This window comes from Klebsiella sp. MBT K-1 (assembly GCF_002556465.1).
Classification (GTDB): Bacteria; Pseudomonadota; Gammaproteobacteria; order Enterobacterales; family Enterobacteriaceae; genus Klebsiella; species Klebsiella grimontii.
In genome coordinates, this window is sequence record NZ_PDEL01000003.1 from 115,344 (window position 1) to 172,608 (window position 57,265).

53 protein-coding genes, 1 pseudogene and 1 riboswitch (2 of these 55 only partly in view) are annotated in these 57,265 nt (G+C 56.9%); of the genes and pseudogenes, 27 read left to right on the top strand and 27 right to left on the bottom strand.

The annotated features are described in order from the left end of the window. A protein-coding gene (gene tusA / locus CMQ96_RS05225) for a sulfurtransferase TusA (protein ID WP_004134789.1) crosses the window boundary here: on the bottom strand, window positions 1-126 show its 5' portion. The gene continues 120 nt to the left of window position 1, outside the view; 126 of the gene's 246 nt are visible here — the first part of the coding sequence; its start codon is at window positions 124-126; the stop codon falls past the left edge of the window. A 166-nt stretch (window positions 127-292) separates the two neighbouring features. Between tusA and CMQ96_RS05230 the strand changes: the two genes are divergently transcribed. Both CMQ96_RS05230 and CMQ96_RS05235 read left to right on the top strand, forming a co-directional pair. Continuing rightward, entirely contained in the window at window positions 293-958 is a 666-nt protein-coding gene (locus CMQ96_RS05230; RefSeq protein WP_098066153.1) for a 7-cyano-7-deazaguanine/7-aminomethyl-7-deazaguanine transporter, read from the top strand. 73 nt (window positions 959-1,031) lie between these two features. Then, window positions 1,032-1,589, top strand: a complete 558-nt coding sequence (locus CMQ96_RS05235) for a DcrB family lipoprotein (RefSeq protein WP_004126200.1) — start codon at window positions 1,032-1,034, stop codon at window positions 1,587-1,589. Here CMQ96_RS05235 and CMQ96_RS05240 read toward each other — a convergent pair whose 3' ends face one another. Continuing rightward, the gene (locus tag CMQ96_RS05240; protein WP_004134787.1) at window positions 1,590-2,810 is read right to left on the bottom strand and encodes an MFS transporter; all 1,221 of its coding nucleotides are present in this window, start codon (window positions 2,808-2,810) and stop codon (window positions 1,590-1,592) included. It abuts the gene before it with no gap. A gap of 132 nt (window positions 2,811-2,942) precedes the next feature. On the opposite strand from CMQ96_RS05240, the gene CMQ96_RS05245 reads away from it, so the two are divergent. Next, window positions 2,943-3,992 carry an AI-2E family transporter gene (locus CMQ96_RS05245; protein ID WP_004134785.1) on the top strand — a complete coding sequence of 350 codons (1,050 nt, stop codon included), beginning with the start codon at window positions 2,943-2,945 and terminating at the stop codon, window positions 3,990-3,992. Here the strand turns inward: CMQ96_RS05245 and arnF are convergent. The 8 genes from arnF to CMQ96_RS05285 form a co-directional block, all read right to left on the bottom strand. Next, on the bottom strand, window positions 3,989-4,372 hold the full coding sequence (gene arnF / locus CMQ96_RS05250) for a 4-amino-4-deoxy-L-arabinose-phosphoundecaprenol flippase subunit ArnF (RefSeq protein ID WP_004134783.1): 384 nt from the start codon (window positions 4,370-4,372) through the stop codon (window positions 3,989-3,991). The genes CMQ96_RS05245 and arnF overlap by 4 nt on opposite strands. Continuing rightward, window positions 4,372-4,710, bottom strand: coding sequence for a 4-amino-4-deoxy-L-arabinose-phosphoundecaprenol flippase subunit ArnE (gene arnE / locus CMQ96_RS05255; RefSeq protein WP_004134781.1), 339 nt, complete (start codon window positions 4,708-4,710; stop codon window positions 4,372-4,374). The genes arnF and arnE overlap by 1 nt, the downstream gene beginning before the upstream one ends. Next, on the bottom strand, window positions 4,707-6,362 hold the full coding sequence (arnT, locus tag CMQ96_RS05260; RefSeq protein WP_049090197.1) for a lipid IV(A) 4-amino-4-deoxy-L-arabinosyltransferase: 1,656 nt from the start codon (window positions 6,360-6,362) through the stop codon (window positions 4,707-4,709). Before arnT ends, arnE begins: the two co-directional genes overlap by 4 nt. Continuing rightward, entirely contained in the window at window positions 6,362-7,264 is a 903-nt protein-coding gene (gene arnD, locus CMQ96_RS05265) for a 4-deoxy-4-formamido-L-arabinose-phosphoundecaprenol deformylase (protein WP_004134777.1), read from the bottom strand. Before arnD ends, arnT begins: the two co-directional genes overlap by 1 nt. Then, window positions 7,261-9,246, bottom strand: a complete 1,986-nt coding sequence (gene arnA / locus CMQ96_RS05270) for a bifunctional UDP-4-amino-4-deoxy-L-arabinose formyltransferase/UDP-glucuronic acid oxidase ArnA (protein ID WP_004134775.1) — start codon at window positions 9,244-9,246, stop codon at window positions 7,261-7,263. Before arnA ends, arnD begins: the two co-directional genes overlap by 4 nt. Continuing rightward, window positions 9,243-10,226: an undecaprenyl-phosphate 4-deoxy-4-formamido-L-arabinose transferase gene (arnC, locus tag CMQ96_RS05275; protein WP_004134773.1), complete on the bottom strand. Its 984-nt coding sequence runs from the start codon at window positions 10,224-10,226 to the stop codon at window positions 9,243-9,245. The genes arnA and arnC overlap by 4 nt, the downstream gene beginning before the upstream one ends. Window position 10,227: 1 nt before the next feature. Continuing rightward, complete coding sequence (gene arnB, locus CMQ96_RS05280; RefSeq protein WP_049087057.1) at window positions 10,228-11,367, bottom strand: UDP-4-amino-4-deoxy-L-arabinose aminotransferase; 1,140 nt, start codon at window positions 11,365-11,367, stop codon at window positions 10,228-10,230. A 400-nt stretch (window positions 11,368-11,767) separates the two neighbouring features. Continuing rightward, window positions 11,768-12,274: a phenolic acid decarboxylase gene (locus CMQ96_RS05285; RefSeq protein WP_024359806.1), complete on the bottom strand. Its 507-nt coding sequence runs from the start codon at window positions 12,272-12,274 to the stop codon at window positions 11,768-11,770. A gap of 97 nt (window positions 12,275-12,371) precedes the next feature. On the opposite strand from CMQ96_RS05285, the gene CMQ96_RS05290 reads away from it, so the two are divergent. From CMQ96_RS05290 to CMQ96_RS05325, 8 genes are all read left to right on the top strand, one after another. After that, a complete protein-coding gene (locus CMQ96_RS05290) occupies window positions 12,372-13,232 on the top strand; it encodes a LysR family transcriptional regulator (protein WP_024359805.1) in 861 nt (286 codons plus the stop codon). A 456-nt stretch (window positions 13,233-13,688) separates the two neighbouring features. Continuing rightward, the gene (nikA, locus tag CMQ96_RS05295) at window positions 13,689-15,257 is read left to right on the top strand and encodes a nickel ABC transporter substrate-binding protein (RefSeq protein WP_098066155.1); all 1,569 of its coding nucleotides are present in this window, start codon (window positions 13,689-13,691) and stop codon (window positions 15,255-15,257) included. Beyond that, a complete protein-coding gene (gene nikB / locus CMQ96_RS05300; RefSeq protein WP_004134764.1) occupies window positions 15,257-16,201 on the top strand; it encodes a nickel ABC transporter permease subunit NikB in 945 nt (314 codons plus the stop codon). The genes nikA and nikB overlap by 1 nt, the downstream gene beginning before the upstream one ends. Beyond that, window positions 16,198-17,031, top strand: coding sequence for a nickel ABC transporter permease subunit NikC (gene nikC, locus CMQ96_RS05305; RefSeq protein WP_004134761.1), 834 nt, complete (start codon window positions 16,198-16,200; stop codon window positions 17,029-17,031). Before nikB ends, nikC begins: the two co-directional genes overlap by 4 nt. Then, the gene (nikD, locus tag CMQ96_RS05310; RefSeq protein WP_024359803.1) at window positions 17,031-17,792 is read left to right on the top strand and encodes a nickel import ATP-binding protein NikD; all 762 of its coding nucleotides are present in this window, start codon (window positions 17,031-17,033) and stop codon (window positions 17,790-17,792) included. The genes nikC and nikD overlap by 1 nt, the downstream gene beginning before the upstream one ends. Then, entirely contained in the window at window positions 17,792-18,562 is a 771-nt protein-coding gene (gene nikE / locus CMQ96_RS05315) for a nickel import ATP-binding protein NikE (RefSeq protein WP_004134753.1), read from the top strand. Before nikD ends, nikE begins: the two co-directional genes overlap by 1 nt. 5 nt (window positions 18,563-18,567) lie before the next feature. Continuing rightward, the gene (nikR, locus tag CMQ96_RS05320; protein ID WP_004134751.1) at window positions 18,568-18,984 is read left to right on the top strand and encodes a nickel-responsive transcriptional regulator NikR; all 417 of its coding nucleotides are present in this window, start codon (window positions 18,568-18,570) and stop codon (window positions 18,982-18,984) included. Between the two features lie 165 nt (window positions 18,985-19,149). Beyond that, window positions 19,150-19,333: riboswitch (M-box (ykoK) riboswitch) on the top strand. Window positions 19,334-19,389: 56 nt separating this feature from the next. Beyond that, window positions 19,390-20,403, top strand: coding sequence for a magnesium transporter (locus tag CMQ96_RS05325; protein ID WP_024359800.1), 1,014 nt, complete (start codon window positions 19,390-19,392; stop codon window positions 20,401-20,403). Here the strand turns inward: CMQ96_RS05325 and CMQ96_RS05330 are convergent. Further along, window positions 20,369-20,701 carry a LysR family transcriptional regulator gene (locus CMQ96_RS05330; protein ID WP_071830703.1) on the bottom strand — a complete coding sequence of 111 codons (333 nt, stop codon included), beginning with the start codon at window positions 20,699-20,701 and terminating at the stop codon, window positions 20,369-20,371. The genes CMQ96_RS05325 and CMQ96_RS05330 overlap by 35 nt on opposite strands. Before the next feature lie 331 nt (window positions 20,702-21,032). Here CMQ96_RS05330 and CMQ96_RS05335 point away from each other — a divergent pair, with 331 nt between their 5' ends. The 5 genes from CMQ96_RS05335 (at window position 21,033) to CMQ96_RS05355 (ending at window position 27,356) form a co-directional block, all read left to right on the top strand. Then, window positions 21,033-21,986, top strand: coding sequence for a hydroxyacid dehydrogenase (locus CMQ96_RS05335; protein WP_004134748.1), 954 nt, complete (start codon window positions 21,033-21,035; stop codon window positions 21,984-21,986). A 10-nt stretch (window positions 21,987-21,996) separates the two neighbouring features. Then, window positions 21,997-22,695, top strand: coding sequence for an RraA family protein (locus CMQ96_RS05340; protein WP_004106638.1), 699 nt, complete (start codon window positions 21,997-21,999; stop codon window positions 22,693-22,695). 66 nt (window positions 22,696-22,761) lie between these two features. After that, window positions 22,762-24,156, top strand: coding sequence for a DASS family sodium-coupled anion symporter (locus tag CMQ96_RS05345; protein WP_024359797.1), 1,395 nt, complete (start codon window positions 22,762-22,764; stop codon window positions 24,154-24,156). Window positions 24,157-24,168: 12 nt separating this feature from the next. Then, a complete protein-coding gene (locus tag CMQ96_RS05350; protein WP_004134742.1) occupies window positions 24,169-25,332 on the top strand; it encodes a metallo-dependent hydrolase in 1,164 nt (387 codons plus the stop codon). A gap of 140 nt (window positions 25,333-25,472) precedes the next feature. Then, window positions 25,473-27,356 (top strand): sigma 54-interacting transcriptional regulator, encoded by a 1,884-nt coding sequence (locus CMQ96_RS05355; RefSeq protein WP_098066158.1) that lies wholly within the window; start codon window positions 25,473-25,475, stop codon window positions 27,354-27,356. 33 nt (window positions 27,357-27,389) lie between these two features. Here the strand turns inward: CMQ96_RS05355 and CMQ96_RS05360 are convergent, their stop codons facing one another. Beyond that, entirely contained in the window at window positions 27,390-28,586 is a 1,197-nt protein-coding gene (locus CMQ96_RS05360; protein ID WP_064410555.1) for an NAD(P)/FAD-dependent oxidoreductase, read from the bottom strand. Between the two features lie 229 nt (window positions 28,587-28,815). Between CMQ96_RS05360 and pitA the strand changes: the two genes are divergently transcribed. Then, window positions 28,816-30,312, top strand: a complete 1,497-nt coding sequence (pitA, locus tag CMQ96_RS05365) for an inorganic phosphate transporter PitA (RefSeq protein WP_004126266.1) — start codon at window positions 28,816-28,818, stop codon at window positions 30,310-30,312. A 67-nt stretch (window positions 30,313-30,379) separates the two neighbouring features. Here pitA and uspB read toward each other — a convergent pair whose 3' ends face one another. Next, window positions 30,380-30,715: a universal stress protein UspB gene (uspB, locus tag CMQ96_RS05370; RefSeq protein ID WP_004126267.1), complete on the bottom strand. Its 336-nt coding sequence runs from the start codon at window positions 30,713-30,715 to the stop codon at window positions 30,380-30,382. Between the two features lie 380 nt (window positions 30,716-31,095). Between uspB and uspA the strand changes: the two genes are divergently transcribed. Both uspA and dtpB read left to right on the top strand, forming a co-directional pair. Continuing rightward, window positions 31,096-31,533 carry a universal stress protein UspA gene (uspA, locus tag CMQ96_RS05375; RefSeq protein WP_004106650.1) on the top strand — a complete coding sequence of 146 codons (438 nt, stop codon included), beginning with the start codon at window positions 31,096-31,098 and terminating at the stop codon, window positions 31,531-31,533. Between the two features lie 262 nt (window positions 31,534-31,795). Continuing rightward, window positions 31,796-33,268 carry a dipeptide/tripeptide permease DtpB gene (gene dtpB / locus CMQ96_RS05380; protein ID WP_098066160.1) on the top strand — a complete coding sequence of 491 codons (1,473 nt, stop codon included), beginning with the start codon at window positions 31,796-31,798 and terminating at the stop codon, window positions 33,266-33,268. Between the two features lie 87 nt (window positions 33,269-33,355). Here dtpB and CMQ96_RS05385 read toward each other — a convergent pair whose 3' ends face one another. Continuing rightward, on the bottom strand, window positions 33,356-33,859 hold the full coding sequence (locus tag CMQ96_RS05385) for an Rrf2 family transcriptional regulator (protein WP_004134715.1): 504 nt from the start codon (window positions 33,857-33,859) through the stop codon (window positions 33,356-33,358). Between the two features lie 231 nt (window positions 33,860-34,090). On the opposite strand from CMQ96_RS05385, the gene CMQ96_RS05390 reads away from it, so the two are divergent. Next, complete coding sequence (locus CMQ96_RS05390) at window positions 34,091-35,290, top strand: NAD(P)/FAD-dependent oxidoreductase (RefSeq protein WP_098066164.1); 1,200 nt, start codon at window positions 34,091-34,093, stop codon at window positions 35,288-35,290. Between the two features lie 35 nt (window positions 35,291-35,325). Here CMQ96_RS05390 and CMQ96_RS05395 read toward each other — a convergent pair. The 6 genes and pseudogenes from CMQ96_RS05395 to gntX form a co-directional block, all read right to left on the bottom strand. Then, window positions 35,326-35,625: pseudogene (locus CMQ96_RS05395) on the bottom strand (hypothetical protein); the annotation flags it as partial. Between the two features lie 101 nt (window positions 35,626-35,726). After that, complete coding sequence (gene rsmJ, locus CMQ96_RS05400; protein ID WP_049130629.1) at window positions 35,727-36,506, bottom strand: 16S rRNA (guanine(1516)-N(2))-methyltransferase RsmJ; 780 nt, start codon at window positions 36,504-36,506, stop codon at window positions 35,727-35,729. 7 nt (window positions 36,507-36,513) lie between these two features. Further along, on the bottom strand, window positions 36,514-38,556 hold the full coding sequence (gene prlC / locus CMQ96_RS05405) for an oligopeptidase A (protein WP_004134707.1): 2,043 nt from the start codon (window positions 38,554-38,556) through the stop codon (window positions 36,514-36,516). 209 nt (window positions 38,557-38,765) lie between these two features. Then, the gene (gntT, locus tag CMQ96_RS05410) at window positions 38,766-40,082 is read right to left on the bottom strand and encodes a gluconate transporter (protein WP_004134706.1); all 1,317 of its coding nucleotides are present in this window, start codon (window positions 40,080-40,082) and stop codon (window positions 38,766-38,768) included. Window positions 40,083-40,413: 331 nt separating this feature from the next. Then, window positions 40,414-40,989 carry a Fe-S biogenesis protein NfuA gene (nfuA, locus tag CMQ96_RS05415; protein ID WP_004126273.1) on the bottom strand — a complete coding sequence of 192 codons (576 nt, stop codon included), beginning with the start codon at window positions 40,987-40,989 and terminating at the stop codon, window positions 40,414-40,416. Window positions 40,990-41,047: 58 nt separating this feature from the next. Then, the gene (gene gntX / locus CMQ96_RS05420; RefSeq protein ID WP_004134293.1) at window positions 41,048-41,722 is read right to left on the bottom strand and encodes a DNA utilization protein GntX; all 675 of its coding nucleotides are present in this window, start codon (window positions 41,720-41,722) and stop codon (window positions 41,048-41,050) included. A 37-nt stretch (window positions 41,723-41,759) separates the two neighbouring features. Between gntX and bioH the strand changes: the two genes are divergently transcribed. Continuing rightward, the gene (gene bioH, locus CMQ96_RS05425; protein WP_049130632.1) at window positions 41,760-42,542 is read left to right on the top strand and encodes a pimeloyl-ACP methyl ester esterase BioH; all 783 of its coding nucleotides are present in this window, start codon (window positions 41,760-41,762) and stop codon (window positions 42,540-42,542) included. Window positions 42,543-42,652: 110 nt separating this feature from the next. Next, a complete protein-coding gene (locus CMQ96_RS05430) occupies window positions 42,653-42,922 on the top strand; it encodes a YdgH/BhsA/McbA-like domain containing protein (protein ID WP_004134288.1) in 270 nt (89 codons plus the stop codon). 221 nt (window positions 42,923-43,143) lie between these two features. Here the strand turns inward: CMQ96_RS05430 and feoC are convergent, their stop codons facing one another. From feoC to greB, 5 genes are all read right to left on the bottom strand, one after another. Then, window positions 43,144-43,380, bottom strand: a complete 237-nt coding sequence (gene feoC, locus CMQ96_RS05435) for a [Fe-S]-dependent transcriptional repressor FeoC (RefSeq protein ID WP_004134286.1) — start codon at window positions 43,378-43,380, stop codon at window positions 43,144-43,146. A gap of 9 nt (window positions 43,381-43,389) precedes the next feature. Then, a complete protein-coding gene (feoB, locus tag CMQ96_RS05440; protein ID WP_004134283.1) occupies window positions 43,390-45,708 on the bottom strand; it encodes a Fe(2+) transporter permease subunit FeoB in 2,319 nt (772 codons plus the stop codon). Window positions 45,709-45,735: 27 nt separating this feature from the next. After that, the gene (gene feoA / locus CMQ96_RS05445; RefSeq protein WP_004126281.1) at window positions 45,736-45,963 is read right to left on the bottom strand and encodes a ferrous iron transporter A; all 228 of its coding nucleotides are present in this window, start codon (window positions 45,961-45,963) and stop codon (window positions 45,736-45,738) included. A gap of 410 nt (window positions 45,964-46,373) precedes the next feature. After that, window positions 46,374-48,704: a Tex family protein gene (locus CMQ96_RS05450; protein WP_024359788.1), complete on the bottom strand. Its 2,331-nt coding sequence runs from the start codon at window positions 48,702-48,704 to the stop codon at window positions 46,374-46,376. Window positions 48,705-48,805: 101 nt separating this feature from the next. Next, window positions 48,806-49,279 (bottom strand): transcription elongation factor GreB, encoded by a 474-nt coding sequence (gene greB / locus CMQ96_RS05455; RefSeq protein ID WP_004134279.1) that lies wholly within the window; start codon window positions 49,277-49,279, stop codon window positions 48,806-48,808. A 237-nt stretch (window positions 49,280-49,516) separates the two neighbouring features. Between greB and ompR the strand changes: the two genes are divergently transcribed. Together ompR and envZ are read left to right on the top strand one after the other, a co-directional pair. Continuing rightward, window positions 49,517-50,236 carry a two-component system response regulator OmpR gene (gene ompR, locus CMQ96_RS05460; RefSeq protein WP_001157751.1) on the top strand — a complete coding sequence of 240 codons (720 nt, stop codon included), beginning with the start codon at window positions 49,517-49,519 and terminating at the stop codon, window positions 50,234-50,236. Beyond that, window positions 50,233-51,594, top strand: coding sequence for a two-component system sensor histidine kinase EnvZ (gene envZ, locus CMQ96_RS05465; RefSeq protein ID WP_024359787.1), 1,362 nt, complete (start codon window positions 50,233-50,235; stop codon window positions 51,592-51,594). The genes ompR and envZ overlap by 4 nt, the downstream gene beginning before the upstream one ends. A 159-nt stretch (window positions 51,595-51,753) precedes the next feature. Here envZ and CMQ96_RS05470 read toward each other — a convergent pair whose 3' ends face one another. Then, window positions 51,754-53,025, bottom strand: coding sequence for a phosphatase PAP2 family protein (locus tag CMQ96_RS05470; protein ID WP_098066167.1), 1,272 nt, complete (start codon window positions 53,023-53,025; stop codon window positions 51,754-51,756). A 185-nt stretch (window positions 53,026-53,210) separates the two neighbouring features. Here CMQ96_RS05470 and CMQ96_RS05475 point away from each other — a divergent pair, with 185 nt between their 5' ends. Both CMQ96_RS05475 and gorA read left to right on the top strand, forming a co-directional pair. Continuing rightward, entirely contained in the window at window positions 53,211-54,053 is an 843-nt protein-coding gene (locus CMQ96_RS05475; RefSeq protein ID WP_017145277.1) for a 23S rRNA (adenine(2030)-N(6))-methyltransferase RlmJ, read from the top strand. Between the two features lie 71 nt (window positions 54,054-54,124). Continuing rightward, the gene (gorA, locus tag CMQ96_RS05480) at window positions 54,125-55,477 is read left to right on the top strand and encodes a glutathione-disulfide reductase (RefSeq protein WP_024359784.1); all 1,353 of its coding nucleotides are present in this window, start codon (window positions 54,125-54,127) and stop codon (window positions 55,475-55,477) included. A gap of 51 nt (window positions 55,478-55,528) precedes the next feature. Here gorA and CMQ96_RS05485 read toward each other — a convergent pair whose 3' ends face one another. After that, entirely contained in the window at window positions 55,529-56,152 is a 624-nt protein-coding gene (locus CMQ96_RS05485) for a glutathione S-transferase family protein (protein ID WP_004134265.1), read from the bottom strand. 121 nt (window positions 56,153-56,273) lie between these two features. Between CMQ96_RS05485 and CMQ96_RS05490 the strand changes: the two genes are divergently transcribed. Further along, window positions 56,274-57,265, top strand: partial view of an iron-containing alcohol dehydrogenase gene (locus tag CMQ96_RS05490; protein WP_004134263.1) — the 5' portion only. The gene runs 157 nt beyond the window's last position; the window shows 992 of its 1,149 coding nt (coding positions 1-992); it begins with the start codon at window positions 56,274-56,276; the stop codon falls past the right edge of the window.

Genomic DNA, 57,265 nt, shown 5'->3' on the forward strand with positions numbered 1-57,265 from the left:
CACGATTAGCAGCGTCTCGCCCACCGGCATCGTACGCACGGTCTTGCGCACCATCATCACCGGTTCCGGGCAACGAAGCCCCTGCGCATCAAGCATATGGTCAGGGCTGGAGAAAAGTTCGCTCATTTTCATCTCACATTAACAAAACGGCCCTAGTTTACCCCCAGTTCGCCAGTACGCAAGCCAGGTTAACGTTTGCGCGAAAAACAACCATTGCAATACGCTCGCAACGCAGTATCATGCAGCCGTTTTTATTGGGTTCCCTCACCCCAACCACTAAAAAGGTCACAATATGAGTCCGTTTACTACCGTACAGCGTAAAAAAGCGCTGATCTGGCTATCGCTATTCCATCTGCTGGTCATCACTTCCAGTAACTACCTGGTACAGTTGCCGATCGCCATCTTTGGTTTTCATACCACCTGGGGCGCGTTCAGCTTTCCGTTTATTTTCCTCGCCACCGATCTGACGGTGCGGATTTTTGGCGCTCCGCTGGCGCGACGCATTATCCTCGCGGTGATGATCCCGGCGCTGCTCATCTCCTACGGGGTTTCCGCGCTGTTTTATATGGGCGAGTGGCAGGGCTTTGCCGCATTAACCAGCTTTAATCTGTTTGTCGCCCGTATCGCCGCCGCCAGCTTTATGGCCTACGCGCTGGGGCAGATCCTCGACGTCCACGTCTTCAACCGCCTGCGTCAGAACCGCCGCTGGTGGCTGGCGCCCACGGCATCCACCCTTTTCGGTAACGTCAGCGATACGCTGGCCTTCTTCTTTATCGCCTTCTGGCGCAGCCCGGATCCGTTTATGGCGGCGCACTGGGGTGAAATCGCCATCGTCGACTACTGCTTCAAGGTGCTGATTAGCATCGTATTCTTCCTGCCGATGTACGGCATGTTGTTGAATATGCTGCTGAAAAAGCTGGCAGATAAATCTGATTTATCCGCATTGCAGCCAGGTTAAGAGTACTCACGAAACGATGTGATAAGATAAGCGAATGAGCCGTTAATGGCCGTTTATCGAAAGGAAGATGTCAATGCGCAATTTGGTTAAATATGTCGGTATTGGCCTGCTGGTTGTGGGTCTTGCGGCCTGTGATAACAGCGATACAAAAACGCCGACTGCCGGGGCGGCTGCGGAAAGCAACGCCAGCGGGCAACCTATTAGTCTGCTGGATGGCAAACTGAGCTTCTCCCTGCCTGCCGGTATGACCGACCAGAGCGGCAAGCTGGGCACCCAGGCCAACAATATGCACGTCTATTCTGACGCCACCGGCCAGAAAGCGGTGATCGTGATTGTTGGCGACAGCACCAATGAAGATCTGGCCGTCATGAGCCAGCGTCTGGAAGAGCAGCAGCGCAGCCGCGACCCGCAGCTGCAGGTCGTGAGCAATAAATCCATTGAGATCAAAGGCCACACCCTGCAACAGCTGGACAGCATCATCTCCGCCAAGGGCCAGACCGCCTGGTCTTCCGTCCTGCTCGGTAAGGTTGATGACAAACTGCTGACGCTGCAGATCACGCTGCCAGCGGATAATCAGCAGCAGGCGCAGACCGAAGCGGAAAACATTATCAACACCCTCGTCATCCAGTAACTACTGGCCTGACGCCGCGGCCTCCGGTTCACCGACCGGGGGCCGTTTTTTTAACCGCCATCCCAGCAGCAGCGCCACCGCGACCAGCCCCGCCGTCGCGAGATAGATCGATGAAATGCCCGCCCACGCCATCAGCAGCCCGGCAAGCGGACCGGTGATCCCCAGCGAGAGATCCATAAATACCGTATAGGTCGCCAGCGCCGACCCCTGATTTTGCTGCGGCACGGCCTTCACCGCCACCACCCCAAGCGCCGGGAACACCAGCGAAAAACCGGCTCCGGCAAAGAAAGTGCCTATTTTCGCCATCAGCGGCGTCTCCGCCAGGCCCACTAACAGCAGCCCAATAATTTCGACGACAAAACAGAGCATCGCCACGTTCAGCCCGCCAAGGCGGTTAATTCCGTTGGGGAACAGCAGACGAGTGCCGACAAAGGCGCAGCTAAACAGCGTCAGGGCGAAGGCCGCGCCGTCCCAGCCTTTGGCATCATAAAACAGGGTGATAAAGGTGGCGATAACGCCAAACCCCGCCGAAGCCAGGGCCAGCGCCATACCGTAGAGCCAGACGCGCCCCAGCACCGCGCGAAACGACATCGCTTTACCCCTGCCCGCTTTCACCGCCGCCCGCGGCAACGCGCACAATACCGCCACCAGCGCCACCGCCATAATGGTCAACGCCAGCCCGTGCAGGCCAATCAGCGAGTAACAGAGCACGCCGAGCGGTGCGCCCATCGCCATCGCTCCGTAGGTGACAATGCCGTTCCAGGAGATAACCCGCCCGATATGCAGCGAACCGACTACCCCGACGCCCCACAGCGTGGAGCCGGTTCCCGCGAAGCTCTGCCCAATGCCGAGAATTATGCGCCCAAGGCATAGCAGCGCCAGGCTCACAGCGGGCAAGTCGCCGAAGAGCGCCGCCAGCAGATAGCCGAGTCCGCTCAGAAAGCAGCCGCACAGGCCGAAAACGACGATCTTTTTTGGCCCCAGCAGGTCGGCGTAACGCCCGGCGTGCGGGCGGCTGAGCAGCGTAGCGAAGTACTGGAGGCTAATCACCAGTCCGGCCCAGAAGGCGCTAAACCCCATCACATCATGCACATAGCCGGGCAACACCGCCAGCGGCAGGCCAATGGTCAGATAGCTGGCAAAGTTAAACATCACGACAGAGACAATCCGCAGATTGAGGCGCAATCCATTGAGCGCCGGTTCGGCGACGGTTTCGGGCATCGGGTTCCACCAGATTTTTACTACTGTGTTTCATTTCTACCACGCCACACGTTATAAATCAGCAGCCAGATTAGGATTCCTGGCAGCAAGCCAGCCGCTACACTTAATGAAAATCATAGAAAGGAACCGTGAATGACAACCCCTCAGCCCGATAAAACGGGTATGCATATTCTGCTTAAACTGGCGTCACTGGTGGTGATCCTCGCCGGGATCCACGCCGCGGCAGATATCATCGTGCAGCTATTACTGGCGCTGTTCTTCGCCATTGTCCTCAACCCTCTGGTCACCTGGTTTATTCGCCGCGGCGTGCGTCGCCCGGCAGCCATTACTATCGTGGTGGTGGTGATGCTGATCGTGCTCACCGCGTTAATTGGCGTACTGGCCGCATCGGTTAACGAATTTGTCGCCATGCTGCCAAAATATAATAAAGAGCTGACGGCAAAAGTTCTGCGGCTGCAGGAGGCGCTGCCGTTTTTGCATATTCACATGTCCCCGGAGCGTATGCTGCAACGCATAGACTCTGACAAGCTGATGACGTTCACGACCACCCTGATGACCGGGCTCTCTGGCGCTATGGCCAGCGTCGTTCTGCTGGTGATGACGGTGGTGTTTATGCTTTTTGAAGTCCGTCATGTGCCTTATAAACTCCGCTTTGCCCTCAACAACCCGCAGATCCACATCGCCGGTCTGCACCGGGCCTTAAAAGGCGTTTCGCATTATCTGGCGCTGAAAACGCTGCTTAGCCTGTGGACTGGGGTGATTGTCTGGTTAGGGCTGATGCTGATGGGGGTTCAGTTTGCGCTGATGTGGGGCGTGCTGGCTTTTCTGCTGAACTATGTGCCTAACATTGGCTCGGTGATTTCCGCCGTTCCGCCTATGGTCCAGGCGTTACTTTTTAACGGTTATTATGAGTGTCTGATGGTCGGCGCGCTCTTTTTAGTCGTGCACATGATCATCGGCAATATTCTCGAACCCCGCATGATGGGCCATCGGCTGGGCATGTCTACGCTGGTGGTTTTCCTCTCGTTGCTGGTCTGGGGATGGCTGCTTGGCCCAGTGGGAATGCTGCTGTCGGTACCGTTAACCAGCGTATGTAAAATATGGATGGAGACCACCAAGGGCGGCAGTAAATTAGCCATCCTGCTCGGGCCCGGACGCCCCAAAAGCAGGCTACCGGGCTAGCCCTGCCGCTTCACCGGCCAGAAGATCGTCAGCACCCCGGCGACAATCAGCAGCACGCCCAGCAGCGATTGCCAGTGGAAAGGCTCATGCCAGCCGGGGAGCCAGATGGCGGCGGCCCAGACCAGGATATAGCTCAGGCTCAGCAGCGCGTAGGCTTTCGCCAGCGGCAGTTGATGCAGGGCGAAGTACCAGCAGACCATCGATAGCAGGTAACCCATAAGCCCGAACGTCAGGCCAAACGTGCCCGCCCGCAGATGCAGCAGATGGTTGAGGAAGGTGAATATCTCTGTCAGCGGCGGGAGTTCGACCATCGCGCTGCGCAGCAGCAGCTGCGCGCCGCTCGCCAGGCCGACGCTGAATAACGCCCAGATTAAGCCCATCAGATACGGCTCCCCAGAATAACAATCCCGACGACGATCAGCCCCACGCCAAGCCAGTGGCGGCGCGCGACCGGCTCGCGCCAGATCCCCCACGCCGCCAGCGTCACCCAGACAAAGTTCAGGCTCAGCATAGGGTAGGCGATACTGACCGGGATTGACTGCAGCACGCTAAGCCACAGCAGCATACTGCAGCCGAGAGCGAGCAGCGCTAAACCCAGCCAGCCGAGGATATGGCGCCCGCGCCGCCCGGATTTGGACGGGCGGGTGGCCTGTTTCTGGCACAGCTGTCCGGCGCAGCTCAGCAGGCTGGCGAAAACCAGACAGATCCACACGCTCATTGCGGCAGGTACTGGATAAACACCACGCGCCCCAGCTCGTAGAAGCTGTCCGGTTTCGGTAGCGCTAAATCAGCCATACTTTCTCCTTTGTCCATCAGCAGAACCAGCGAGACGGGTCCCTGCTGGCGGTGCGTCGCCAGCCAGTCAGCAAAATGCGCCTGATCGACAAACTGGTGCTGCGCGTCCGGCCAGGAGAGACCGTACTTCAGCTCGCCCTGCTTGTCGAACAGAATGATATCGCTGCGCTTGAGCTCCCACGACAGCCCGCCGGCGATACCGACGTTATTGGTCAACACGTAGCGGCTCGGCGTCAGCGATTCGCTGACGATATCCACCAGAAACTGCGGCTGCTTGCTGTCGATCACCCGATCCGGGATAGCGAAGCCCACCAGCAGCGCCAGCCCGAGCGGGCAGCAGGCGGCGAGGGTCCAGCGGCGGCCGTTATCCTTCATCGCCAGCCAGCCCATCAGCGCCCACCAGCCAAATATCAGCGCCGCCAGCAGGCACTTATACAGCTCAATGTGGCTCCATACCGGCTTGTGCATAAAGCCCCACGGCGAAACCACCAGCACGGCGACCAGGCCAATCAGGCCAAAGGCCAGGTTGATCGCGCCGTTAATTTTCAGCGCTTTCGCCCCCGCCTTCGCCGCATCCAGCGCGTAGCGCGCCATCAGAATCGACAGAGGAGCAAAACAGGGCAGGATGTAGGTCGGGAGCTTACCCTTAGCAATGCTGAAGAACAGCAACGGCATCGCCACCCATCCGAGCAAATAGAGCGCACCGCGCGCCTCATCGCGCTCGGTCCAGCCGCGCTTGAGCGCCCCCGGCAGCAGCGCCAGCCACGGCAGGCTGCCGGCAATCAGGAACGGAATGTAGTACCAGAACGGCGCTTTATGCTGGGCATCTTTTTCCGCGAAACGCTGGATATGCTCCACCCAGAAGAAGTAGCGCCAGAAGTCCGGCTCGCGTTTGGCGATGGCGAGCCCCCACGGCAGCACCACCAGCGCGCAGACGCCCACCGCCAGCCAGCCGTAAGTCAGCACTTCGCGCCAGCGCTTACGCGCAATCACCCACGGCAGCACTCCGACCACCGGCACCGCCAGCGCAAGGAAGCCTTTGGTCATCACTCCCATCCCGCAGGCCACGCCGAGTAAAACATAGCCGAAAATTTTACCGCCGTGGCTTTGAGCCTGCGTCGCGCCCCAGAAGCTGCACATCGCCAGCGCCATCCACATGGTGATCATCGGGTCGAGCACCGCGTAGGTGCCGATACCGTAGACCAGCAGCGCGGTCAGGAAGATAACCGGCGACAGAATCGCGACGCGTTTATCGCGGAAAAGACGCCACGCTAGCCAGGCAACCAGCAGCGCGGTAACGGTAATCGAAAATACCACCCCAAAGCGGACGGCGAAATTATTGTGGCCGAATAGCCACTGGCCGATGCTGTTGATCCAGTAGCCGGCAATCGGTTTTTCAAAGTAGCGTAGCCCGAGGAAATGCGGCACCACCCAGTCGCCGGTCGCCAGCATTTCGCGGCTGATCTCCGCGTAGCGGGTTTCATCAGGCTGCCAGAGCAGGCGGAAGTTGAGCGGCAGTATATAATAGAGGACAAAAAGGGCGACCAGAGAGGCGCCGTAGCGAATGCTTTTCATCAAACACCCGAATTGAGTAATTGTTCACGTCCAAGCCAGCCTTCCCGGCCGGCCAGTTCACCACGAACCACCTTCCCTCGCGGCAGCGCGCTAAAATCGGCGGGCAGCAGCTGGCTTAGCGGGCAAAACTGGATCTCTTCCTGTGCGGCCATGGTCAGCAGTTCATCAAACTGATCCGCGAAGGCAATGCCCTCCACTTCAGCATGGATGGTATAGACCGGCGTCCCCGCGTCGCGGTGGATGCAGTCCAGCAGATAGCGGTTGAAGCCCGCAATATCCACCGCGTTTCCCACCGCTTCATCCCAGGTCGGTAAGGTCACCGGGATCTGCACGGTCCCCGGCGCGCCGTTCCCCAGCTGCGGCAGAAAAGGCCCGGTCCCCCGGCAGTCGCTGTTATAGAGGAAATCGAAAGCCTCTTTGGCTTTGATCACCCGCTGATCGGCGCGCCAGCCGGCAACGGCGGAACAGGTTACCGGGCGACCGATAATCCGCTCCAGCTCCAGCAGCCCGCGTTCAACCTCCAGCGTCAGCCTTTCCTGCGGCCAGACGCCGCTCCACGCCTGCCAGCTATAGTGATCCCAGGCGTGCAGGCCAACTTCATGCTCCTGCGCGGCGGCGCGGATAACCTCTTCATTCCCCGCGCCGATCCTGCGCCCTGGCCAGGCGGTGCCGGCCAGCAGGATATCCCAGCCGTACAGCGACGCGGCCTTTGAGCGCAGCATCTTCCACAGAAACTTCGGCTTTACCAGGCGCCAGATATGACGCCCCATGTTGTCCGGCCCGACGCTGAAAAAGAAGCTTGCCTGAATCCCGTGCTGGCTTAGCAGAGCCAGCAGTCGCGGGACCCCGTCCCGCGTACCGCGAAAGGTATCGACATCGATGCGTAAGCCGACCTGTTTCATGATTTGCCGCTGTCCGTCAGTTCAACCGTGCGCAGGAAGAAGTCCAGGGTATGTTCCACGGTCTCTTCCATTTCCACCGTCGGCACCCAGTTCAGGCAGCGCTTCGCGTTGCGAATGCTCGGCTTACGGTGTTCAACATCCTGGTAGCCTTTACCGTAGTAATCACTACTTTCCACTTCGCGGAATCCGGCGAAAGGCGGGAAGCGGTCGCGCAGCGGATGGCGTTCAAAGCAGGCCAGCAGCATTTCCGCCAGCTCTTTGATACTCGCTTCGTTATCCGGGTTGCCGATGTTGATGATTTGCCCGTCGCAGCGGCCGTCCTTGTTCTCAATGATGCGGAACAGCGCTTCGATACCGTCGCTGATATCGGTAAAGCAGCGCTTCTGCTTACCGCCCTCAATCAGCTTGATCGGCGAACCTTCGACCAGGTTGAGGATCAGCTGGGTGATGGCGCGAGAGCTGCCGATGCGCGCGGCGTTGAGGTTATCGAGGCGCGGCCCCATCCAGTTAAACGGCCGGAACAGGGTAAACTTCAGGCCGTTCTTATCGCCGTAGGCCCAGATCACGCGGTCCAGCAGCTGCTTGGAGACCGAGTAGATCCAGCGCTGTTTGTTAATCGGCCCGACCACCAGGTTGGAGGTGTCTTCATCGAAGTTGTTGTCGGTACACATGCCGTACACTTCCGACGTCGACGGGAAGATGATGCGCTTATCGTATTTCACGCAGTCGCGGATAATCTTCAGGTTCTCTTCAAAATCCAGCTCAAACACGCGCAGCGGGTTGCGGGTATATTCGATTGGCGTGGCAATCGCCACCAGCGGCAGGACCACGTCGCACTTCTTAATGTGGTACTCGATCCACTCGGAGTGGATGCTGATATCGCCTTCAACAAAGTGGAAGCGCGGGTTGTCGAGGAAGCGGCTGATGGCGTCGGAGCCAATGTCCAGGCCGTAAATCTCGTAGTTGTCGTCCTGCAACAGACGCTCGGTCAGGTGGTTACCGATAAAGCCGTTCACCCCGAGGATCAGCACGCGGGTGCGGCGCTTAATCGCCACCACCGGTTTGCTGCTCAGCACCGCGCCGGCAACCAGGCCCAGCGCCTGCGCCAGCTGGGTACCCTGCATATAAACGCCGCGCTCGGTCTGCCCGGTAACGATTTCTAACGCCCCTTCCTGACAGGCGACGACCAGCGGCGCAACGGAGAGCACCGTCCCCGCTTTGGCGGCGGCCAGATCGTGGCGCACGCGTGATTTCCAGACGATAAACTTGTTTGCGCCGGCGTAGCCGAACGCGCCCGGCCACGGATCGGAAACCGCGCGGACGAGGTTGTGCAGCGTCTGGGCCGAACGTTCCCAGTCGAGGCGACCGTCTTCCGGCGTACGGCGACCGACGTAAGTCGCCTGGCTTTCATCCTGGACGCGCTCTTCGGTTTTACCGTCGCGGATGGCGGGCAGCGCCTGAGCCAGCAGATCCGACGCTGCGGCGCAGAGTTTACGGTGCAGCGCCAGCGCCGCGTCATCCGCGCCGATCGCTACGCTTTTCTGCGCCACGATATTGCCGGCATCGGCGCGGTTAACCATACGGTGCAGCGTCACGCCGGTTTCGCTTTCGCCGTTCACCAGCACCCAGTTCAGCGGCGCGCGGCCGCGGTATTTCGGCAGCAGTGAACCATGCAGGTTAAAAGCCCCCTGCGGCGCAATATTCAAAATGTCATCGCACAGCAGGTTGCGATAATAGAACGAGAACAGCACGTCCGGTTTTATCTCGCGGATACGTTCGATCCACAGCGGATGATTCACATCTTCCGGCGCCCATACCGGGATGCCTTGCTCAGCGGCGATACGCGCCACGGAGCCAAAGAAATGGTTTTCGCCAGGGTTATCCGGATGGGTAAAAATAGCGGCGATGTCATAACCGGCGTCCAGCAGAGACTGAATACCTGCACAACCCATATCGTGATAAGCGAAGACTACGGCTTTCATGAACGATCTTCCTCTTGAGATGCCGTTTCCGGCTGGCGAACAACACGTTGAATAAAGTAGCGGGGGCGGGCGCGGACATCGTTATAGATGCGGCCGATATACTCCCCGAGCAGGCCCATCCCGACGAACTGGGCGCCGATAAACATGAACAGCACCGCGAACAGCATGAACACCCCTTCTGCCGCCCACTGGGGACCAAACACCAGACGCAGCACCACCAGCATCAGGCCGAAGGCAAAGCCCAGCAGGGCGATAGCGCTGCCGAACAGGCTCAGCAGGCGCAGCGGCGTGGTGGTCAGGCAGGTCACCAGGTCGTACATCAGGTTAATCAGGCGCATAAAGCTGTATTTGGAGTCGCCGAATTCGCGCTCGGCGTGCATCACCGGGATCTCAACCGCCCGGCGGGCAAAGGTGTTTGCCAGAATCGGGATAAAGGTACTGCGCTCATGGCAGTTAAGCATCGCGTCGATGATATGGCGGCGATAGGCGCGCAGCATGCAGCCATAGTCGCCCATCGCTTTACCGGTGGTGCGCTGGATCAGGCGGTTGATCATCTTCGAGGCGCTTTTACGGAAGAAGGTGTCCTGACGGTTCTGGCGCACGGTACCGACCACGTCGTAGCCCTCGTCGGCCTTCTCGACCAGGCGCGGGATCTCTTCCGGCGGGTTTTGCAGGTCGGCGTCAAGGGTAATGATCAGGTCGCCGGTAACGTGGCTGAAGCCCGCCATAATCGCCGAGTGCTGGCCGTAGTTGCGGTTCAACAGTACCGCCACCACGTGGCTGCCTTCGGCCTCGGCGGCTTCGGTGAGCATCCGCGCCGAGTCATCGCTGCTGCCATCGTCGACCAGCAGAATTTCATACTGCCGACCGAGCGTCGCGCAGGCGGTATCGGTACGGCGGATAAGCTCCGGCAGGCTCTCCTGCTCGTTATAGACAGGAATGACGACCGAGACCTTTTTCACGGGAGGATAGCTAAACATATCAACGTCCTGACAGCTGGTGCAGTGCGGAAATGACCCGAGTGACATCGTCATCGGTCATATCCGGGAACAACGGGATGGAACAAATGCGCGCGCTGTTCCATTCCGTATGCGGTAATGAAACTTCAGGGAAACGCTCGCGGTAATACTTTTGCGTATGCGCCGCGCGGAAGTGCAGGCCGGTGCCAATGCCCATGGCCTTCAGTTTTTCCATCAGGGCATCGCGGCTGATGCCGCAGGCGGCTTCGTCAACGCGGATAATAAACAGGTGCCAGGCGTGCTGATGCTCCCACGACGGCGCCACCAGCGGCCTGAAGGGCGTATCCGCTAGCTCTCGCAGATAGCGTTGCGCGATGGCGGCGCGACGCTGATTGGCGTGGGCGAGCTTGTCCAGCTGCACCAGCGCCAGCGCGGCGTTGATATCTGCGAGATTGTATTTAAAGCCCGGCGAAATCACCTCCGCCTGCGGAGCGCGGCCCAGGGTCTGGCGGTCATAAGCATCGACGCCGAGGCCGTGGAACTTCAGGCTGCGAATACGCGCGGCCAGCTCGTCATCGTCGGTCACCACCAGCCCGCCTTCGGCGCAGGTCATATTTTTGATCGCATGGAATGAGAAAATGGCGGTACCGCGCCAGCCGACGTGGCGGCCTTTGTAGTACGTCCCCGCCGCGTGGGCGGCATCTTCAATCACCGGAATAGCGTGACGCTCGCCAATCGCGCGAATGGCGTCGATATCCGCCGGCGCGCCCGCATAGTGCACAGGGATAATTGCTTTGGTTCGCGGGGTGATTGCCGCTTCAACCGCTTCGGGGGTAATCATCAGATTGTCGGGATCGACATCGATCATCACCGGGGTCGCGCCGAGCAGGCAGATCATGTTCAGCGTGGAGACCCAGGTCTGGGAAGGGGTGATCACTTCATCGCCCGCACCGATACCCAGCGCCATCAGCGTAACGTGCATGCCGCCGGTCGCCGAACTGACGGCGATGGCGTGGCGGTTGCCGGTTAACGTGCAGAACGCCTCTTCCAGCGCCTGATTTTTCGGTCCGGTAGTGATCCAGCCCGATTGCAAAACTTCACGCAGCGCAGCCAGCTCTGCGTCGCCCATCGACGGGCGCGAAAACGGCAAAAAATCGCTCATCATGTTCCTGTTCTGTCAATGACCCGCCGAAAAACGGGGTCGATAAGAAATATCCTGCACCTGCTGACCTAAACAAAATGAAAATGAACGCGAAATCAGCCCGATGGCGCATTTCATTATTTTGTATTCAGATGTTATTAAATTTAGTCAGCTTTGCTTAGGATAATATTAAGAAATTAATATTAATTAGATATGCATAATGATTTTGTTAAAAATCATTTAGATAGAGTGGGATTTATCGTAAAAAAGGTGCTGTAGCGTTCCCGCCGGACGGAGAAATAGCGGGAACGCATTGGCGAAAAGTAAACGGATGCTCAACCAGATTCTAATAAATCTATCTTTAAACATCGTTCAGGGAATATAAAAAATCCAGGCGAATCACGAAACTATTTCAAAATGATTACAGGTTGCCAGGAAAATTGTCAGGTAATTCGTTAGCCGGGCAATTAATCACTTCGTCGTTATCCGCGCCGCAATCGCGCACAAAAGTGATGGTGGCGAACTCATCAATCACTTCTGTCGGATACGCCGGGCCAGCTTCACGATAAGAGACCATCAGCGGGATATGATCGTTCTGGAAGCAGACTGTTTTCTCCGGATTATTCATTACCCAACGCGGGAAAAAGATGGTGCCGTGAAACAGTTTGTCGCCGAGGTTAACGATCAGGCTCACGTCGGTGCCGGTCGGTTCGGTCCAGGAAATTTTGTAGATGCTTTCGCCGACGCGAACGATGTAAGCGTGCTGATCTTTCACCCAACGATTCGCGACGATACCGCTGTGAATGCGATAATCCAGGGTGGTGCCATTTTTAACGTAAATTTCGTAGTTCCAGCCATTATCGTAGGTATAAACCAGATGTTTGCCGATAAAACCGCTCAGGTCATGTTTGTCGAATGTGCTCATAATCTGTTCTCCTCTATTTGTTGAGAACAAGCATACTGCTTTAAAAAATGGATGAATAACGCTATGTTTGGATTAAACTCATTCACTTTTTAGATAGATTATGCACAAGACTACGCTGGAACAATGGGCGCTGCTGGAGAAAGTGGTCGAACTGGGTAGCTTCGCGAAGGCGGCGGACGAGACCCACCGCAGCCAGTCGTCGGTGAGCTATAATCTCGCCCTATTGCAGGAGCGCCTCGGCGTCACGCTGCTCACGCCATCGGGACGCCGCGCGGTGCTGACCCCGGCAGGCGAGCTGCTGCTCGGTCAGGTTAAGCCGCTGCTGCAGGCCTTCGCTTACGTCGAAACCCATGCCGCTACCCTGCGTGACGGCGCCCGGACCCGGCTGGATCTGGTGGTCGACAGCATTTTCCCACGCGAACGGCTGTTCGCCATTCTGCGCCAGTTTCAGCAGCGCTACCCGCAAACTCAGGTCAGGCTGACCGAAGTGCTGGAAAACGTTGAGGAAGAGCTTCCGGCCCGCAGCGAGGCGGATGTGATGGTGCTGACCCGTCGTCAGGATATTACCGGCCGCGGCGAATGGCTGATGAATATTGATTTTGTCGCCGTCGCCCATCGCGATCACCCGCTATCCGCCCTCGAAGGGCCGCTGGATGATAACGCGCTGGCTCCCTGGCCGCTGGTGCGCATCGCCGATCGCGGCAACGACCCGCAGTCCGCCCGCGACGCGTGGACGTTTTCCACTATTGATGCCGCCATCGATGCGGTGCTGTATCAGGTTGGGTTTGGCTGGCTGCCGGAAGAGCGTATTCGCCCACAGCTTCAACAAGGGGTGCTGAAAGCGCTACCGCTGGGACACGGCGCGCGGCGGGCAACGCCGCTGCACCTGATCGTGAAGCGTGATTTAACGCCTATTGATGAGCAGGTCGCCACGCTGTTGGATCTGTTCAGAACGCCCTGATGGGCCTGTTTTACCCGGCTCGCGCTGCGCTTAGCCGGGCTACAGAGTCCCAGCCGTCTGCGGAACATTCTGCCTCTCTGCGCTCTGCTCCCGGGGCGGCGCTTGGCGCGCCTTGCCCGGGCTACAGGTTCACCGCCGTCTGCGGGACATTCTGCCTCTCTGCGCTCTGCTCCCGGGGGCGGCGCTTGACGCGCCTTGCCCGGGCTACAGGTTCACCGCCATCTGCGGGCCGGTAGCCCGGACAGATGCGCAGCATCGCCTCCGGGAAATGTGCCGAAGCTGATGCTTCCCGGCTTGCGCTGCGTTTAGCCGGGCTGCAGGCTGGTTCGCCATCCCATACAGCCAAAAGAGCGATATCGTTTTCTTATACTTTCAGGCGCTATATTGATCCAGCTTACGCCGAAAGTATGATGAATCATTAAAATCGTCATACTTTCCTGTCGCTGAGAAAAAGCCTTGTCTATTATCCGCACCACGCTGCTGGCGCTACTCGCCTGCGTTCCTTTGCTGGCCCGCGCCGCGCCGAATGACATCACCACCGCATGGCCGGTCAACGTGGGGCCGCTCAACCCGCACCTCTACACGCCCAATCAGATGTACGCCCAAAGCATGGTGTATGAACCGCTGGTGAAGTATCAGGCGGATGGCTCGGTGAAGCCCTGGCTGGCCACAAGCTGGAGGCACTCGGAGGACGGCAAAGTCTGGACCTTCACCCTGCGCGATGACGTAACATTCTCCAACGGCGAAGCGTTTGACGCCGTTGCGGCGGCGGAGAACTTTCGCGTGGTGCTCGATAACCGCCAGCGCCACGCCTGGCTGGAGCTGGTCAATCAGATCGTCGATGTCAAAGCGCTCGACAAAAGCCATCTGCAAATCACCCTGAAAAGCGCCTATTACCCGTTCTTACAGGAGCTGTCGCTGCCGCGTCCTTTCCGCTTTATCGCTCCGTCGCAGTTCAAAGACAATGAGACCCTGCGCGGCATTAAAGCGCCGATTGGCACCGGTCCGTGGGTACTGAAGGAATCAAAACTCAATCAGTATGACGTGCTGGTGCGTAACGACCGCTACTGGGGTGAAAAGCCGCACATTCAAAAGATTACCGTCAAGGTGATCCCGGACCCGACCACCCGCGCGGTGGCGTTTGAAACCGGCGATATTGATCTGCTCTACGGCAACGAAGGGCTGCTGCCGCTCGACACCTTTGCCCGCTTCAGCCACAACCCGGCCTACCGCACCCAGCTTTCCCAGCCGATAGAAACGGTGATGCTGGCGCTGAACTCCGCCAAAGCCCCCACCAACGAGCTCTCGGTACGTGAAGCGCTGAACCATACGGTGAATAAAAAATCGCTGATTGATAACGCCCTGTACGGCACCCAGCAGGTTGCCGATACGCTGTTCGCCCCCACCGTGCCCTATGCCGATATTGGCCTGAAGCCGCGTCGCTACGATCCGCAGCAGGCGAAGACGTTGCTGGAAAAAGCGGGCTGGGTACTGCCTGCAGGGAAAGATATTCGCGAGAAAAACGGCCAGCCGCTGCGCGTTGAGCTGTCGTTTATCGGCACCGACGCGCTGAGCAAATCGATGGCCGAAATCATTCAGGCCGATATGCGCCAGGTTGGCGTCGACGTGGCGCTGGCCGGCGAGGAAGAAAGCAGTATTTATGCCCGTCAGCGCGATGGTCGCTTCGGCATGATTTTCAACCGCACCTGGGGCGCGCCGTACGATCCGCACGCCTTTATGAGTTCAATGCGCGTGCCATCGCACGCCGATTTTCAGGCGCAGCAGGGTTTAGCCGACAAACCGGTTATTGATAAAGAGATTGGCGAGGTACTGGAAACCCGCGATGAAACGCAGCGTCAGGCGCTGTATCGCGACATTCTGACGCGTCTGCACAACGATGCCGTCTACCTGCCCATCAGCTACGTCTCGATGATGGTGGTCGCCAGGCCGGAGTTGGGCGCGATCCCCTATGCGCCGATCGCGTCTGAAATTCCGTTTGAACAGATTAAGCCGGTGAAACCCTGATGTTACGCTACGCGCTGCGGCGGGTCGCGCTGCTGATACCGATGATCTTCGCCGCTTCGGTGATTATTTTTTTGATGCTCCGCCTGGGCACCGGCGACCCGGCGCTCGACTATTTGCGCCTGTCGAACCTGCCGCCGACGCCGGAGATGGTAGCCTCGACCCGCGCTATGCTGGGGCTGGATCAACCGCTTATCATCCAGTACGGCAGCTGGCTGTGGCGGGCGCTGCAACTGGATTTTGGCGTTTCGTTCGCCACCCAGCGTCCGGTGCTGGATGACATGCTGAGCTTTCTGCCCGCCACCCTGCAGCTAGCCGGTGCCGCGCTGGTGCTGATCCTCCTTACCTCCGTGCCGCTCGGCATCTGGGCGGCGCGCCACCGCGACCGCCTGCCGGATTTTATTGTGCGGATCATCGCCTTTCTCGGCGTGTCGATGCCCAACTTCTGGCTGGCTTTCCTGCTGGTAATGTTCTTTTCGGTTTACCTGCAATGGCTACCGGCGATGGGCTATGGCGGCTGGCGGCACATCATTCTGCCGGCGGTGTCGATTGCCTTTATGTCGCTGGCGATCAACGCCCGTCTGCTGCGCGCCAGCATGCTGGAAGTCGCCGGGCAGCGTCACGTAACCTGGGCCAGACTGCGCGGCCTGAACGCTAAGCAAACCGAGCGTCGCCATATTCTGCGCAACGCCTCGCTGCCGATGATTACCGCCGTGGGAATGCATATCGGCGAGCTGATTGGCGGCACGATGATTATCGAGAATATCTTTGCCTGGCCCGGCGTGGGTCGCTACGCCGTCTCGGCGATTTTTAACCGCGACTACCCGGTCATTCAGTGTTTTACCCTGATGATGGTGATCGTTTTTGTGGTCTGTAACCTGATGGTTGATCTACTGAACGCCGCGCTGGACCCGCGCATTCGCCGCCATGAAGGAGCGCGCTCGTGAACTTTTTCTTCTCTTCACGCGGGTCAGTCCGCATATCTTTGCTCATCATCGCCCTGCTGGCGATCGTTGCCCTCACCAGTCAGTGGTGGTTGCCGTACGATCCGCAGGCCATCGATCTGCCTTCGCGCCTGCTGCCGCCCGGCGGCCAGCATTGGCTCGGCACCGATCATCTGGGGCGCGATATCTTCTCGCGCCTGCTGGCGGCGACCCGCGTATCGCTTGGCTCGGTAATGGCCTGCCTACTGCTGGTGCTGGCGCTGGGGCTCATCGTCGGCGGCAGCGCCGGGCTTATCGGCGGCCGCGTCGATCAGGCCACCATGCGCGTCGCGGATATGTTTATGACCTTCCCGACCTCAATCCTCTCTTTCTTTATGGTAGGGGTACTGGGAACCGGGCTGACCAACGTGATTATCGCCATCGCCCTGTCGCACTGGGCGTGGTATGCGCGGATGGTGCGCAGCCTGACGATCTCCCTGCGCCAGCGCGAGTTTGTGCTCGCCGCGCGGCTTTCCGGCGCGGGCCATATTCGGGTATTTATCGACCATCTTGCCGGTGCGGTGCTCCCCTCGCTGCTGGTGCTGGCGACCCTGGATATCGGGCATATGATGCTGCACGTCGCCGGGATGTCGTTTCTCGGCCTCGGCGTCACCGCGCCCACCGCCGAATGGGGAGTGATGATTAATGACGCCCGCCAGTATATCTGGACCCAGCCGCTGCAAATGTTCTGGCCGGGGCTGGCGCTGTTTATCACCGTCATGGCCTTCAACATGGTGGGCGACGCGCTGCGCGATCGCCTGGATCCCCACCTGATCGCGGAGCACGCCCACTGATGCCGCAACACATTGAACTGCAAAACATCGTCTTACAGGCTGAGCGTGCGCTGGTGCACGGCGTTTCATTGACGATCAAACGTGGGCGCGTGCTGGCGCTGGTTGGCGGCAGCGGCAGTGGCAAATCGCTGACCTGTGCCGCAGCGCTGGGCATTTTGCCTCCCGGCGTGCGGCAAACAGCGGGAACCATTCTTGCCGACGGCAAGCCGGTTTCTCCCTGCGCGCTGCGCGGCAGCAAAATCGCCACCATTATGCAGAACCCGCGCAGCGCTTTTAATCCGCTGCGGACAATGGCCGATCACGCGCGGGAAACCTGCCGGGCATTGGGTAAAGCAGCAGACGACGCCACGCTTATTGCGGCGCTGGAGGCCGTCGGGCTGGAGAACGCGCCGCGCGTGCTGAAGTTATACCCATTTGAGATGAGCGGCGGCATGCTGCAGCGGATGATGATTGCCATGGCGCTGCTGTGCGATGCGCCGTTTATCGTTGCCGACGAACCCACCACCGATCTCGACGCGGTGGCCCAGGCGCGCATTCTCGATCTGCTGGTTAATATTATGCAAAACCGCGGACCCGGGATGCTGCTGGTGACGCATGATATGGGCGTCGTGGCGCGGCTGGCGGACGATGTGGCGGTGATGGATAACGGCTGCATTGTAGAACAGGGCGATGTTGACTCTCTGTTTCGCGCCCCGCAGCACAGCGTCACCCGCGGTCTGGTGGCGGCGCATCTCGCCCTCTATGGTCTGGAGCTGGCCTGATGACATTACTGAGCGTATCCGCGATTAGCCATCAATATACCGATTTAAAGGTACTAAAAGAGGTCTCTTTGGCGCTGAAAAGCGGCGAAACCGTGGCCCTGCTGGGACGCAGCGGCTGCGGGAAAAGCACCCTGGCGCGCCTGCTCGTTGGCCTGGAATCGCCCACTCAGGGCAGCGTCTGCTGGCGGGGAGAACCGCTCTGCCGGCTCAATCGCGCTAAGCAAAAGGCGTTCCGGCGGGATATTCAGATGGTGTTTCAGGACGCCATCAGCGCGGTCAATCCGCGTAAAACCGTACGCGAGATTTTGCGTGAACCTATGCGTCATCTGCTGTCGTTGACCAAAGCGGAGCAGCTGGCCCGTGCCAGCGCAATGCTCAAGGCGGTGGATCTCGACGATAGCGTGCTGGATAAGCGCCCCCCGCAGCTGAGCGGCGGACAGCTGCAGCGCGTCTGCCTGGCGCGGGCGCTGGCGGTAGAACCGAAGTTACTGATCCTTGATGAGGCGGTTTCTAACCTCGACCTGGTGATCCAGGCGGGCGTTATTCGTCTGCTCAAAAATCTCCAGCAACAATTCGGCACCGCCTGCCTGTTTATCACCCACGATTTACGCCTGGTAGAGCGCTTTTGTCAGCGGGTGATGGTGATGGATGAGGGGCAAATCGTTGAGACACAGGCCGTGGGCGACGCATTAACTTTTTCCTCTGACGCCGGTCGCGTGTTACAAAATGCGGTACTTCCCGCCTTTCCCGTGCGCAGAAATAAGGTTTAAGCCAGATGCAACGTATTACCATTACTCTCGACGACGATTTACTCGACACGCTGGATAACCTCAGCCAGCGCCGCGGCTACAACAACCGTTCCGAAGCGATCCGCGATATTCTGCGCGGCGCGCTGGTCCAGGAAACCACTCAGGAGCACGGTATCCAGGGCTTCGCAGTGCTCTCCTATGTTTACGAGCATGAAAAGCGCGATCTCGCCAGCCGTTTAGTCTCCACCCAGCATCACCATCACGATCTCTCCGTCGCCACTCTGCATGTGCATATTAATCATGACGATTGTCTGGAAATTGCCGTGCTGAAGGGGGACATGGGCGACGTTCAGCATTTTGCCGATGATGTTATCGCCCAGCGCGGCGTGCGCCACGGCCATTTGCAATGCCTGCCGACGGAGAAGGAATCCCCCCACTCATAAACTGTGCGCGGCGATAAACGGCTTTTTAACTCGCGAGCGGGGCTAATGCGATCATGCTGGCTCGTTGGCCCATGCGCCTCGTAGCGGTTTTTCTCAACCTTTAATAAACCATATGAATTATACGCTTGGTGAATTATCTCCCTTCGCTAATAATCACGCCTCATTTAACGATCTCGTTATGGCGAGGCTCCTGCATAAACATAAGTTACCGCCCTGTTGGTATCGAGAGAGACCACTCAGGGAAATACAGGCTTCCATCGAATCAAGGTGTTGCCAAGGTAACTTCTGACGGCGTTCATGCCGGACAGATACGTTGTGCAGTGCTAAAACCAGGACGTAGGGATCTGCCTGTGCTCATCCTGTCTTGTTCGCCCCTATGAGTGATTTTTTATAGGGAATTAAACCATGTCTTCCATTCAACTGTGCGCCGCACGCCACGCCACCTCAGCTTTCGACGGCGACGCGATCGCCCAGTACATGCGTACCGATTTCATCACCCTGCCGGAACATCTCAGCGTGCATGAAGCCCGTGAGCTGTTCGTTTCTCAGCTGGCCAGCGATGAGATCCCCGGCCAGGTTTTTGTCGTCGCCGGAAAAAAACTGCGCGGCAGTTTATCGATAAAAAAGCTGCTGCAGGAGAGCGATACCGCGCAATCCATTCGTTATTTAATGGATAGCTGCCTGTTTCGCGTCAGGCCCGACGATCCGCGCCCGCAGGTAGTCGCCGAACTCGGCGAGCGCGGGCTCGATCTGGTGCCGGTAGTCGAAAAGGGCGAGCTGGTCGGCTGCCTGATGGAAAAAGAGATTGCGCATCTGCTGGAAGATGACGTAACCGAGGATGCTCAGCGCCAGGGGGCGACGCTGCCGCTGGAAAAGCCCTATCTGGAAACCAGCCCGTGGGCGCTATGGAAAAAACGTTCGGTATGGCTGCTGCTGCTCTTTGTCGCCGAAGCCTACACCAGCAGCGTGTTACAGCATTTTGAAGAGGCGCTGGAATCGGCTATCGCGCTGGCCTTTTTCATTCCACTGCTGATTGGTACCGGCGGCAACAGCGGAACGCAGATAACCTCTACGCTTGTGCGTTCGATGGCGCTCGGGGAAGTGCGGCTGCGCGATATGGGACGCGTGATCCGTAAAGAAGTTTCAACCTCGCTGCTGATCGCCATTACGCTCGGCCTGGCGGGCTGCCTTCGCGCCTGGATGATGGGTATCGGCATGGAGATCACCCTGATTGTCAGCCTGACGCTGGTATGCATCACTCTGTGGAGCGCGGTGGTGTCGTCGGTGATCCCCCTGACGCTTAAGCGCCTCGGCATCGACCCGGCGGTGGTCTCAGCGCCTTTTATCGCCACCCTCATCGACGGTACCGGATTAATTATCTATTTTAAAATCGCCCAGTATTTTCTCGGGCTGAACTGATTATTTTGCCCGGCGGTGAAGACTCGCCGGGCCGTTTTATTCCCGCGCGAATATCCGCAATCGCATTGAGTAATCTCAGTAATTCTGGAGCAAGCCGGTAAAAAGCGTGCCCTTTCTCCGTTAGAGTAACTTTTCTGATATTCCTGCCGCGCGTAATCAGGTTAAAACCCAGTTCATTTTCAAGCGCACATACGCTGGTTGTTATCAACGAAGGCACAATACCCAACCGCTGCGATGCAATATGAATACTCCCCTCCCGAACCATCAGCATGAATATCTCCACCTGTGATTTATTCATTGCCAAAATTCCTCCTGATCAAACCTTTGGTTACGTTTTAAGTTGTCCGGCACGCAATGTCAATCGGTACAAACGGTCCCTCCGCCATACAAATAAAATAAAGTGTGAAGCTGACCGATCGTGCATTTAATTATGCATTTCAGCCATTTCATTATTAAATACACGACCTCGAGGCGGTGTCCGAGGATGTGAAGGACATCACCAAAAGCCAGCGAAGCAAAAAACAAAATAAACATATTTATCAAGTAATTATGAAAAACATCCCGCCTGAATTAATTTATGGCACACGCCATGCAATTACCTCCACGTAATCAACACTGGAGATAGTTAAATGACGTACAAAATTTTACTCCCGCAGGAAATTATGGCGGAAGGAAGAGAATATCTGGAAAGCCGAGGTTATCAACTGATTAACGGCTCAGGGATGGAAGAAGAAGATATCATTCGCGACATCGGAGATTGCGACGGTATTATCGTACGCCTTTCAAAAATGTCCGATCGCGTATTTGAGGCGGCTAAAAAGCTGAAAGTCGTTGCACGACACGGTGCCGGTTACGATACGGTCGATCTGGAGTCAGCGAAACGTCACGGCGTAGTCGTATTAAATGCGCCAATTGCTAATAGCATGTCCGTTGCCGAACTGGCCATATTTTATATGCTGCACTGCTCGCGTAATTTCAAGCTGGTACAGGAAAAGATGCTTGAAGATTATTACTGGGCAAAATTGCGCACGCCAAAAGTGGAACTGGATGGTAAAACGCTGGGCCTGATTGGCGTGGGAAATATCGGTTCACGCGTGGCAATCAAAGCGCTGCATGGCTTTAATATGAAAGTTATCGCCTACGATCCGTATAAAACCCAGCAGCAGATCCCCGAAGGCGTAGAGCTTACCGACGATTTTGACCGTATTTTCACTGAGAGCGACTTCGTTTCTCTGCACTGCCCGACGACCGCGGAAACCACCGATTTTGTTGGTGAGAAACAGTTTTCCATGATGAAGCCCAGCGCCTACTTCATTAATACCGCACGCGGAAAGCTGGTTGATGAAAAAGCGCTGTATCACGCCTTGAGCACCCACGCTATCGCCGGAGCGGGCGTGGACGTCTTAAAGAAAGAGCCGTTTGATGCCAACGATCCGATTTTCTCGCTAAGCAATATCGTGATTGCCCCGCACATTGGCGCCGCCACTATCGAAGCGACCGACAGAGCCTCGCTCCATTCCGCAATTGGCATTGATGAAGTCTTATCCGGTAAGAAACCGTCCTGGCCGGTCCCGGGTTTTTAAGGAGAAAAACATGACTATTGGTAACCGTATTTTTTTAAAACGTCCGGCCTGCAGCGTCGATCTTCTTAAAGAATTTGAACAGCTCCCGGCGGCGAATATTGCTGACACCATGAATCGTATTGCCGTACTGGGTAACGGGATTAAACGTATTTCTTCGCCGAAAAAACCGATTATGGCGGGCTTCGCCATCACCGTAAAAGTTCGCGCGGGCGATAACCTGATGCTGCACGCCGCGCTGGATATGGCGGGTGAGAACGATGTGATTGTGGTCTCCAACGAAGGCGACCGTTCGCGAGCGCTGATGGGCGAGATCATGGTGGCCTACGCCCACTGCATGAAGAAAGTCGCCGGTATCGTGCTGGACGGGCCAATCCGTGACATCGATGCGCTGTCGGTTCTCGATTTTCCGCTGTTCGCCACCGGCTCCAACCCCGCAGGCCCGTTTAAACAAGGTCCGGGCGAGGTGAACACGCCGATCGCCGTTGGCGGCGTCGCGGTTTGTCCGGGCGACCTGATCGTCGGCGATGCGGATGGCGTGATTGTTATCCCCCTCGGTGACGCAGAAGCCGTACTAAATAAAGCCAAAGATTATGCAAAATTCGATGCCAGCAAAGTAGAGGCCGCGAAAAACGGCACCGCGAATCGCCTTTGGGTCAAAAAATCACTGGATGAGACAGGCGTTGAGTTTATCGACGACATGTATCGTTAATTTGATTAAATAATATCAGGCCGCGGTGCCCTGACGGGCCGTGGCTTTAAAGCAAAGGTAATAAAAATGCTTTATTTAAAACTCTTGCCCATTATCTTTTTTCCCGTTTTATTTTGGATAATACCGCACCCGGAAGGCGTCGCCGCACCGACCTGGCACATGGTTGGCATCTATCTGGCGATGCTGTGCGGACTGGTTTTACGTCCGTTTACCGATGCGGTCATTATGCTGATTATTCTCGGGTTTGCCTCTCTGGTTCTCGACCCTGCTCCTCTGTTTGCGGGTTTTGGTAGCCCGATGGTCTGGTTTATCATCAGCGCCTTTATTATTTGCAAAGCGTTTGTCATTACCGGTCTGGGTAAACGTATCGCCTATCTGTTGCTAAAACGCTACGGTAAAAATACCCTCACCCTGGGTTATCTGATGATGGTGACGGATACCGTACTGGCCCCGGCAACGGGTTCAAATATGTCCCGTTCCGGAGGCATTACCTATCCCATCTTCAGGAATATCGCCGAAGCGCTGGGCTCGAAGCCCGACGACGGTAGCCGGAAAATCGGCGCCTATCTGACCATCCTGATGTACGTCGTCTCAATGGGAACCTCCAGCCTGTTTCTGACGGGGATGGCGACCAACTCAATTACCGTCTCGCTGGCCAACGAGATCATGAAAGTGAATCTCGAATGGATGACCTGGTTTAAAGCCGCCGTAGTGCCAGCCGGACTGGTGCTGCTGCTCGCGCCGTGGATACTGTATAAAATCTACGCGCCAGAACTGAAAGTTATCGATAACGTCAATGAAATTGCCGAGAAGGGTCTGCGTGAGCTCGGTCCGGTAAAACGAGAAGAGAAGCTGCTGATCGTATTCTTTATTCTGGGCGTACTCGGCTGGATGACGGGTTCCATCACCGGTATCGCCTTTATTCCCGTCGGCCTGGCTTTCCTCGCCTGCCTGCTGCTTTTCGGCGTACTGAGCTGGAATGACGTGGTGAGCGAAAAATCGGCCTGGCAGACCTTCGTCTGGTACGGCGCGTTTTATGGGTGCGCGGTTGCGCTATCAAAAGGCGGGTTCTATGTCTTCCTGGTCGACGTCATCAAAAACTATCTCGACCTGTCACACCTGAATGAAATCAGCGCGATTGCCGTGCTGGTCTTTATCAGCCTTGCCGTCCGCTATTTCTTTGTCTCTAATAGCGCGTTCGTCGTCTCATTCTACCCGGTACTTTTTACCCTGGGAATGACGACTCAGGCGCATCCTATGTACGTGGCGCTATCTCTGGCCTTCTCCGCAGGCTATGGCGCATTGCTTACGCATTATGGCAATGGCGCCGGCGTATTTACGTTCTCCAGCGGCTACGTCCCACAAAAAACGTTCTGGATGCTGGGCACCATCATGGTGGTGGTCAACGTATTAATCTTTTTCCTGATCGGCATACCCTACTGGAAGTTTATTGGCATTTAACAGGAGCATAAAATGAAACTGGATATTCTGATTAAAAATGGTCTGGTCGCCGATCTTGATAGCCGCGATTATATTAATCGCAATATTGGCATCATCGGCGATCGTATCGTTGACTTGAATGCCGTTGATGATTTGCAGGCCGAAACGGTGATTGATGCCGCGGGTTGTATCGTGCTGCCTGGCTTAATCGACTTCCATGGCCATGTTTTTCATGGCGGAACCGCCATCAGCGTTAACCCTGATATCGTATGCTTGCCTAATGGGGTCACCAGTATGGTCGATGCCGGCAGCAGCGGCTGGGTAAATTATCAGCTTTTTCGCAATAGCGTGATTCATCCTGCCATGGTGAAAATCAAAAGCTATTTGAACGTGGTCAACGTTGGGCTTTCTACCCTCGGCGGCGGCCCGACCGGTTATCTGGAAAATACCAATCCGGCAAATTACAACGAGGAGAAGATAGCGCAAACGCTGAATGGCAACAGAGACAATATTCTCGGCTTGAAACTACGCTACAGCCAGGATATCGCCAAAGGGAAACAGTACGCCAGCGACCCGCTTCTCTCTACCGTCTCCCTGGCGCGTAAACTCGATACCACGATTTGCGTTCACGTCACGGATTCTCTTCTCTGCGCCGATGAACTGATCCGCTATTTTAATGCCGATGATATTTATGCGCACTGCTTCCACGGCACCGGCCACTCGATTCTTAATGAACAGGGCGAGGTCTATGCGGCGATAAAAGAGGCGCAGTCCCGGGGCGTTATCTTTGACTGTTCAAACGGCGTGGCCCACTTTGATTTTCACGTTGCCAGAACCGCCATGGAGCAAGGATTTTATCCGGATATCATCAGTACCGATCTCACTTTGCGAAATAGCTTACGGACGGATAAGGTTTACAGCCTACTCCACGTCATGTCGAAATATCTCAACATGGGAATGTCCTTCTTCGATGTTGTTCGCGCGGTAACCGCTACGCCCGCTCGCCTGATGAAGATGCAGGGGCAAATTGGTACCCTGGCGCCCGGCGCTTTTGCTGACGTTTCGATTGTTAAACTGCAAAAAGAGAAGATTGTTTTTGAAGATACTCAGGGCGTTAAAATTGAAGGCGACCGTTACATTGATAACTGCGCTACCCTGTGTAATGGTCAAATTGTCTACCGCCGCCTGCGCTTCTAATCGCTAATTATTAAGCCTTACGTCTACATCGGCGTAAGGCTTTTATTCTGAATCACGCATAATATGACTTCCCTCATTGATTCTCCTCGCTCTCATCATATACTAAGACTTGCCTACCCTGATGTCTGTGAGAATAATGCATGAATAATAATGAAATTGTTATCTTTTCAGTTTCCAGGACAATAACCCAACGAATTATGAATGTCCTTATTGAAAGGAAACTCGATATCCCCGTATTTGAATTTCGTTATTCAGATGTTCTCGATAAAGCCCATGAGATGATTCAATCCGGCACTAAGATAATTATTAGCCGGGGCGGTACCGCCGCACTTTTGCGTAGCAACATTACTATCCCTGTCATTGAAATCGCCCATGATTTCCATGGCGTTTATCGCATCTTACAGGAAGCCAACAGCAAATCGCAAAAAATTGCCGCCGTTGGTTTCCCGCAGTTTTGTAGCGCCTTACGCCATTACCAAAACATGACTAATGAAGAGTTTAAAATTTGTCAGGTTTACAACCATCACGATATTGAAAATGTTATAAAAAATCTTTCGGAGAATAATTATCATACCGTAATCGGCGGGCTGACCGTTGCTGAAATGGCGCAAAAATATCACCTCAATGCTATTATGGGTGATACCGATAATATTTCCATTGAGCAGGCCATCAATGAAGCTCACAGTTTATTGAAATACATTAATCGAGAACACAGCAAACTGATCATGAGCCACTCAGCATTGAATCAGGCGCGTGAAGGTATTATGTGCATCGATCAGCTTGGTGAAATTATCAATATCAACGCCACCGGCGTGGCATTATTCCAATGTCAAGCTGGAGATAAAATATTCAAAAAAGAAGCTTTTAAAGAGATCTACGCCAGAATTATTAATGAATTAGACATCAAAGAGCAGGCTATAGACATCAACGGCGTAACGATTCATATTTCCGTGCGCCACTTTTCTAACCGAAAAATATCTTATGCCGTTATTACGGGGTTAAGCCAGGAGAGTACGCTTTGGCAAAACAGCGTCAACAAAAAAAGTAAGCTCCGCGGTTTTTCCACCACCTGGTCTTTCGATGATATTATTGGTCAGTCTCCAGCAATACTCGATGTCATAAAAAAAGCCAAACTGTGCGCCCGCCATGAACTTCCCATCCATATTTTGGGCGATACCGGCACGGGCAAAGAGCTTTTCGCCCAGAGTATTCATAACCATAGCGCCAGAAGCCATAGCCCTTTTATCGCGATTAACTGCGCGGCCATCCCTGAGGGTATTCTGGAAAGCGAACTCTTTGGCTATGCCGACGGCGCATTTACCAGCGCGCGTAAGGGCGGAAAACCGGGGGTGTTTGAAATGGCGATGAACGGCACGGTGTTTATCGATGAAATCAGCGAAGCGCCGCTATCGGTACAGGTCAAACTGCTGCGCGTATTGCAGGAGAAGCAGTTTTCTCGTCTCGGCGGCGATACGCTTATTACCGCCGATTTTCGCCTGATCACCGCCAGCAATAAGGATCTACGCCCGCTCGTCGCCAGCGGTGAGTTCAGGCAGGATCTGTACTATCGAATCAATATTCTTGAGTTGAGTCTACCGGCCTTATGCCAGCGACCGGGCGATATCATGCCGTTGATTCAGCACCTGCTTCATCAACAGGGTAAGCAAATCACCTTTACCCCCGATGCGGTGGATTTTTTGCATGGTTATCGCTGGCCTGGCAACATTCGTGAACTCCAGGCGGTGATCTACCGACTCATCGTCCTGGTGGATATTGATCGAGTGAGCAAAGAGATTTTGCTGCAGGTCAGTCAAATATCGCCGGATGACGACAATGAGGGCTCTCACCTCCCGGCCACGGGCGTGACATCAGATGAAACCGATTTATTAAAGAAACAAGAGAAACGGCTGATTACCCATGTCATAGAAAAAACCGACGGGGACAGGACCAAAGCCTCGGTGATGCTCGGCATCAGCCCCACGACCCTATGGCGCAAATTAAAGCAGCACAATATCAGCGGATAAGGCGGAGCCGGGTCTGCTGATACAGAGCAGGAATTATTTCTGTTCCGCTAAAGCCTGCGCGCAAGCCCAGGCTGATGCCCACGCCCACTGGAAGTTATAGCCGCCCAGCCAGCCGGTAACGTCCATCACTTCGCCGATAAAGTACAGACCGGGCACCCCGCGGGCTTCCATGGTGCGCGAAGAGAGCTCATTCGTATCGACGCCGCCGAGGGTTACCTCCGCCGTGCGATAGCCTTCGGTGCCATTCGGCTGGACGCGCCATGCGGTCAACGTCTCCACCAGCGCCTGCTGCTCACGAACGTTAAGCTGTTTCAGGGTGACATCCGGAAGCTGGCCCAGCTGCTGTAAGCACTCAACCAGCCGCTTCGGCAGCTGCATCGCGAGGGTGTTTTTCAGGCTTTGATTGGGATGCGCCGCGCGCTGCTCGTCGAGGAAGTCATCAAGATGGCAATCCGGCAGCAGATTGATGCTGACGAATTCTCCCGGCTGCCAGTAGCTGGAAATTTGCAATACCGCCGGTCCGGACAGCCCACGGTGGGTAAAGAGCAGATTTTCCCGGAAGACGGTACCGTTTTCCGCCGTGATGGTCGACGGTACCGACACCCCGGAAAGCACCTGCAGCTGTTCAAGCAGCGGCTTATGTAAGGTAAACGGCACCAGGCCCGCTCGGGTCGGCAGCACCTTCAGGCCAAACTGCTCGGCAAGCTTATAGCCGAACGGCGAAGCGCCCAGACCGGGCATGGATAACCCGCCGGAGGCGACCACCAGCTTTTTCGCCGCCACCGTCTCGCCGTTAAGCTGCAGCGTGTAGCCCTCATCATCCCGCTCAACGCTGATAATTTCGCTGCGCAGGCGAATTTCCACGCCGCCTTTTTCACACTCGGCCAGCAGCAGGTTAACGATTTGCTCGGCGGAATCATCGCAGAAAAGCTGGCCCAGGGTTTTCTCATGCCAGGCAATACCGTATTTGCCAACCAGATCGATAAAGTCCCACTGGGTGTAGCGCGCCAGCGCAGATTTGCAAAAATGCGGGTTTTGACTGAGATATGCCGCGGGTTCGATATACATGTTAGTAAAGTTGCAACGGCCACCGCCAGACATCAGGATTTTACGCCCGGGCTTTTTGCCGTTATCGAGTAACAGCACCCGGCAACCTGCCTGCCCCGCCTGCGCCGCACAAAACATTCCCGCCGCTCCGGCGCCGATTACGATGGCATCAAACCTTTCCACACAACATTCCTCATATCCCGATTGTCGGGAATTGTAAATTTTTCACTCTGGTCGCACCAGCCTGAAAAAAACAGATTTCTGTACCTCATTGAAAGATATAGAAATACTCCCAACAAGGTAAAACTTAAACAGGAAGAAAATCAAAAAAAGTCTATATTTCACTTTGCCCGCGCCGCGAAAGTCACTGATAATGCGCCGCGTTCATGTCCTCAAAATGGCGTAACGTCCTATGCTACATTTATTTGCCGGTCTGGATTTACATACCGGGCTATTATTATTGCTTGCTCTGGCTTTCGTGCTTTTTTACGAAGCGATCAATGGTTTTCATGATACCGCAAACGCTGTTGCAACGGTGATCTACACACGCGCAATGCGGTCGCAGCTTGCTGTGGCGATGGCGGCTCTTTTTAACTTCTTCGGCGTTCTGTTGGGCGGTCTCAGCGTAGCCTATGCCATCGTGCATATGTTGCCGACCGACCTGCTGCTTAACATGGGTTCAGCGCATGGCCTCGCCATGGTCTTTTCCATGCTGCTGGCGGCAATCATCTGGAACCTCGGCACCTGGTACTTCGGCCTTCCGGCTTCCAGCTCGCACACCCTGATCGGCGCGATCATCGGTATTGGTTTAACCAATGCATTGATGACCGGCACGTCGGTGGTGGATGCGCTGAATATCCCGAAAGTCATGGGTATTTTTGGCTCGCTGATCATCTCGCCAATCGTAGGTCTGGTGGTGGCGGGCGGCCTGATTTTCATTCTGCGTCGCTACTGGAGCGGAACCAAAAAACGCGCCCGTATCCACCTGACCCCCGCCGAGCGTGAAAAGAAAGACGGCAAGAAAAAGCCGCCGTTCTGGACGCGTATTGCGCTAATTCTGTCCGCCATTGGCGTCGCGTTCTCCCACGGCGCGAACGATGGCCAGAAAGGCATTGGCCTGGTGATGCTGGTGCTTATCGGCGTTGCCCCGGCGGGCTTCGTGGTCAATATGAACGCTTCCGGCTACGAAATCACCCGTACCCGCGATGCGGTCAACAACGTGGAAACCTTCTTCCAGCAGCGCCCTGAGCTGTTGAAGAAAGCGACCGGCGCCGAGCAGCTCATTCCGTCTCCGGACGCAGGGGCCGCCGCTAACGGCGAGTTTCACTGCCACCCGGCAAACACCATCAACGCGCTTGACCGCGTGAAGACGATGCTGGCCGGTACCGAAAGCTACGACACGCTCTCCGTTGAGCAGCGTAGCCATCTGCGCCGTATTATGCTCTGCATCTCCGACACCACCGATAAAGTGGCTAAACTGCCGGAAGTGAATGCTGACGATAAGCGTCTACTGAAGAAGCTGAAAACCGATATGCTGAGCACCATCGAGTATGCGCCAATCTGGATTATTATGGCGGTTGCTCTGGCGCTGGGAATCGGCACCATGATCGGCTGGCGTCGCGTGGCGACCACTATCGGCGAGAAAATCGGTAAGAAAGGGATGACCTATGCGCAGGGTATGTCAGCGCAGATGACCGCAGCCGTATCGATTGGTCTGGCGAGCTATACCGGGATGCCGGTTTCCACCACCCACGTGCTCTCCTCCTCGGTAGCGGGGACGATGCTCGTTGATGGCGGCGGCCTGCAGAAGAAAACCGTCACCAGCATCCTGATGGCCTGGGTGCTCACCCTGCCCGCAGCGATTCTGCTGTCCGGTGCGCTGTACTGGCTCTCGCTGCAGTTTATCTAAGCGGGTATCAGTCAGAAGAGAGACAAACGGGTCAGGAAACTGGCCCGTTTTTTTGCCTGCCGTAAAGCTAGTGCCAGATAGCCAGGGCAATCATGCTGACCACCACCAGGCCGCATAGCGCGCTGGTGAGGATAAACTGCCGACGAACCCGCTCGCAGCGGCGGATAAACTCATCGTCATGGTGATCGCGGTAGCGCTGAGCGTAGATATACCACACCAGGCGCATCTGTTTGCTGGGCTGCCCGTGCGACGTAAAAAAACCGCCGCCGTCGACATATTGATAGAGCAAAGGGTCACAACCACGTAGCACAACAAGCAATGCACGCAGCGACGAGAAGTAGCGTGCCATATTCACTACACATACGATACACAGGGCCCAAAACAGCGCAATAGTGCTGATCATACCTCCTCCCCGGCGACCCGTCCTCGGAGGCTCCCTCCGGGACTACCGCTCCCCAATAGCAAACCGACTGTACAGTAAAAGAGTGCGATTCCGATCACGTTTATTTATCCGACCGGCTCATTAAATAGTGTAGGAGATCAGTTAATTTTTTTACCACAACGTTAATCATTATCAATGCATAAGTCGGATATATTTGTTTAACTATTCGCTGAACAAGGTGGATTGACGGATCGCGAGGGGCGCTATAAGGTAGAAATATCTTCTACAATTAGGTCCTTAAGGACTAGCCCCCGCGAATGTAGCACGCAGGACGCGGGCGAAGCGGCAGCGCTGGCTGTCAGGTCCAACGGTCATCGACAACTTATGGAAGGAGTAACACTATGGCTTACAAACATATTCTTATTGCAGTAGACCTGTCCCCGGAAAGCAAAGTACTGGTAGAAAAAGCCGTTTCTATGGCCCGTCCCTACAATGCAAAAGTTTCCCTGATCCACGTGGATGTGAATTACTCCGATCTCTACACCGGCCTTATTGACGTCAATCTGGGCGACATGCAGAAACGCATCTCTGAAGAAACTCACCACGCGTTAAGCGAGCTGTCGACGAACGCGGGCTACCCGATCACTGAAACCCTCAGCGGCAGCGGCGATCTCGGCCAGGTTCTGGTTGATGCGATTAAAAAATATGATATGGACCTGGTAGTTTGTGGTCACCATCAGGACTTCTGGAGCAAGCTGATGTCCTCAGCGCGTCAGCTTATCAACACCGTTCACGTTGATATGCTGATTGTCCCACTGCGCGACGAAGAAGAGGAATAACAGGACGTTATTTAATCCGCTGATGACCAACGCCCGCTAACGCGGGCGTTTTTGTTTCTCGCCTCACCCGCCGCATAAAAAGCACATACGTCCAAATAATTGCCACAATGCCAGATTGATCAACCATTTCACAGGCAATTTACCCATATAATAATTTGTTAACAGCCATAAACATCATATCATTACGCAAAATAAAGCTTTTTCAGCGCGTTTTGGCATACGCGTTCATACTTTTCCGGACAGGACTTAAAGGCGAAGAAAGATGAATTCAACCGCACCGACAGGCTTGCTGCAGCAACCTCGCCCATTCTTCATGATCTTTTTTGTGGAACTATGGGAGCGATTTGGCTATTACGGCGTTCAGGGCATCCTGGCCGTATTCTTTGTTAAACAGCTTGGCTTTTCTCAGGAGCAGGCGTTTATTACCTTTGGCGCGTTTGCCGCGCTGGTCTACGGCCTTATCTCCATCGGCGGCTATGTCGGCGATCACCTGCTCGGCACTAAACGCACGCTGGTACTTGGCGCGATTGTGCTGGCCGCAGGCTACTTTATGACCGGTCTGTCGCTGCACCAACCCAATCTGATTTTCATCGCGCTGGGGACCATTGCGGTGGGAAACGGGCTATTTAAAGCCAACCCGGCGAGCCTGCTCTCCAAGTGCTATCCGCCAAAAGATGCCCGCCTGGATGGCGCCTTCACGCTGTTTTATATGTCGATCAATATCGGTTCGCTGCTGTCGCTCTCGCTGGCGCCGGTAATTGCCGATAAGTTCGGCTATGCGGTGACCTACAACCTGTGCGGCGCTGGGCTGATCGTCGCCCTGCTGGTTTACTTCGCCTGTCGAGGGATGGTGAAGGATATCGGTTCTGAGCCGGACCGCAGGCCGCTAAGCCTGCGCAACCTGCTGTACGTGCTAGCCGGAACGGTGGTCATGATTTTTGTCTGCGCCTGGCTGATGCATAACGTCAAAATTGCCAACCTGGTGCTGATTATCCTCTCGGTGGTGGTGACGATTTTCTTCTTCCGCGAGGCCTTCAAGCTTGATAAGACCGGGCGCAACAAAATGTTCGTCGCCTTTATCCTGATGCTGGAGGCGGTGCTGTTTTATATTCTGTACGCGCAGATGCCCACCTCGCTCAACTTCTTTGCGATCAACAACGTCCACCATGAAATTCTCGGCTTCGCGATTAATCCGGTGAGTTTCCAGGCGCTAAACCCGTTCTGGGTGGTGGTGGCCAGCCCGATCCTCGCCGCTATCTATACGCGTTTGGGCAATAAGGGCAAAGATCTGACCATGCCGATGAAGTTCACCCTCGGGATGTTCCTGTGCGCGCTGGGTTTTCTGACGGCCGCCGCGGCGGGAATGTGGTTTGCCGATGCCCAGGGGCTGACCTCGCCGTGGTTTATCGTGCTGGTCTATCTGTTCCAGAGCCTGGGGGAACTGCTGATTAGCGCTCTGGGGCTGGCGATGGTCGCCGCGCTGGTACCGCAGCATCTGATGGGCTTTATTCTTGGGATGTGGTTCCTGACGCAGGCCGCCGCGTTTCTGCTGGGCGGCTACGTCGCGACCTTCACCGCCATACCGGACACTATTACCGACCCGCTACAGACGCTGCCGATTTATACCGATGTCTTCAGCAAAATCGGTCTGGTGACCCTGGGCGTAACGGTGGTCATGGCGATCATGGTGCCGTGGCTAAACCGGATGATTAATACACCGGATACCAAACAGTAATTATCATTGCCGGATGGCGGCTAATGCCTTATCCGGCCTTCTTTGCGCGCGCCCGATGAGCCTTGCGCTATCGGGCGGTTCCGGCGACTACGCTTTTCGCGCGGCAATCCAGTCCTGCACTTCAACCACAAAAGTATCCGGCGCTTTGCGGTACATTTTACGCGCCAGATCGAGGATGGTGTGCTGGCCTAAAGCCTCCTCCATCCGCTGCTGCGCCATATCCATCACCGAGCGCACGCCGCAAATGCCTTCACAAGCCCACTGCGGAGGCTGCTCCTCAAATACCGCCAGACGCTGGCGAATTTCACGGCATTCAAAAATCCGTTTATCACCATCAATGGCGTTCGCCACGTCGAGAACCGTAATGTGTTCAGCCGCTTTCGCCAGCTGAAAACCGCCGCCCTTACCCTCGATGCTGCGTACCAAACCGGCCTTTGACAGACGGGTGAAAATTTTGGCCAGGTAATCGTAGGGCACACTTTGCAAGTCAGCAATCTCACGTACGCTCATGTCGCGGGCATCGCCCTTGCTGTCCACCATACACATCAGGCTATGGATGCCGTATTCAACCCCGGAACTGTAGAATGCCATACTCTTATCTCAGCCAAAATTAATCTGAGTTCATTGTAGCTTTTTAAAAATACAGATTCCAGACAGTCAGAGCCAAGCCACGATTATTGGATATATAATTAATTAAATATCAAATAGATAATTATAAAACAACGCACAAAGCAATCCGTTCAGCTGAAATCACATTGCATTTCTAAACTACGACCAATAAAATCCGAGTAAATATTTCATCGTTACCAGTGAGAAACTCCAATGCGTAAACAAATTCTGATCGTGGGCGCTGGCTTTGCCGGTATGTGGGCAGCGCTGAGCGCCGCACGTCTGGCGGATAAAAATCAGCAGGACATTGATATTACGGTGATTGCGCCACAGCCTGAACTGCGTGTGCGCCCGCGTTTTTATGAAAGCGCCGTTCAAACGCTGGTTGCGCCACTGCAACCGCTGTTCGACGTCACCGGGGTGACTTTCCTGCGCGGCACGGTTGAGAAAATCCTTCCGGCCTCCAAAGAGGTAAGCTGGAAAGATGCCAACGGTGAAATGCGCCAGCATCGCTACGACCGCCTGGTGCTGGCCAGCGGCAGCCAGGTCAATCGCAGTACGGTCGCCGGAGCCGCAGAGTACGCATTCGACCTCGATCAACTGGAAAGCGCTACCGTACTGGAGCAGCATCTGCAAGATCTGGCCCGGCAGCCAGAGAGCACGGCACGTAATACCGTGGTGGTCTGCGGCGGCGGCTTCACCGGTATTGAGATGGCGCTGGAGCTACCGGGTCGTCTGCGGGCAATTCTCGGCGCCGATGCTAAGACCAGAATTGTCGTAGTTGAGCGAAGCCCGCAGCCAGGCTCACGCTTCAGCGATGAGCTACGCGAGGTGATTATTCAGGCTTCAGAAGAGCTGGGCGTCGAGTGGCTGGTCAATGCCGAAGTGGAGAACGTTGATAGCTCTGGTGTGACGCTGAAAGAGGGTCGGACGATTGCATCACAGACGGTCATATGGACCGTTGGCGTTCAGGCTAACGGCTTAACGGCACAGATCGACGCCCCGCGCGACCGTCAGGGTCGTCTGCACGTGAATGCTAATCTTCAGGTTGTGGGGCATGAAGACATTTATGCCACCGGCGACGTGGCTTATGCCGCCACCGATGATAAGGGTAATCACGCGTTAATGACCTGCCAGCACGCGATTCTGCTGGGCAAGTTTGCCGGGAATAACGCGGCTGCAAGCCTGCTGAACGTTGAACCGTTGCCGTATCGTCAGGAGATGTACGTCACCTGTCTGGATCTGGGCGAATGGGGCGCGGTTTACACCGAGGGCTGGGATCAGCAGGTGAAACTGACGCGCGCCGAAGCGAAAAAACTCAAGATGTCGATCGTCAGCGAGCTGATTTATCCGCCACAAGCCGATAAAGCGGTGGCGTTCGAGACTGCCGACCCGCTTGCCCCGTTTGTATAAATAAACATCCCCTGCCAGCACGGCAGGGGAATTTTTCACTGCATCATCACTTCACGCACGAACTCTTTCCTGAGCTGCGCGCTGTAGACCTTACCGTAAAACTGTACATCGGTGTCGGGGCGCTTCACGTCCGGGCTGACCTGCCTGTTCCTCGGCGTGGAGCCGGAGGCTTTACTCAGCGCCTGTTGCGTTTCGAGGAGGATCGGTCAGTTAAGGAACAGCCGGGAGGTGATGGCCCCGGTTTTTTGCAGCCCGGCCAGATGCTCTTCCCAGGCGGACATCAGCATCAGCTCGCCGCCGTTCAGACGCGTCAGATTGTCGGCACCGGAGGCGGTGCTACGCACCTGTCCGGGCTACAAAACCGCCAGACCGCACGAACCCGTAGCCCGGGCAAGGCGCGCCGAGCGCCGCCCCCGGGGAAAGCGCGCACGCTATTTCAGTCAGAAACATGCCCGGATTGCGGCTCAATCACCGTTCCGGCGTAGATATCAAACCGGTGGCCTTTGGTCACCACCGCGTTAGGCGTCGCAACATTCGCCAGCGGCGGCGCGTAGTCCGGGCGCTTAACCACTACCCGTTTGGTCGCCAGCTGACGCGCCGGTTCCAGCAGACCGTCGGCGTCTAAATCCGGCCCCACCAGCGACTGAAATACCCGCATCTCTTTCTTCACCAGCGCGCTTTTCTGCTTATGCGGAAACATCGGGTCGAGATAGACCACCTGCGGGCGCGGGGTAATATCGGTCAGCGCCGTCAGGCTGGAAGCGTGGATCAGCTGCAACCGCTCCTGCAACCACGGGCCGATTTCCGCATCGGCGTAGCCGCGCGCCAGGCCATCGTCAAGCAGCGCGGCGACCACCGGGTTACGCTCCAGCATCCGCACGCGACAGCCCACGGAAGCAAGAACAAAGGCATCCCTTCCCAGGCCGGCGGTCGCATCGACCACATCCGGCAGGTAGTCGCCTTTAATACCCACCGCTTTCGCCACCGCCTCGCCGCGGCCGCCGCCGAACCTGCGACGGTGGGCCATCGCCCCGCCGACAAAATCGACGAAGATGCCGCCAAGCTTCGGCTCATCGCGCTTGCGAAGCTCCAGATGCTCGGGCGTCATCACCAGCGCCATCAGGTTGTCTTCGTCCTGCTCCAGCCCCCAGCGGGCGGCCAGAACGGATAAGGCGCCGTCTCCGGCGCCCGTTTCATCAATTAAACAAATTTTCACAACAGGATTAACTCTTAATACCGTAATGCTCAAGCATCGCATCCAGCTGCGGCTCACGTCCGCGGAAGCGTTTGAACAGCACCATTGGCTCTTCCGACCCGCCGCGGCTAAGGATGTTGTCGAGGAACGACTGGCCGGTTTCGCGATTGAAGATCCCCTCCTCTTCGAAGCGTGAGAAGGCATCCGCCGCCAGCACGTCGGCCCACAGATAGCTGTAGTAGCCCGCCGCATAACCTCCGGCGAAGATATGGCTGAAGGCGTGCGGGAAACGGCCCCACGACGGCCCGGGAATCAACGCGACCTGCTGCTTAATTTCCGCCAGCGTTTCGAGGATTTTCGCGCCCTGCTGCGGGCTGAACTCCGCATGCAGGCGGAAGTCGAACAGACCAAACTCCAGCTGGCGCAGAATAAACATCGCCGCCTGGTAGTTTTTCGCTGCCAGCATCTTCTCCAACAGCTCCTGCGGCAGCGGCTCGCCGGTTTCATAGTGGCCGGAGATAAACGCCAGCGCTTCCGGCTCCCAGCACCAGTTTTCCATAAACTGGCTCGGCAGCTCGACCGCATCCCACGGTACCCCACTGATGCCGGATACGCCGGCGGTATCGATACGGGTCAGCATATGGTGCAGACCGTGGCCAAATTCGTGGAACAGGGTGATCACTTCATCGTGGGTGAACAGCGCCGGCTTACCGCTGACGGGACGGTTAAAGTTGCAGGTCAGATAAGCGACCGGCTTTTGCAGCGTACCGTCAAGCTTGCGCATCTGGCCGACGCAGTCATCCATCCATGCCCCGCCGCGTTTATGTTCGCGGGCGTAGAGGTCGAGGTAGAAGCTGCCGCGCAGCTCATTTTTATCATCATAAAGTTCGAAGAAGCGCACTTCCGGATGCCAGACATCAACATCGGTACGCTCTTTCGCGGTAATGCCGTAAATACGCTTAACCACTTCGAACAGGCCGTTAACGGCTTTGTTTTCAGGGAAGTACGGGCGCAGCTGTTCATCGCTGATGCTGTAAAGATGCTGCTTCTGTTTTTCGCTGTAGTAAGCGATATCCCACGGCTGCAGCTCATCAACGCCGCATTCGGCTTTGGCGAAAGCGCGCAGCTGGGCCAGCTCTTTCTCACCCTGCGGACGGGCGCGTTTGGCCAGGTCGGTCAGGAAGTCGAGCACCTGCTGCGGATTTTCCGCCATTTTGGTCGCCAGCGACTTATCGGCATAGCTGTCAAAGCCCAGCAGCTGCGCCAGTTCGTGGCGCAGGGCGAGGATTTCCGCCATCACCGGGCCGTTATCCCATTTTCCAGCGTTTGGCCCCTGGTCGGAGGCACGGGTGGAATACGCGCGATACAACTCTTCACGCAGCGCCTGATTGTCGCAGTAGGTCATCACCGGCAGATAGCTCGGAATATCGAGGGTCAGCAGATACCCCTGCAGCTCTTTAGCTTCAGCCTGGGCTTTCGCGGCGGCCAGCGCGCTTTCCGGCATCCCGGAGAGCTCGGATTCATCGGCGATCAGCTTGGTCCAGCCCATGGTCGCGTCGAGCACGTTGTTGCTGTACTGATTGCCCAGTTCGGACAGGCGGGCGGCGATTTCGCCGTAGCGTTTCTGCTGCTCTTTCGCCAGGCCAATACCGGAGAGTTCAAAATCACGCAGCGCGTTATCGACCGCTTTTTTCTGCGCGGTATTCAGGGTGGCGTAATGATCGCCGTCGCGCAGGTCGCGGTACGCTTTGTACAGACCTTCATGTTGCCCAACCCAGGTGCTGTACTCGGAGAGCAGCGGCAGGGTTTGTTCGTAGGCTTCGCGCAGCTCCGGGCTGTTTTTAACCGAGTTCAGGTGGCTGACCGGAGAAAAAAGACGCCCCAGCACATCGTCCACTTCCGCCAGCGGCTGGCAAAGATTTTCCCAGGTATACGGCGCCCCTTGCGCCACCGCGCGCTCTACCGCCGCCCGGCAGTCATCCAGCGCTTTAGTGACCGCGGGGACCACGTGCTCGGGTTTGATTGCAGAAAATGGCGGTAATGAAAAAGGCGTCAGTAATGGATTGGTCATATGCGCAGTCCTGTTGAATAGGGTGAATGAAGCGCGCGTCCCGCGCTGTAGCATGAGATCTAGAATGGGGGATAGTTGGATGAATTTCAATGTCAGGCGCCGCGCGCAGGCGGGTATTACTGCGATAAGTCTGGCCGTGGTGGCCATCGCGCATAAAAAAGCCGGGTTCGCATCGCGGCGACCCGGCCCGTTTTAGGCTGACAAGCAGCTTATACCACCATCCCCAGTAGCAGACAGCCTACCAGGCCGCACACGGAGATAATGGTTTCCAGTACCGACCACGACTTAATGGTCTCGCCGATGGTCAGGTTGAAGTATTCCTTAAACAGCCAGAAGCCCGGATCGTTAACGTGGGAGAAGATAACGCTGCCGGAGCCCACGGCGATAACCATCAGTTCCGGGCTCACGCCGGTGGTGGCGATCAGCGGCGCGGCGATACCGCCCGCGGTGATAGCCGCAACGGTGGCGGAACCCAGGGCGATACGCAGTACCGCGGCAATCGACCACGCCATAAACAGCGGGGACATATTGGATTCATGCATGATAGAAGCAATGTATTTATCCATGCCGCTATCGACCAGCACCTGCTTGAAGGCGCCGCCGCCGCCGATGATCAGCAGCATCATGGCGATGATTTTAATCGAGGAGGTCAGCGTATCGTTAATCTGCTCCATTGAACGACCACGGTTGAGACCGAAGGTGAACATCGCGATCAGTACCGCGATCAGCGTCGCCATCACCGGGTCGCCGAAGAATTCAGCAATCGGCAGGAAGGCATGGCCTTTCGGCAGAACCATCTCGGCCACGGCGCGCATCGCCATCAGGATAACCGGGACCAGCGAGGTCCAGACGCTGACGCCAAAGCCCGGCATCTCTTCTTCAGTGAAGGTTTTCGGGTTATGCAGCCCTTCCGGAATCGGCTTATCGATACCTTTCAGGAAGCGCGCATAAACCGGGCCCGCGAGGATAACCGTCGGGATCGCCAGAATCGTACCGAACAGCAGGGTCTTGCCCATGTCGGCATGGAAAATAGTGGCAATCGCCGTCGGGCCCGGGTGCGGAGGCAGGAAGCCGTGGGTCACGGAGAGCGCGGCCGCCATCGGGACGCCGATATAGAGCAGCGGGATACCGGCGGATGCCGCGATGGTAAAGACCAGCGGCAGCATCAGCACGAAGCCCACTTCATAGAACAGGGCGAAGCCGACGGTAAAGCCGGTGAGCACAACCGCCCACTGAATATGTTGTTTACCAAATTTGGCAATCAGCGTGGTGGCGATACGCTGCGCACCGCCGCAGTCCGCCAGCATTTTACCGAGCATCGCGCCGAAGCCCATGATCAGCGCGAGGCTGCCGAGGGTTCCCCCAACGCCGTTTTTAATGGATACGATCACTTTATCCAGAGGCATGCCCTGCATGAGCCCGACGGCAAGTGCCACCAGAACCAGAGCGATAAACCCGTTCAGCTTGAAACGGATCATCAGCAACAATAACAGGGCAACCCCGATAGCAACGATGACTAATGGCATGATTTACCTGGCCTTAATTTGTTATGGGTAACGTCATAGTTTCAACATTGACTTCATCCGTTCCGAGCGGAACAAAAAATGTCTGACGCCGTAGAAGCTGGCTTTATCCTTACCCAGAGAAAGGATAGCTGGCTATTTTTTTATCTGTGGCGCCTGAAGTGAATGATACGGGTAACATATGAAGTTTGAGAATCACCTGGGCGGTGAAAATTTCAAATATGAGACTTAAGTCATACTCTTTCCCGGGTTTTTGCCGGGTCGCTTAGCGGGGAATGTTGCGCGGTAACATAGGGGGAGCCGCCCGGCCGCGCAAAGGCAGCCGGGCGGATAATTAGTAGTAGGAGTGCTCGCCGCGCTGGTGTTCAGTCAGATCGCGTACGCCTTTCAGTTCCGGGAACTCGTTCAGCATCTGCTTCTCGATCCCTTCTTTCAGCGTCACGTCGACCATCGAACAGCCGTTGCAGCCGCCGCCGAACTGCAGGATCGCCAGGCCATCTTCGGTAATTTCCATCAACGTGACGCGCCCGCCGTGCCCGGCCAGCTGCGGGTTAATCTGCGACTGCAGCAGGTACTCGACGCGCTCCATCAGCGGGGCATCGTCGGACACTTTGCGCATCTTGGCGTTTGGCGCTTTCAGCGTCAGCTGGGAGCCCAGTTGGTCGGTAACAAAATCGATTTCAGCGTCTTCCAGATACGGCGCGCTAAGTTCATCGACATACGCGGTGAGCTGTTCAAACTTCAGCGCAGTATCGGAATCTTCCACCGCATCCGGTGGGCAGTAGGACACGCCGCACTCGGCGTTAGGGGTGCCGGGATTGATCACAAATACGCGAATTTGTGTCCCTTCTTCCTGATTTGCCAGCAGTTTGGCAAAGTGCGCTTGTGCAGCATCGGAAATACGGATCATAGCGTTGGCCTAATAGTTGACTATTTTACTGGGTTATAATACGCCCATCAGCAGGGGTCTACAAGGTACGGCATATACACCATACCTGAACCGTCGCGGCGCCGTTTCGCAAAAGCAGGCGGGATATCTCGGCGACGGTGCTTCCGGTGGTGACGACATCATCCACAATGGCGATATGGTGGCCCTGTAGCGACAATTCAAGCTGAAAGGCGTTTTTCAGGTTCTGTTTACGCAATCTGGCGCTGAGCTGATGCTGGGTGGCGGTACGGCGCCGACGGGTCAGCGCATCGCTACGCCAGGCGCAGCCCAGCCAGCGGGATAGCGGCCGACACAGCAGATCGCTCTGATTAAACCCCCGCTTCCACTGGCGCCGCTGCCAGAGCGGTACGCTAATGATCCGGTCCGGTCGGGGAAGATCCCGACGCTGGCGTATACGCAGCAGCAGCAGACGCGCCAGCGCCGGGGCCAGCTCGGGCCGCTGAGTAAATTTCAACTGGTGAATCAGGCCGCTCAGCGGCGGACGATAGTCATTGACCGCCACCAGCCGCTGCCACGGCGGCGGTTTTTGCAGGCAGCGCCCGCAGGGCAGCGCGTCTGACCGAGCCGGCAGGCCGCACTGCGGGCAAAGCGGTTCAGAATCCAGCAGCGCAGACGCGCAACGCGAGCAGATCCCCCAGCGGGCAATGGCCAGCGGCATTTGGCATAGCCAGCATAAGCTGTGTGCTGTTAGCATATTTCCCCTCATTGTGGTGGAAAGAGAACAGTAACTGATGAAAGAGTTGGCGTGGCAGACTACGGGCGAAGGAAATTGTCATCTTGTGCTGCTGCACGGATGGGGGCTGAATGCCGGGGTGTGGGATTGCATTGCGCCGCAGCTGTCCTCGCATTTTACGCTGCACCTCGTCGACCTTCCGGGCTATGGCCGCAGCGGCGGCTTTGGCGCAATGTCGCTGGAGGAGATGACGCAACGGGTGCTGGAGCAAGCGCCGGACCGCGCGATCTGGCTTGGCTGGAGCCTCGGCGGGCTGGTAGCCAGCCAGGCGGCAATAACGCATCCCGAGCGCGTGCAGGCGCTGGTCACCGTCGCCTCTTCCCCCTGCTTTAGCGCTCACGACAGCTGGCCCGGCATCAAGCCCGAGGTGCTAAGCGGATTTCAACAGCAGCTGAGCGAAGATTTTCAGCGCACCGTCGAGCGCTTTCTGGCGCTGCAAACCATGGGTACCGAAAGCGCGCGCCAGGACGCGAGAGCGCTGAAGAGCACGGTGCTGTCGCTACCGATGCCGTCGCCGGAGGTTTTAAACGGCGGGCTGGAGATCCTTAAGACCGCCGATTTACGTCAGGCGTTGACCACCCTCGACGTGCCGTTTTTGCGCCTGTACGGTCGCCTGGATGGCCTGGTGCCGCGTAAAATCATCCCGATTCTCGATGCGCTGTGGCCAAAAAGCACGTCGATGATTTTCGATAAGGCCGCCCACGCGCCGTTCATTTCACATCCGCAGGCGTTTTGCGCTCCTCTGATTGAGCTGAAGCGTGAGTTCGATAAATTTTTATAGCGGGACGTGGTAAAAACGCAGGGTGCAGCAATACTTAGGTTGTTGCGGGGGTTGACTATTTCACGCCGGACCCGTGACCTAAAAAAACAACCTAATGGAGAGTAGAGGCTATGAAATTTGTTACAGGAATTGTTGCATCTCTGGTGATTGGCTCCCTGTCCTTCGGCGCGTTCGCCGCCAAGGAAATTCAAAAAGACGAAGTGGCTAAGATGAACCTGACCAAAATCGGTTCGATTACCACCTCAAGAACGACCTCTCCGATGGATGCAAAGCGCGATCTGTCGAAAAAAGCGGATGAGCTGGGCGGCACCTATTTCGTGGTGATTGCAGGCGAGAAGAACGAGAAAACGGTTCACGCTAACGCGGACGTCTACAAGTAAGCCAGAAAGCGGGTCCCGGGACCCGCTTGCGGTATATGCCGCAGCAAGTTCCCGGAGGCGGCGCGTTGCGCCTGTCCGGGCTACCCACCCCAAACCGTACCAATCTGTGGTCGAATCTCCGGGGTCGCGGCGTAAACGCCTTACCCGGGCTACCAGACTGTCTCTCGTAGCCCGGATAAGGCGTTAGCCGCAATCCGGGGAAACCAGCCTTTACATACCCATCAGCGCAGCGACCACCACTCCCGCAGGCAGGCTTTGCCTTCCGGGCAGCTTTTACAGCTGCCGGAGAGGCAGCCATCGGCATCTTCGGTTACTTTGACCGCTTTACCCATCGCTTCCAGACGACCCAGCATCGCGTCGATCAACGGCTGCGGCGCTTGCAGGCGGGCGCTGAGCTGCTTTGCGTCCATCCTCCCCTGCAGGGCCAGCATATCGCGCACATCAATTAACGACGCCATTATCGCTCCTTAGTGACAATCGCCAGCCGGACTCTGGCAGCAGGACGACGGCGTTTTGCGCGTCGCCAGCAGGGAGACGTCCACCCGGCTACGCGCTCTGCGCAGCAGGCCAAAGACCACGATATTGAACAGCACTACCGCCAGAATGCACACCAGACTATAGCGCGGATGCTGGCTAAAGCTGACGGTCTGGTAGTACAGCGTAGAGAGCGAATAGGCGATATTCAGCCCCCACAGGACCGAGAACATCATCCAGCCGCGGCTCGACTCGCGGGCAATCGCCCCCATCACCGAGATGCAGGGAATATAGAGCAGAACGAAAATCAGGTAGCTGTACGCCGCGGCGGCGCTGCCGAATTTGCTGCCCATGACGCCCATCGCGCCGGTTGCCATTTCGCCGTCGCCCTTGCTGGCTTCGATGGGGTTCGCCAGCACGCTCAGGCTAAACGTGTCTTTCAGGCTCTGCCAGGTCTCATCCACCGCGGCCAGTAGCTCATCGCCGAGGCTAAACGCCTGCGGATTAAACGCTTCGTTCTGGATATCTTCGGCGGTGTAGAGGGTGTTCAGCGTCCCCACCACCACTTCTTTCGCCATCGCGCCGGTAAACAGGCCGACGGTCGCCTGCCAGTTATCCTCATGTACGCCAATCGGCTTAAACACCGGGGTAATCACCCGGCTGACCGACGCCAGCGCCGAGTCATTGATATTATCGACGATCTTACCGTTCAGCGAGAAGCTGTTCAGGGCGCTGAGGAAGATACTGACGATAACGATCACTTTACCCGCCCGCAGGACGAAGCCTTTCAGGCGCTGCCAGGTCTGGATAAGCAGGCTCTTCACGTGCGGAACGTGATACACCGGCAGCTCCATCACGAACGGCGAAGCTTCGCCGCGCATAATGGTATGCTTCAGCATCAGTCCGGTCGCAATCGCCATCACGATCCCCAGCACGTACAGGGAGAAGACCGCCAGCGCGCCGTTCTGGCCGAAAAAGGCGGCGGCGAAGACGGCGAAAATCGCCAGCCGCGCGCCGCAGGACATAAACGGCGCCATCATAATGGTCATCAGACGCTCGCGCGGCGCATCAAGCGTACGCGCGCCCATCACCGACGGGACGTTACAGCCAAAACCTACGATGAGCGGCACGAAGGATTTCCCCGGCAGACCCAGCGCCTGCATCAGGCGGTCCATCACAAACGCCGCCCGCGCCATATAGCCAGAGTCTTCAAGGAAAGAGAGGAACAGGTACATCATGCCGATCTGCGGCACCAGCGGCAGCACGGTATTGATCCCCCCGCCAATCCCCTGGGCGAGGAATACCGTCAGCCAGTCCGGGAAATGCAGGGTATAGCCAATCCACTGTATACCGTGAATAAAGATAGCCACGGAACCGGCATCAAAAATAGGCTGCAGCGCGCCGCCAATATTAATCGCCAGTAAGAACATCAGATACATGACGAACAGGAAGACCGGCAGGCCGAGGAAGCGGTTGAGGATCACTTTATCCATCGCCGCGGTAAAGCGGCTGGGTTCGGCGGTGAGGGTATTACTGACCGCATCGCAAATGGCGGCAATGCTTTGGTAGCGGGCATCGGCGATGTGCAGCGCCGGGTCATCCAGCTCTTCGCTCAGGTGCGCCAGGGCTACGTCCAGCTTGTGGGCGGCGTCTCCGGCGAAGGCGCGGCTGTAAATATCGCCTTCAAGCATCTGTAAACCCAGCCAGCGGCGCTGGCGCGGCGGAATGTCCGTGGCCATCATCTCCGCCAGCTTGTCCGCCTCCCGCAGCAGCGGCCGCGGATAGTGCACCAGTTCAATATCCTGATTTTGCTGATGGCGGTCGATAGCCATTTTCAAGGCTTCGATACCGCGCCCGCGGGTAGAAACCAGCGGGATTACCGGGCATCCAAGGCGGGCGGCCAGCGCGTCGACATCGATGCGGATGTTCTGTTTTTCCGCGATATCGAGCATATTCAGCGCGACCACGCAGGGGATGCCGAGCTCCAGCAGCTGCAGCGTCAGATAGAGGTTACGCTCCAGATTGGACGCATCGACCACGTTTATCAGCATGTCGGCGTCGCCGCTGAGAATATAGTGGCAGGCAATCTGCTCATCCAGCGAGGTTTGCGAGGAGATGGTGGTCAGGGAATAGGTGCCCGGAAGGTCTACCAGCGTGACCTGATGATCGGTGGTGTTGAAGCCGCCCTCTTTGCGCTCAACGGTCACCCCCGCCCAGTTCCCGACACGCTGGCGCGCGCCGGTGAGCTGGTTAAACAGCGTTGTTTTCCCGGAATTTGGATTACCAATTAAACCAAGGGTTAATTTTTTCATATTCATACTCTTAGTGCCGGTCAGGCATTATTGTGCAACCGCTTCCAGCTCAATTAACGCAAGATCCTTTTTACGTAATACCAGGCTAACGCGTCGGGTTTCAATATGAATAGGGTCGCCGAGCGGCGCCACGCGAACCACGTTAAAAGACGAACCCGGCAGCATCCCGAGGGACAGCAGCTTCTGCCGATATGCCGGACTAATATCGCGGGAGAAGCCGGTGATTTTCCACGCACTATCAGGTGTGAATTGCATAGGACCTACTTGTGTATCGCCAACCGAAAGAGAGTTTCCCCTATGCGCCGCAGACGCGGTGCCAGGGTCCATAGCCAACGAAGAATAAAAAATACTCAATGGAAATAATGATAATGAGAATAGTTTTTATCATCAATACATATAATGCGCTCGATTCTTTTTTTAAACAGGAAATTGAGCATTTGTTGATATTGAGCAAACTCTATTTTGTCACGACCGTAGAGAGAATCATTATTTCTGCTTCGCGAATGTTTAATAAAGGTGTCATTGGTTAATGAAATGAAAATAATAATCTCATTATCCGTAATTCGCGCTTATTAAGAGGTTATAAGAAAATACTGATGCTTGTTTGCGCAATATGGCGAAGAGCAGAGAAGAAACGGCCCCTCAGAAAAGGGGCCGGAAAGAGATTAGCGTTTTTTACCCATTGCCGCCGCCAGCGCGTCCATCATCGCGCTGTTGCCCGCTGGCTGCGCCTCGCGACCGCGAGGTTTAGCGGCCTTCGCCGCCGGGCGGTTGCCCTGAGGACGATCGTTTCCGCCGCCGCGGCGCGCGTTGCTGTCGCCAGGCTGTTCGTCCAGACGCATCGTCAGCGCGATACGCTTCCTCGGCAGGTCAACTTCCATCACTTTGACCTTCACGATATCGCCCGCTTTGACCACCGTGTGCGGATCTTCAACGAACTTATTCGACAGGGAAGAGATATGCACCAGGCCGTCCTGGTGAACGCCGATATCGACAAACGCGCCGAAGTTGGTGACGTTGGTCACCGCGCCTTCGAGGATCATTCCCGGCAGCAGGTCGTTCATGGTCTCTACGCCATCGGCGAACTGGGCGGTTTTAAACTCCGGACGCGGGTCGCGGCCCGGTTTTTCCAGCTCTTTGATAATGTCGGTTACCGTCGGCACGCCGAATTTATCATCAGTGAAATCAACGGCTTTCAGATTACGCAGCTCGCTGCTGTTGCCCATCAAATCTTTCAGCGCCTGCTGAGTCGCCGCCAGAATGCGCTCCACCACCGGATACGCTTCCGGGTGCACGGTTGAGGCGTCCAGCGGGTTGTCGCCGTGGTTGATGCGCAGGAAGCCCGCGCACTGCTCAAACGCTTTCGGCCCCAGACGGCTCACCTTCAGCAGCTGCTGGCGGTTCTGGAACTGACCGTTCTCATCGCGCCAGGAGACGATATTCTGCGCCATCATGCGGGTCAGACCGGCGACGCGGGTAAGCAGCGGGACGGAAGCGGTATTCAGGTCGACGCCGACGGCGTTCACGCAGTCTTCCACCACCGCGTCCAGCTTACGCGCCAACTGGGTCTGGCTGACATCGTGCTGATACTGGCCGACGCCGATGGATTTCGGATCGATCTTCACCAGCTCGGCCAGCGGGTCCTGCAGACGACGGGCGATAGAGACCGCGCCGCGCAGGGAAACATCGAGATCCGGGAACTCCAGCGCCGCCAGTTCGGAGGCGGAATACACGGACGCGCCCGCTTCGCTGACGATAACCTTTTGCGCGGTCACTTTCGGGAACTGCTTCTGCACGTCGAGGAAGAAACGCTCGGTTTCACGCGAAGCGGTACCGTTGCCGATCGCCACCAGCTCAACGTTGTACTTTTCACACAGCGCGGCAACCGCCACCGCCGCTTTAGCGGCCTGCCCGGTATGCGGGTAGATGGTATCGGTAGCCACCAGCTTGCCGGTGCCGTCAACGACGGCGACTTTCACGCCGGTGCGCAGACCCGGATCGAGGCCCATGGTGGCGCGCAGCCCGGCCGGAGCGGCCATCAGCAGGTCGTGCAGATTGCGGGCAAAGACGTTAATCGCTTCGTCTTCCGCACGTTCGCGTACGGTGCCCATCAGTTCGGTTTCGAGGTGCATCAGCACCTTGATGCGCCACGTCCAGCTCACCACGCCCTTACGCCAGCTGTCCGCCGGGGCGTTGTTCAGGCGCAGGCCGAGATGGTCGATAATGATTTGCTCGCCGTGACTCTCTTTCGGCGGCTCGTCGAACTGCGGGTCGGCGTTTAAAGAGAGCTGCAGCACGCCTTCATTGCGGCCGCGGAACATCGCCAGCGCGCGGTGCGACGGCACGGTGGCGATCGGTTCGTGATGATCGAAGTAGTCGCGAAATTTCGCCCCTTCCTCTTCCTTACCGCTGACGACGGTCGCCACCAGGTGGGCGTTTTTCCACAGATAGTCGCGCACTTTCGCCAGCAGGGCGGCGTCTTCCGCAAAGCGCTCCATCAGGATATAGCGCGCGCCGTCGAGGGCGGCCTTGCTGTCCGCGACGCCTTTATCCGCGTCGATATATTTGGCGGCTTCGGTTTCCGGGTCGTGGGACGGTTCGTTCCACAGCAGCTCGGCCAGCGGCTCCAGTCCGGCCTCAATGGCGATCTGCCCGCGGGTGCGGCGCTTCGGTTTGTACGGCAGGTAGAGGTCTTCGAGTTCGGTCTTACTCAAGGTCCCGTTGATGGCTTTTTCCAGCGCCTCGGTCAGTTTGCCCTGTTCACCGATGGACTTCAGGATTGCCTGACGGCGATCTTCGAGTTCACGCAGATAACCCAGGCGGGTTTCCAGATTACGCAGCTGCGTGTCATCCAGACCGCCGGTGACTTCTTTACGATAGCGTGCGATAAACGGCACGGTGTTCCCTTCATCAAGCAGGCGAACGGCAGCTTCTACCTGTTCAGCCCTGGCCTGAAGTTCACCCGCAATAATGCGGCAGAGCGAATCATTCATCATCGGTTTAATTCATCTTTAGGATCAAAAATCAGGGGGATAGTTATACGGACTGACACGGTAAAATGCCAGCCACGACCCAAGCCTCTCGGAATGTTCCGGGCTTATTTGACGTATTCAATTTCATTAACATACCAGGCCGCCTCGCCCGCGGGCGTGTTAACGATAGCTAAATCGCCGACCTCTTTTTTCAGCAGCGCGCGCGCCATTGGCGAATCAATGGAGATGTAGTCATTGCGGCCAAAGATTTCATCGTAGCCGACAATCCGAAAGCGCTTCGTCTCGCCCGCATCGTTTTCAATTTCCACCCACGCGCCGAAAAAAACCTTCCCCTCCTGCTGCGGCGAATAATCGACGATTTTCAGCTGTTCGAGGCATTTGGTCAGATAGCGCACCCGGCGGTCGATTTCACGCAGGCGCTTTTTATTGTACTGATAGTCGGCGTTTTCGCTGCGGTCGCCAAGGCTCGCCGCCCAGGTCACTTTTTTGGTAACTTCCGGACGTTCTTCGCGCCACAGGGTGTCCATCTCTTTCTTCAGTTTTTCATACCCTTCACGGGTGATCAGCGGCGTTTTCATCGAAGGTTCCGGCTCCTGATTACAAATCTTTGTGCAATGCTGCGCACAATTCGTCGCACGTCATCATAGCAACAGGATAAATAATGTGTCTTATGCTTAAATGTATACTTAAGCTGCTGTTAAATATGCTTTGTAACAATTTAGCCTGGAATATATACCAGATTTCGCTGGTGGGCGACCCGGGCTTTTTTGAGAATACGTACTGACAATTGCAGTGAACCTTTGGGAGTATAAACAATGCAAGAGAATTATAAGATTCTGGTTGTCGATGACGACATGCGCCTGCGCGCGCTACTCGAACGTTATCTGACCGAGCAGGGCTTCCAGGTTCGTAGCGTGGCGAACGCTGAACAGATGGATCGCCTGCTGACTCGTGAATCCTTCCACCTGATGGTGCTGGATCTCATGCTGCCGGGCGAAGATGGCCTGTCCATTTGCCGCCGCCTGCGCAGCCAGAGCAACCCGATGCCGATCATCATGGTCACGGCGAAAGGGGAAGAAGTTGACCGTATCGTGGGCCTGGAAATCGGCGCCGACGACTACATCCCAAAACCGTTCAACCCGCGCGAGCTGCTGGCCCGTATCCGCGCCGTGCTGCGCCGCCAGGCTAATGAACTGCCGGGCGCGCCTTCGCAGGAAGAGGCGGTGATCGCCTTTGGTAAGTTCAAGCTGAACCTCGGCACCCGCGAGATGTTCCGTGAAGATGAACCCATGCCGCTGACCAGCGGTGAATTCGCGGTACTGAAAGCGCTGGTGAGCCATCCGCGCGAACCATTATCCCGCGATAAGCTGATGAACCTCGCCCGCGGCCGTGAATATTCGGCCATGGAACGTTCCATCGACGTACAAATCTCCCGTCTGCGCCGCATGGTGGAAGAAGACCCGGCGCATCCACGCTATATCCAGACCGTTTGGGGCCTGGGCTACGTTTTCGTCCCGGACGGTTCTAAGGCATGAAACGCGTGCGCTTTTCGCCGCGAAGCTCGTTTGCCCGCACCCTGTTACTGATCGTCACCCTGCTGTTCGCCAGCCTGGTGACGACCTATTTAGTGGTGCTGAATTTCGCGATCCTGCCCAGTCTCCAGCAGTTTAATAAGGTTCTGGCCTACGAAGTGCGTATGCTGATGACCGATAAACTGCAGCTGGAAGACGGCACCCAACTGGTGGTGCCCCCGGCGTTTCGCCGCGAGATTTATCGCGAGCTGGGCATTTCGCTCTATTCCAACGAAGCGGCGGAAGACGCAGGCCTGCGCTGGGCGCAGCATTATGAATTCTTAAGTCAGCAGATGGCGCACCAGCTCGGCGGGCCGACCGAAGTGCGGGTGGAAGTGAATAAAAGCTCGCCCGTGGTGTGGCTGAAAACCTGGCTCTCCCCCAATATCTGGGTGCGCGTACCGCTGACCGAAATCCACCAGGGCGACTTCTCGCCGCTGTTCCGCTACACCCTGGCCATCATGCTGCTGGCGATTGGCGGCGCCTGGCTCTTTATTCGTATTCAGAACCGACCGCTGGTCGACCTGGAGCACGCGGCGCTGCAGGTCGGGCGAGGCATTATTCCCCCGCCGCTGCGCGAATACGGCGCATCGGAAGTGCGGTCGGTGACCCGCGCTTTTAACCATATGGCGGCTGGCGTGAAGCAATTGGCGGACGACCGTACGCTGCTGATGGCCGGAGTCAGCCATGATTTACGCACCCCTCTCACGCGTATTCGTCTGGCGACGGAGATGATGGGCGAAGAGGACGGCTATCTCGCCGAATCGATTAATAAAGATATCGAAGAGTGTAACGCCATTATTGAGCAGTTTATCGACTACCTGCGCACCGGTCAGGAGATGCCGATGGAGCTGACGGACCTTAACGCGGTGCTGGGGGAAGTGATTGCGGCGGAGAGCGGCTACGAGCGAGAAATCGCCACCGATCTGCAGCCGGGCGAGATCCCGCTGCGCGTGCATCCGCTCTCCATCAAGCGCGCGCTGGCGAATATGGTGGTTAACGCCGCCCGCTACGGCAACGGCTGGATTAAAGTCAGCAGCGGCAGCGAGGGAAACCGGGCCTGGTTCCAGGTGGAAGATGACGGTCCGGGGATTAAACCAGAGCAGCGCGAGCATCTGTTTCAGCCGTTCGTGCGCGGCGATAGCGCCCGTACGATTAGCGGAACCGGCCTCGGCCTGGCTATCGTTCAGCGCATCATCGATAACCATAACGGCAAGCTGGAACTTGGTTCCAGCGAACGCGGCGGATTATTAATTCGCGCCTGGCTGCCGGTGCCGATGAATCGCGCTCTGCCTGCGGTAAAATCCACCAAAGAGAGCTAGATCGGCCTTAAACCAACCTCATCCGGTACGCCCGCATAAAACCGCCCGGCGGCGGCTCGCGCCTTACCGGGGCTACGAGCTCACCACCGTCTGCGGACCAGTAGCCCGGACAAGGCGCGTCAAGCGCCGCCTCCGGGACGTTGCCGGACTGCTTCAGGTTTAATGCGCTTTATTCGCCATCTGATACGCCGCCGGCAGATTCAGCCGCTGCCAGAACTGCTGAGCGTCATTCTCACCGGAGAGCGGATACCCTGCGGGCAGCGCCGTTTTGACCATCAGCGCCCGACGCTGCGCGGCGGACAGATTCGGCAGCGCAGCCTCCAGCAGCACTTCAGCCCCTTGCGGCACCTTCAGGCTCTGTTTTTCACCCTTCTGCTGCGGCAAATCGTAGGTCATGGTGAAACGATAAAACGCCTTCATCGCCGGATCGCGATACGGATCGTCTTTCGCAGGCATCTTCGCGCATTCCGCCAGCGTCGTGCCGCACTCCTTCTCCAGCGCGGCGCGCAGCTGGTCGCGGGCCTCATTAAACAGCCCGCGATACTTCGCGTCATTCAAATAGTGGGCGACGTTGCGCTGCGCCACCATCCGCGAGCCCATCACGTCCAGCGGATAGTGTACGCCCAGCACGATGCGCGAATAGCCATAGCGAGCGCCGCGGGTAACCAGCGCATCGAAGCGCTCCGGGATCATCTCCGCCATTAGCAGAGCGTCGGTATAGCCTGTATTGGTGTGCCCGCTTGGAAACGAGCCGCCGTCTGCGGTATAGGGCTTATTGTCCTTAACGACCACATCGTCCGGCACCAGATGGATGGTATTGCCCTGAATCAGGAACGGACGCGGGTTGTTAAAGTGCTTTTTCGCCGCCCCGGTACTCACTTCAGAGGCTTTGATCAGCGCCGCCGCCTTACCGAGCTCGCCTTTGTCGTAGGCGGTGAGGAATGCTTTGCCGAGGCGCGGCCCCAGCGCATCGCTGAGGAAGTAGAGATAGCTGATGCCCTCGGCATCCGCCAGCGCCTGATGGCGGGAGGTCTGTACGGCATCGCGGTTAATGGCGGTGACCGTCGCCAGATTTTGCTCAATCACCGCCTGCGGCAACGCAGTGAACGCCGAGAGCAGCTCGATTCCCGCCTGCTGGTTGGCTTTGGTCTGAAAGTCGTACCCGCTGGCCTTCAGCCACGCGGTATCCGCCTGGGTTTTATTCTGTCTGGCGTGTTCAAGCTGGTCGCGAGTCAGGGTCGCCGCATCGCCCTTCAGCGCGTTGCGCAGCTGCGACAGGCTTTGGCTCTCCAGCGCGTCAAACGCCGGGCTGGCGGCGGCTGGCGTCACGGCGTTGGCCATTGTTGCCGCCTGGTTCAAAGGGACCTCTTTCGCCAGTACCGGCAGCGCCAGCACGAGCACCGTTGCGAGAAGCGTGATTTGCATTTTCATTATTTTTCCTTTTATTCAAACAATTACCTTGCCTTTACGTGACGCTAGCCTCTCTGTTTGACGCTTTTATGACACGGTTATGTTTTGCAACGCTTTAAGCGGAATGGAAACAGCGCGGCGGTAATCCAGGCCGATCTGCGGTAAACTATCGGTAATCTTGTCTAAATCCCGGAATCACCGTATCCATGCTCAGTTATCGTCATAGCTTTCACGCAGGCAACCACGCCGACGTTCTTAAACACACCGTTCAGAGCCTGATCATTGAATCGCTCAAAGAGAAAGAAAAACCGTTTCTCTATCTGGACACCCACGCCGGGGCTGGCCGCTATCAGCTGAGCAGCGAACACGCCGAACGTACCGGTGAATATCTCGAAGGCATCGCCCGCATCTGGCAGCAGGATGACCTGCCCGCCGAGCTGGAGCCGTATATCTCCGTCGTTCAGCACTTCAACCGTAGCGGCCAGCTGCGCTACTACCCCGGCTCGCCGCTGATTGCCCGCCAGCTGCTGCGCGAGCAGGACAGCCTGCAGATGACCGAACTGCACCCGAGCGATTTTCCGCTGCTGCGCGCCGAGTTTCAGAAAGACGACCGCGCCCGGGTTGAAAAAACCGACGGCTATCAGCAGCTGAAGTCTAAGCTGCCGCCGGTTTCTCGCCGTGGGCTGGTGCTGATCGACCCGCCTTACGAAATCAAAAGCGACTACCAGGCGGTCGTGACCGGTATTCATGAAGGCTACAAACGCTTTGCCACCGGCACCTACGCGCTGTGGTATCCGGTGGTGCTGCGGGCGCAGATTAAGCGCATGATCAAAGAGTTAGAGGCCACCGGCATTCGCAAAATTCTGCAAATCGAGCTGGCGGTGCGCCCGGACAGCGACCAGCGCGGGATGACCGCCTCCGGGATGATCGTCATCAACCCGCCGTGGAAGCTGGAGCAGCAGATGAACAACGTTCTGCCGTGGCTGCATAAAAAGCTGGTGCCGACCGGTATCGGCCATGCCACCGTCAGTTGGATCGTGCCTGAGTAATCGCAGTCATCGGTGGAAACTATTGATTTCAGGTATACAATCGCGCCAATCAGACATTAAGGATAAGACTCATGAGCAAGCATTATGACTATATCGCCATTGGCGGCGGCAGCGGCGGTATCGCCTCCATTAACCGTGCCGCTATGTACGGCCAGAAGTGCGCGCTGATTGAAGCGAAAGACCTGGGCGGTACCTGCGTAAACGTCGGCTGCGTACCGAAGAAAGTGATGTGGCATGCGGCGCAGATTCGCGAAGCTATCCATCTGTATGGCCCGGATTACGGTTTTGATACCACGATCAATCACTTCGACTGGGATAAACTGGTCGCCAGCCGTAGCGCCTATATCGATCGTATCCACACCTCCTACGATAACGTGCTGGGCAAAAATAAGGTCGACGTGATTAAAGGCTTCGCCCGTTTTGTCGATGCGAAAACCATCGAAGTGAACGGCGAGACGATAACCGCCGATCATATTCTGATCGCCACCGGCGGACGCCCGAGCCATCCGAATATCCCCGGCGTCGAATACGGGATTGATTCCGATGGTTTCTTCGAACTGCCGGCGCTGCCGAAACGCGTTGCGGTTGTCGGCGCGGGCTATATCGCCGTTGAGCTGGCGGGCGTGATTAACGGCCTGGGCGCGGAGACGCACCTGTTCGTGCGTAAACACGCGCCGCTGCGTAGCTTCGATCCGCTGATTGTGGAAACGCTGGTTGAGGTGATGAACGCCGAAGGCCCGCAGTTGCACACCAACGCCATTCCGCAAGCGGTGGTTAAAAATGCCGACGGCAGCCTGACCCTGGAACTGGAAGACGGCCGCAGCCAGACCGTGGACTGCCTGATTTGGGCGATCGGTCGCGAACCGGCGACTGATAACTTCAACCTCGCTGCTACCGGGGTAAAAACCAACGATAAAGGCTATATCGTGGTCGATAAATTCCAGAACACCAACGTTCCGGGTATTTACGCCGTCGGCGATAATACCGGCGCCGTCGAGCTGACCCCGGTCGCCGTCGCCGCAGGCCGTCGTCTCTCCGAGCGTCTGTTTAACAACAAGCCGGACGAACATCTGGACTATAGCAACATCCCGACCGTGGTGTTCAGCCATCCGCCTATCGGCACCGTCGGCTTAACCGAGCCGCAGGCGCGCGAGCAGTACGGCGATGAAGCGGTGAAGGTGTATAAATCCTCTTTCACCGCCATGTATACCGCCGTGACCTCACACCGCCAGCCGTGCCGCATGAAGCTGGTCTGCGTCGGCCCGGAAGAGAAGATTGTCGGTATTCACGGTATCGGCTTCGGGATGGATGAGATGCTGCAGGGCTTCGCGGTGGCGCTGAAAATGGGCGCAACCAAGAAAGACTTCGACAATACCGTGGCAATCCACCCAACCGCGGCGGAAGAGTTTGTGACCATGCGCTAAGACGCGCACCACGCATGAAAAAGAAGCTCTCAGGAGCTTCTTTTTTTATCTCTACGCCACGCCATTATTGCCGTGGCGCTTAAACGCCGGCCGCTGATTCAGCGCCATATACCAGCGCTCCACTTCCGCCATTTCAGGATGGGCGAACGGCGTCATTTTCCAGCGATGCACAGACAGGCCAAGGACAATATCCGCCAGCGTAAACTCGCTACCGGCGACCCATGCCCCGGTTTGCTGCAGCTGCGTATTGACGATCTGCACGCAGCGGGTCCAGGCGGCGATACTCTCTTTGATAGCCGCCGGGTCCTGGAAGCGCGGGTCCTTGCGCACCAGCCCCATAAAGGCGTAGCGCCAGGCCGTGTTAAATTCCGTTGCCTGCCAGTCCATCCAGTGCTCAACCTCGGCGGCAGCCCGCGGCGCCGTGGGGAGCAGGTCTTCCCGCCCGGCTTTGCGCGCCAGGTAGCGGCAGATGCTGTTCGACTCCCACAGCACAAAGTCGTCATCCAGCAGCACGGGTACCAGACTGTTCGGGTTAAGGGCGCGAAACTCAGGCGTCTCGATGGACTGAAACCCGCTGCCGTAATCCTCCTGCTGATACTCAAGTCCCGCTTCCTCGCAGGTCCACAGCGCTTTACGCACGTTAATTGATGAGCGTTTGCCCAGTATTTTTAGCATTGTCAGCAATTCCTCAATCAAAAGAGATGGTTGTTTCACAATACTGCATCGGCGACGCATGTACACCCGGATAATGTGTATAGTGGATTGCAGGATTTTTCTCCAGAACAGGTTATCCGACATGCTGACCTCTTTTAACGTTTTAACGCCGGGCAATATCCGCTTTGGGCGCGGCCTTGCTTGTAGCGCTGCGCCCTGGCTCGCCGGACGTTGCGCACAGATACTGCTGGTTCACGGCGCCAGCCTGACGCGCGCAGAGTTTTTGTTAAGCGAACTCCACGCGCGCCAGCTGCACGTCACTACGCTCTCTATCGCCCATGAACCCAGCCTGCAGGACATTGAACGGGGCGTTCGTCTGGCGCGGGAAAAAGGCGTCGGGGCGGTGGTCAGCCTCGGCGGCGGCGCGGTCATTGATGCGGGCAAAGCCATTGCGGCGCTGGTGCCCGCTCAGGGACCCGCGATTGAATATCTGGAAGTGGTGGGCTCCGGGCGCCTGTTAGAGGCCAATCCGCTGCCGTTCGTCGCCATTCCCACCACGGCCGGTACCGGGGCGGAAGTCACAAAGAACGCGGTGATCAACGTCCCTGAACAGCAGCGTAAAGTCAGCCTGCGCGATGACCGCATGCTGCCGGATCTGGCGATTATCGACCCGTCGCTCACCGACAACGCGCCGCGCGCGGTGACCTTAGCCTCCGGTCTTGACGCCATCACCCAGGTGATTGAGCCGTGGCTGTGCGCCCGCGCCAATCCGTTTACCGACGCGCTCTGCCGGGAGGCGATCCCGCGCGGCATCAAAGCGCTCAGAACGCTGATGATAAAAGAGTGCCCGGATAGCCGCGATGAGATGGCATGGGTCAGCCTGTGCGGCGGACTGGCGTTAGCCAACGCCGGCCTCGGCGTGATTCACGGTCTGGCAGGCCCCTTAGGCGGTCTGAGCAACGCCGCCCACGGCGCGCTTTGCGGCAGCCTGCTTCCCTTCGGCCTGGCGCTCAATGAAACCCAGGTTAGCGACGAAAAAATCCGCCAGCGCTTTGCCGACGTACGCCAGTGGCTGGCGGCGGGGCTGGACGTCGACCCGAACAACGCCTGGGAGAGCCTGCGCGAGTGGAGCCA

Bases quoted from the DNA above. Each gene is read 5' to 3' on its own strand.
- dtpB (WP_098066160.1), top strand. From the start codon at position 31,796: ATGAATTCAACCGCACCGACAGGCTTGCTGCAGCAACCTCGCCCATTC.
- CMQ96_RS05475 (WP_017145277.1), top strand. From the start codon at position 53,211: ATGCTCAGTTATCGTCATAGCTTTCACGCAGGCAACCACGCCGACGTT.
- uspB (WP_004126267.1), bottom strand. From the start codon at position 30,715: ATGATCAGCACTATTGCGCTGTTTTGGGCCCTGTGTATCGTATGTGTA.
- arnT (WP_049090197.1), bottom strand. From the start codon at position 6,362: ATGAAAAGCATTCGCTACGGCGCCTCTCTGGTCGCCCTTTTTGTCCTC.
- CMQ96_RS05470 (WP_098066167.1), bottom strand. From the start codon at position 53,025: ATGAAAATGCAAATCACGCTTCTCGCAACGGTGCTCGTGCTGGCGCTG.
- nfuA (WP_004126273.1), bottom strand. From the start codon at position 40,989: ATGATCCGTATTTCCGATGCTGCACAAGCGCACTTTGCCAAACTGCTG.
- CMQ96_RS05355 (WP_098066158.1), top strand. From the start codon at position 25,473: ATGAATAATAATGAAATTGTTATCTTTTCAGTTTCCAGGACAATAACC.
- arnB (WP_049087057.1), bottom strand. From the start codon at position 11,367: ATGAGCGATTTTTTGCCGTTTTCGCGCCCGTCGATGGGCGACGCAGAG.
- CMQ96_RS05240 (WP_004134787.1), bottom strand. From the start codon at position 2,810: ATGCCCGAAACCGTCGCCGAACCGGCGCTCAATGGATTGCGCCTCAAT.
- uspA (WP_004106650.1), top strand. From the start codon at position 31,096: ATGGCTTACAAACATATTCTTATTGCAGTAGACCTGTCCCCGGAAAGC.
- CMQ96_RS05390 (WP_098066164.1), top strand. From the start codon at position 34,091: ATGCGTAAACAAATTCTGATCGTGGGCGCTGGCTTTGCCGGTATGTGG.
- ompR (WP_001157751.1), top strand. From the start codon at position 49,517: ATGCAAGAGAATTATAAGATTCTGGTTGTCGATGACGACATGCGCCTG.
- nikD (WP_024359803.1), top strand. From the start codon at position 17,031: ATGCCGCAACACATTGAACTGCAAAACATCGTCTTACAGGCTGAGCGT.
- gntT (WP_004134706.1), bottom strand. From the start codon at position 40,082: ATGCCATTAGTCATCGTTGCTATCGGGGTTGCCCTGTTATTGTTGCTG.
- feoB (WP_004134283.1), bottom strand. From the start codon at position 45,708: ATGAAAAAATTAACCCTTGGTTTAATTGGTAATCCAAATTCCGGGAAA.
- gorA (WP_024359784.1), top strand. From the start codon at position 54,125: ATGAGCAAGCATTATGACTATATCGCCATTGGCGGCGGCAGCGGCGGT.
- arnE (WP_004134781.1), bottom strand. From the start codon at position 4,710: ATGAGCGTGTGGATCTGTCTGGTTTTCGCCAGCCTGCTGAGCTGCGCC.
- CMQ96_RS05230 (WP_098066153.1), top strand. From the start codon at position 293: ATGAGTCCGTTTACTACCGTACAGCGTAAAAAAGCGCTGATCTGGCTA.
- feoC (WP_004134286.1), bottom strand. From the start codon at position 43,380: ATGGCGTCGTTAATTGATGTGCGCGATATGCTGGCCCTGCAGGGGAGG.
- CMQ96_RS05340 (WP_004106638.1), top strand. From the start codon at position 21,997: ATGACTATTGGTAACCGTATTTTTTTAAAACGTCCGGCCTGCAGCGTC.
- CMQ96_RS05330 (WP_071830703.1), bottom strand. From the start codon at position 20,701: ATGAATAAATCACAGGTGGAGATATTCATGCTGATGGTTCGGGAGGGG.
- CMQ96_RS05335 (WP_004134748.1), top strand. From the start codon at position 21,033: ATGACGTACAAAATTTTACTCCCGCAGGAAATTATGGCGGAAGGAAGA.
- CMQ96_RS05450 (WP_024359788.1), bottom strand. From the start codon at position 48,704: ATGATGAATGATTCGCTCTGCCGCATTATTGCGGGTGAACTTCAGGCC.
- bioH (WP_049130632.1), top strand. From the start codon at position 41,760: ATGAAAGAGTTGGCGTGGCAGACTACGGGCGAAGGAAATTGTCATCTT.
- arnD (WP_004134777.1), bottom strand. From the start codon at position 7,264: ATGAAACAGGTCGGCTTACGCATCGATGTCGATACCTTTCGCGGTACG.
- CMQ96_RS05290 (WP_024359805.1), top strand. From the start codon at position 12,372: ATGCACAAGACTACGCTGGAACAATGGGCGCTGCTGGAGAAAGTGGTC.
- CMQ96_RS05345 (WP_024359797.1), top strand. From the start codon at position 22,762: ATGCTTTATTTAAAACTCTTGCCCATTATCTTTTTTCCCGTTTTATTT.
- CMQ96_RS05325 (WP_024359800.1), top strand. From the start codon at position 19,390: ATGTCTTCCATTCAACTGTGCGCCGCACGCCACGCCACCTCAGCTTTC.
- arnC (WP_004134773.1), bottom strand. From the start codon at position 10,226: ATGTTTAGCTATCCTCCCGTGAAAAAGGTCTCGGTCGTCATTCCTGTC.
- gntX (WP_004134293.1), bottom strand. From the start codon at position 41,722: ATGCTAACAGCACACAGCTTATGCTGGCTATGCCAAATGCCGCTGGCC.
- nikB (WP_004134764.1), top strand. From the start codon at position 15,257: ATGTTACGCTACGCGCTGCGGCGGGTCGCGCTGCTGATACCGATGATC.
- CMQ96_RS05245 (WP_004134785.1), top strand. From the start codon at position 2,943: ATGACAACCCCTCAGCCCGATAAAACGGGTATGCATATTCTGCTTAAA.
- envZ (WP_024359787.1), top strand. From the start codon at position 50,233: ATGAAACGCGTGCGCTTTTCGCCGCGAAGCTCGTTTGCCCGCACCCTG.
- CMQ96_RS05350 (WP_004134742.1), top strand. From the start codon at position 24,169: ATGAAACTGGATATTCTGATTAAAAATGGTCTGGTCGCCGATCTTGAT.
- CMQ96_RS05385 (WP_004134715.1), bottom strand. From the start codon at position 33,859: ATGGCATTCTACAGTTCCGGGGTTGAATACGGCATCCATAGCCTGATG.
- arnF (WP_004134783.1), bottom strand. From the start codon at position 4,372: ATGGGCTTAATCTGGGCGTTATTCAGCGTCGGCCTGGCGAGCGGCGCG.
- CMQ96_RS05430 (WP_004134288.1), top strand. From the start codon at position 42,653: ATGAAATTTGTTACAGGAATTGTTGCATCTCTGGTGATTGGCTCCCTG.
- greB (WP_004134279.1), bottom strand. From the start codon at position 49,279: ATGAAAACGCCGCTGATCACCCGTGAAGGGTATGAAAAACTGAAGAAA.
- nikR (WP_004134751.1), top strand. From the start codon at position 18,568: ATGCAACGTATTACCATTACTCTCGACGACGATTTACTCGACACGCTG.
- CMQ96_RS05235 (WP_004126200.1), top strand. From the start codon at position 1,032: ATGCGCAATTTGGTTAAATATGTCGGTATTGGCCTGCTGGTTGTGGGT.
- arnA (WP_004134775.1), bottom strand. From the start codon at position 9,246: ATGAAAGCCGTAGTCTTCGCTTATCACGATATGGGTTGTGCAGGTATT.
- nikE (WP_004134753.1), top strand. From the start codon at position 17,792: ATGACATTACTGAGCGTATCCGCGATTAGCCATCAATATACCGATTTA.
- CMQ96_RS05485 (WP_004134265.1), bottom strand. From the start codon at position 56,152: ATGCTAAAAATACTGGGCAAACGCTCATCAATTAACGTGCGTAAAGCG.
- feoA (WP_004126281.1), bottom strand. From the start codon at position 45,963: ATGCAATTCACACCTGATAGTGCGTGGAAAATCACCGGCTTCTCCCGC.
- prlC (WP_004134707.1), bottom strand. From the start codon at position 38,556: ATGACCAATCCATTACTGACGCCTTTTTCATTACCGCCATTTTCTGCA.
- pitA (WP_004126266.1), top strand. From the start codon at position 28,816: ATGCTACATTTATTTGCCGGTCTGGATTTACATACCGGGCTATTATTA.